This is a genomic window from Streptomyces johnsoniae, from assembly GCF_031845565.1.
In the GTDB taxonomy this organism is placed as follows: domain Bacteria; phylum Actinomycetota; class Actinomycetes; order Streptomycetales; family Streptomycetaceae; genus Streptomyces; species Streptomyces johnsoniae.
In genome coordinates this window covers 170,505-223,150 of record NZ_JAVREV010000014.1, presented here as the reverse complement: position 1 = coordinate 223,150, position 52,646 = coordinate 170,505, and the positions used below count along the sequence as shown (strand labels likewise).

At 71.6% G+C, this 52,646-nt stretch carries 45 protein-coding genes and 1 pseudogene (1 of these 46 only partly in view); 18 read left to right on the top strand and 28 right to left on the bottom strand.

Features of this window, described 5'->3' with window-relative positions; genetic code table 11:
- Both RM779_RS24025 and RM779_RS24020 read right to left on the bottom strand, forming a co-directional pair.
- Positions 1–229, bottom strand: a pseudogene (locus RM779_RS24025) (hypothetical protein); the annotation flags it as partial.
- Positions 230–420: 191 nt separating this feature from the next.
- Positions 421–4,992 carry an FtsK/SpoIIIE domain-containing protein gene (locus RM779_RS24020; RefSeq protein ID WP_311619816.1) on the bottom strand — a complete coding sequence of 1,524 codons (4,572 nt, stop codon included), beginning with the start codon at positions 4,990–4,992 and terminating at the stop codon, positions 421–423.
- A 301-nt stretch (positions 4,993–5,293) separates the two neighbouring features.
- Between RM779_RS24020 and RM779_RS24015 the strand changes: the two genes are divergently transcribed.
- The 5 genes from RM779_RS24015 (at position 5,294) to RM779_RS23995 (ending at position 9,319) form a co-directional block, all read left to right on the top strand.
- Positions 5,294–5,590, top strand: coding sequence for a WXG100 family type VII secretion target (locus RM779_RS24015; RefSeq protein WP_077061217.1), 297 nt, complete (start codon positions 5,294–5,296; stop codon positions 5,588–5,590).
- Positions 5,591–5,902: 312 nt separating this feature from the next.
- Positions 5,903–6,202 carry a hypothetical protein gene (locus RM779_RS24010; protein WP_311619815.1) on the top strand — a complete coding sequence of 100 codons (300 nt, stop codon included), beginning with the start codon at positions 5,903–5,905 and terminating at the stop codon, positions 6,200–6,202.
- Complete coding sequence (locus tag RM779_RS24005; protein ID WP_311619814.1) at positions 6,199–7,548, top strand: putative T7SS-secreted protein; 1,350 nt, start codon at positions 6,199–6,201, stop codon at positions 7,546–7,548. The genes RM779_RS24010 and RM779_RS24005 overlap by 4 nt, the downstream gene beginning before the upstream one ends.
- Positions 7,545–8,333: a hypothetical protein gene (locus RM779_RS24000; protein WP_311619813.1), complete on the top strand. Its 789-nt coding sequence runs from the start codon at positions 7,545–7,547 to the stop codon at positions 8,331–8,333. Before RM779_RS24005 ends, RM779_RS24000 begins: the two co-directional genes overlap by 4 nt.
- The gene (locus tag RM779_RS23995) at positions 8,330–9,319 is read left to right on the top strand and encodes a hypothetical protein (protein ID WP_311619812.1); all 990 of its coding nucleotides are present in this window, start codon (positions 8,330–8,332) and stop codon (positions 9,317–9,319) included. Before RM779_RS24000 ends, RM779_RS23995 begins: the two co-directional genes overlap by 4 nt.
- Before the next feature lie 265 nt (positions 9,320–9,584).
- Here the strand turns inward: RM779_RS23995 and RM779_RS23990 are convergent, their stop codons facing one another.
- The 5 genes from RM779_RS23990 to RM779_RS23970 are packed head-to-tail and all read right to left on the bottom strand — an operon-like array spanning position 9,585 to position 14,041.
- Positions 9,585–10,397 carry a shikimate dehydrogenase gene (locus tag RM779_RS23990; protein ID WP_311619811.1) on the bottom strand — a complete coding sequence of 271 codons (813 nt, stop codon included), beginning with the start codon at positions 10,395–10,397 and terminating at the stop codon, positions 9,585–9,587.
- Positions 10,394–11,134 carry a coenzyme F420-0:L-glutamate ligase gene (locus tag RM779_RS23985; protein ID WP_311619810.1) on the bottom strand — a complete coding sequence of 247 codons (741 nt, stop codon included), beginning with the start codon at positions 11,132–11,134 and terminating at the stop codon, positions 10,394–10,396. Before RM779_RS23985 ends, RM779_RS23990 begins: the two co-directional genes overlap by 4 nt.
- A complete protein-coding gene (locus RM779_RS23980; protein ID WP_311619809.1) occupies positions 11,131–12,186 on the bottom strand; it encodes a glycosyltransferase family protein in 1,056 nt (351 codons plus the stop codon). The genes RM779_RS23985 and RM779_RS23980 overlap by 4 nt, the downstream gene beginning before the upstream one ends.
- Positions 12,183–13,208, bottom strand: coding sequence for a Gfo/Idh/MocA family protein (locus tag RM779_RS23975; RefSeq protein WP_311619808.1), 1,026 nt, complete (start codon positions 13,206–13,208; stop codon positions 12,183–12,185). The genes RM779_RS23980 and RM779_RS23975 overlap by 4 nt, the downstream gene beginning before the upstream one ends.
- Entirely contained in the window at positions 13,205–14,041 is an 837-nt protein-coding gene (locus tag RM779_RS23970; protein WP_311619807.1) for a sugar phosphate isomerase/epimerase family protein, read from the bottom strand. Before RM779_RS23970 ends, RM779_RS23975 begins: the two co-directional genes overlap by 4 nt.
- Before the next feature lie 409 nt (positions 14,042–14,450).
- Between RM779_RS23970 and RM779_RS23965 the strand changes: the two genes are divergently transcribed.
- Entirely contained in the window at positions 14,451–15,869 is a 1,419-nt protein-coding gene (locus RM779_RS23965) for a helix-turn-helix domain-containing protein (protein ID WP_311619806.1), read from the top strand.
- A gap of 139 nt (positions 15,870–16,008) precedes the next feature.
- Here RM779_RS23965 and RM779_RS23960 read toward each other — a convergent pair whose 3' ends face one another.
- From RM779_RS23960 to RM779_RS23945, 4 genes are all read right to left on the bottom strand, one after another.
- Positions 16,009–16,209: a GNAT family N-acetyltransferase gene (locus tag RM779_RS23960; RefSeq protein WP_311619805.1), complete on the bottom strand. Its 201-nt coding sequence runs from the start codon at positions 16,207–16,209 to the stop codon at positions 16,009–16,011.
- Positions 16,210–16,266: 57 nt separating this feature from the next.
- A complete protein-coding gene (locus RM779_RS23955) occupies positions 16,267–20,985 on the bottom strand; it encodes a DNA repair ATPase (protein WP_311619831.1) in 4,719 nt (1,572 codons plus the stop codon).
- A 162-nt stretch (positions 20,986–21,147) separates the two neighbouring features.
- Positions 21,148–23,274 carry an SPFH domain-containing protein gene (locus RM779_RS23950; protein ID WP_311619804.1) on the bottom strand — a complete coding sequence of 709 codons (2,127 nt, stop codon included), beginning with the start codon at positions 23,272–23,274 and terminating at the stop codon, positions 21,148–21,150.
- A 74-nt stretch (positions 23,275–23,348) separates the two neighbouring features.
- Complete coding sequence (locus tag RM779_RS23945; protein ID WP_311619803.1) at positions 23,349–24,005, bottom strand: hypothetical protein; 657 nt, start codon at positions 24,003–24,005, stop codon at positions 23,349–23,351.
- A gap of 178 nt (positions 24,006–24,183) precedes the next feature.
- Between RM779_RS23945 and RM779_RS23940 the strand changes: the two genes are divergently transcribed.
- From RM779_RS23940 to RM779_RS23925, 4 genes are all read left to right on the top strand, one after another.
- Positions 24,184–25,554 (top strand): TrkH family potassium uptake protein, encoded by a 1,371-nt coding sequence (locus RM779_RS23940; RefSeq protein ID WP_311619802.1) that lies wholly within the window; start codon positions 24,184–24,186, stop codon positions 25,552–25,554.
- Positions 25,555–25,556: 2 nt separating this feature from the next.
- Positions 25,557–26,282 carry a potassium channel family protein gene (locus RM779_RS23935; protein ID WP_171987774.1) on the top strand — a complete coding sequence of 242 codons (726 nt, stop codon included), beginning with the start codon at positions 25,557–25,559 and terminating at the stop codon, positions 26,280–26,282.
- Between the two features lie 139 nt (positions 26,283–26,421).
- Positions 26,422–27,714 carry a Na+/H+ antiporter NhaA gene (nhaA, locus tag RM779_RS23930; RefSeq protein WP_311619801.1) on the top strand — a complete coding sequence of 431 codons (1,293 nt, stop codon included), beginning with the start codon at positions 26,422–26,424 and terminating at the stop codon, positions 27,712–27,714.
- On the top strand, positions 27,609–29,114 hold the full coding sequence (locus RM779_RS23925) for an MFS transporter (RefSeq protein WP_311619800.1): 1,506 nt from the start codon (positions 27,609–27,611) through the stop codon (positions 29,112–29,114). The genes nhaA and RM779_RS23925 overlap by 106 nt, the downstream gene beginning before the upstream one ends.
- A 238-nt stretch (positions 29,115–29,352) precedes the next feature.
- Here RM779_RS23925 and RM779_RS23920 read toward each other — a convergent pair whose 3' ends face one another.
- Positions 29,353–29,946, bottom strand: coding sequence for a TetR/AcrR family transcriptional regulator (locus RM779_RS23920; protein WP_311619799.1), 594 nt, complete (start codon positions 29,944–29,946; stop codon positions 29,353–29,355).
- Positions 29,947–30,017: 71 nt separating this feature from the next.
- On the opposite strand from RM779_RS23920, the gene RM779_RS23915 reads away from it, so the two are divergent.
- Positions 30,018–30,608 (top strand): dihydrofolate reductase family protein, encoded by a 591-nt coding sequence (locus tag RM779_RS23915; RefSeq protein ID WP_311619798.1) that lies wholly within the window; start codon positions 30,018–30,020, stop codon positions 30,606–30,608.
- Here RM779_RS23915 and RM779_RS23910 read toward each other — a convergent pair.
- The 3 genes from RM779_RS23910 to RM779_RS23900 form a co-directional block, all read right to left on the bottom strand.
- Positions 30,590–31,615, bottom strand: a complete 1,026-nt coding sequence (locus RM779_RS23910) for an ABC transporter ATP-binding protein (RefSeq protein ID WP_311619797.1) — start codon at positions 31,613–31,615, stop codon at positions 30,590–30,592. The two genes, RM779_RS23915 and RM779_RS23910, sit on opposite strands and share 19 nt — an antisense overlap.
- Before the next feature lie 399 nt (positions 31,616–32,014).
- Positions 32,015–32,236 (bottom strand): DUF397 domain-containing protein, encoded by a 222-nt coding sequence (locus tag RM779_RS23905; RefSeq protein ID WP_311619796.1) that lies wholly within the window; start codon positions 32,234–32,236, stop codon positions 32,015–32,017.
- Positions 32,233–33,165, bottom strand: a complete 933-nt coding sequence (locus RM779_RS23900; RefSeq protein ID WP_311619795.1) for a DUF5753 domain-containing protein — start codon at positions 33,163–33,165, stop codon at positions 32,233–32,235. The genes RM779_RS23905 and RM779_RS23900 overlap by 4 nt, the downstream gene beginning before the upstream one ends.
- Before the next feature lie 199 nt (positions 33,166–33,364).
- On the opposite strand from RM779_RS23900, the gene RM779_RS23895 reads away from it, so the two are divergent.
- The 6 genes from RM779_RS23895 to RM779_RS23870 all read left to right on the top strand — a co-directional run bounded on the left by RM779_RS23895 (position 33,365) and on the right by RM779_RS23870 (position 42,188).
- On the top strand, positions 33,365–33,832 hold the full coding sequence (locus tag RM779_RS23895) for an ATP-binding protein (RefSeq protein ID WP_311619794.1): 468 nt from the start codon (positions 33,365–33,367) through the stop codon (positions 33,830–33,832).
- Between the two features lie 339 nt (positions 33,833–34,171).
- Positions 34,172–34,351 (top strand): FxLD family lanthipeptide, encoded by a 180-nt coding sequence (locus RM779_RS23890; protein ID WP_311619793.1) that lies wholly within the window; start codon positions 34,172–34,174, stop codon positions 34,349–34,351.
- 84 nt (positions 34,352–34,435) lie between these two features.
- Entirely contained in the window at positions 34,436–37,510 is a 3,075-nt protein-coding gene (locus RM779_RS23885; protein ID WP_311619792.1) for a lantibiotic dehydratase, read from the top strand.
- The gene (locus tag RM779_RS23880) at positions 37,507–38,781 is read left to right on the top strand and encodes a lanthionine synthetase C family protein (protein WP_311619791.1); all 1,275 of its coding nucleotides are present in this window, start codon (positions 37,507–37,509) and stop codon (positions 38,779–38,781) included. The genes RM779_RS23885 and RM779_RS23880 overlap by 4 nt, the downstream gene beginning before the upstream one ends.
- Positions 38,782–38,806: 25 nt before the next feature.
- Positions 38,807–40,891 carry a methyltransferase, FxLD system gene (gene fxlM, locus RM779_RS23875; protein ID WP_311619790.1) on the top strand — a complete coding sequence of 695 codons (2,085 nt, stop codon included), beginning with the start codon at positions 38,807–38,809 and terminating at the stop codon, positions 40,889–40,891.
- A 97-nt stretch (positions 40,892–40,988) separates the two neighbouring features.
- Positions 40,989–42,188: a hypothetical protein gene (locus RM779_RS23870; protein WP_311619789.1), complete on the top strand. Its 1,200-nt coding sequence runs from the start codon at positions 40,989–40,991 to the stop codon at positions 42,186–42,188.
- Positions 42,189–42,339: 151 nt separating this feature from the next.
- On the opposite strand, the gene RM779_RS23865 is transcribed toward RM779_RS23870, so the two are convergent.
- From RM779_RS23865 to RM779_RS23815, 11 genes are all read right to left on the bottom strand, one after another.
- A complete protein-coding gene (locus tag RM779_RS23865) occupies positions 42,340–43,422 on the bottom strand; it encodes an ABC transporter ATP-binding protein (RefSeq protein WP_311619788.1) in 1,083 nt (360 codons plus the stop codon).
- Positions 43,422–44,243 (bottom strand): carbohydrate ABC transporter permease, encoded by an 822-nt coding sequence (locus RM779_RS23860; RefSeq protein ID WP_311619787.1) that lies wholly within the window; start codon positions 44,241–44,243, stop codon positions 43,422–43,424. The genes RM779_RS23865 and RM779_RS23860 overlap by 1 nt, the downstream gene beginning before the upstream one ends.
- Positions 44,240–45,160, bottom strand: a complete 921-nt coding sequence (locus RM779_RS23855; RefSeq protein ID WP_311619786.1) for a carbohydrate ABC transporter permease — start codon at positions 45,158–45,160, stop codon at positions 44,240–44,242. The genes RM779_RS23860 and RM779_RS23855 overlap by 4 nt, the downstream gene beginning before the upstream one ends.
- Positions 45,150–46,511, bottom strand: a complete 1,362-nt coding sequence (locus tag RM779_RS23850; protein WP_311619785.1) for an extracellular solute-binding protein — start codon at positions 46,509–46,511, stop codon at positions 45,150–45,152. The genes RM779_RS23855 and RM779_RS23850 overlap by 11 nt, the downstream gene beginning before the upstream one ends.
- Before the next feature lie 245 nt (positions 46,512–46,756).
- Positions 46,757–47,197 (bottom strand): VOC family protein, encoded by a 441-nt coding sequence (locus RM779_RS23845; protein ID WP_311619784.1) that lies wholly within the window; start codon positions 47,195–47,197, stop codon positions 46,757–46,759.
- Between the two features lie 23 nt (positions 47,198–47,220).
- Positions 47,221–47,439 carry a PIN domain-containing protein gene (locus tag RM779_RS23840; RefSeq protein WP_311619783.1) on the bottom strand — a complete coding sequence of 73 codons (219 nt, stop codon included), beginning with the start codon at positions 47,437–47,439 and terminating at the stop codon, positions 47,221–47,223.
- A gap of 127 nt (positions 47,440–47,566) precedes the next feature.
- A complete protein-coding gene (locus RM779_RS23835; protein WP_311619782.1) occupies positions 47,567–48,277 on the bottom strand; it encodes a hypothetical protein in 711 nt (236 codons plus the stop codon).
- Positions 48,274–48,849, bottom strand: a complete 576-nt coding sequence (locus RM779_RS23830) for a SigE family RNA polymerase sigma factor (RefSeq protein ID WP_311619781.1) — start codon at positions 48,847–48,849, stop codon at positions 48,274–48,276. The genes RM779_RS23835 and RM779_RS23830 overlap by 4 nt, the downstream gene beginning before the upstream one ends.
- Positions 48,840–49,403, bottom strand: a complete 564-nt coding sequence (locus tag RM779_RS23825; RefSeq protein ID WP_311619780.1) for a hypothetical protein — start codon at positions 49,401–49,403, stop codon at positions 48,840–48,842. Before RM779_RS23825 ends, RM779_RS23830 begins: the two co-directional genes overlap by 10 nt.
- 55 nt (positions 49,404–49,458) lie before the next feature.
- Positions 49,459–50,031: a GNAT family N-acetyltransferase gene (locus RM779_RS23820; RefSeq protein ID WP_311619779.1), complete on the bottom strand. Its 573-nt coding sequence runs from the start codon at positions 50,029–50,031 to the stop codon at positions 49,459–49,461.
- Positions 50,009–50,599, bottom strand: coding sequence for a helix-turn-helix domain-containing protein (locus tag RM779_RS23815; protein WP_311619778.1), 591 nt, complete (start codon positions 50,597–50,599; stop codon positions 50,009–50,011). The genes RM779_RS23820 and RM779_RS23815 overlap by 23 nt, the downstream gene beginning before the upstream one ends.
- Positions 50,600–50,761: 162 nt before the next feature.
- Between RM779_RS23815 and RM779_RS23810 the strand changes: the two genes are divergently transcribed.
- On the top strand, positions 50,762–51,922 hold the full coding sequence (locus RM779_RS23810; RefSeq protein WP_311619777.1) for a pyridoxal phosphate-dependent aminotransferase: 1,161 nt from the start codon (positions 50,762–50,764) through the stop codon (positions 51,920–51,922).
- Positions 51,923–51,978: 56 nt separating this feature from the next.
- Here RM779_RS23810 and RM779_RS23805 read toward each other — a convergent pair whose 3' ends face one another.
- Positions 51,979–52,488: a hypothetical protein gene (locus RM779_RS23805; RefSeq protein ID WP_311619776.1), complete on the bottom strand. Its 510-nt coding sequence runs from the start codon at positions 52,486–52,488 to the stop codon at positions 51,979–51,981.
- Between the two features lie 78 nt (positions 52,489–52,566).
- Positions 52,567–52,646: the final stretch of a DUF397 domain-containing protein gene (locus RM779_RS23800; RefSeq protein ID WP_311619775.1), read on the bottom strand. 484 nt of this gene lie beyond the right edge of the window; 80 of the gene's 564 nt are visible here — the last part of the coding sequence; its start codon lies off the right edge, out of view; it ends in the stop codon at positions 52,567–52,569.

Genomic DNA, 52,646 nt, shown 5'->3' with positions numbered 1-52,646 from the left:
CGCCGTCGCCCTCGCCGGACCACCGGGTGCCGAAGTCGCCGTCCACGGCGTTCGCCGGCTCGTTCTCATCACTCGTACTGGCCGTGACGGCACTGCCATCCGGCGTAACCTCCACGGCGGCGGCCTGTGCCGTCGCCGGCGCGACCAGCAGCCCCGTTCCCCCGGCCAGGAACGCGACCGTCAGCGGCAGCGCTCCGCGCCTCGAACGGTAGAAGTGCGCACGTCTCACCGAGTTCTCCTCCTTGGGGAGTCATCTCCTCTTCGGCCCCGGCCCCGGGCAGGAAGCCGGGGCCATGAGGCGTCGGGCGTGACGGTAGAGGCTGTGCTCCGGCAGGGGTCCCGAAACGGTTCCCGCCAACGGAGGCGGCCGCCCCCCGCGGTGGGGGACGGCCGCCTCTGCTGATGGCCGGGGCCGGGTCGTTACGGTGCCGGGGTGGTCACCGTGAAGGGGACGCCGTCGCCGAGGTGCAGGATGGCCCGGCCGGGGGTGGGCTGTTCGCTGGCCGCGCTGCGCGGCAGCTTGGCGCCGATCAGCTCGCCGCTGCGGTGCGAGGCCGGGGAGAGCAGCACGCCGCGGCGGGCCTTCTTCGCGTCGACCTGCCAGCCGGAGAAGCCGCCGCAGATATCGCCCTCGTCGCCGCCGAGGACCAGGTAGCGGCCCAGCTCCGTGCCCTTGGTGATGATGTTCTTCAGCTCGTCGCCGCCGTCGCAGCGCCGCAGGTCCTCGCCGTCGTCGACCAGGAACACGATGGGGCTCTGCGGCGAGGACGTGCTCATGGCGTCCCGCACGTCCGCCTCGGACAGGTCGTCGGAGGTGAAGACCTGGATGACACCCGGCTGCCCCGCCAGGTCGCGCAGCGGCGAGGGCCGCGGGGCGGCCACGACGACGCGGGCGCCCTGGGTCAGGTAGGAGTGGGCGAGCATCGTCAGCACCGTGGAGCGACCGGACTTGGCCGGTCCTGCCACGATGAACGCGGGCGTGCCCTGGGCCAGGTCGGGTCCGTAGGCCATGAGTTCGTCGCCGCCGACGCCGACGAGGCCCCACACCGGCGAGCCGGCGGTCTCGGTGTCCCGCATCCCCCACGCGTCGGCGAAGGTGAGGCGGCTGGGCAGGACGTCGACGCGGAACGGGCGCTTGGCGCGCGGCAGGGCCGCGTCGCGCTGGGTGGCCCAGTCGCCGATGGCGGTCAGGGCGGCGGCCTGCGCCTGGCCGGACAGCTCCTCGGCGAGCACCGCGACCTGGATCTCGGTGAGCACCTGGCTGCGGAACATGCGGCCGTCGGCGATCTCTTCCGGCACCTTGCGGGCCGGCATGCCGATGTTGGAGTAGTCGGAGCGGTCGGACAGACGCAGCGTGTACTTCTCCTCGGTCAGCGAGGAGATCCGGCCGGAGAGGACGGAACGGTCGCCGGTGATGACCAGGTGGATGCCGACGCTGGCGCCCTCGCGGAGGATGACGTACAGCTCGTCGGTCAGCGCGCCGTGGTCGATCTCGCCGAGCGTGGAGACCCAGCCCTCCCAGCGGTCGAGCAGCACCACGATGTGCGGCAGCCGGTTGTCCGGGGCGGCGGCGGCGCGCTGTTCGCCGATGTCGGCCAGCGCGTCCTGACCCAGCACCTCCTGGCGGCGGTCCACCTCCTTGCGGAGCCGCTGGATGAGGCGGCGCACGCGTTCGGTCTGGTTGCGGCTGACGACCGCGCCGCAGTTGGGCAGCTTGACCAGGGCGTTGAGCGCGCCGTTGCCGCAGTCGATGCCGTACAGGTGGACGTCGGCGGCGGAGTGGATCCAGCCGAGCGAGCCGGCGATGGTGCGCAGCAGCTGGGAACGGCCGCTGCGCGCCGCGCCGCCGACGATCATGTGGCTGAAGGACTTGAAGTCGATCGCGACGGAACGCCTGGCCTGCTGCTCCGGCAGGTCCTCGATGCCGAACGGGGCCGCGGGCAGCGGGCCGCCGGGGATCGGGTGCTCCAGGTCGCGCAGCAGCACCTGGTCGGGCAGGGCGGGCAGCCACGGGCTGTGCTGCTTGGGGAAGCCGAGCTGCCGGTCGGCCTCGATGACGGAGTCGACGAGCACCTTGAGGTCGGTGATCTCCTCCTCCTGCGACTTGGCCCCCGGCGGGCGCTTGAGCTGGGCGCGGCCCAGGTCGTTCCAGTCGAGGCGGCCGGTCCACGGCCTGCGGACGGCCGGGTCGATGGCGCCAGGGCGGCGCCCGCCGACGCGTCCCGACTGGAACGGCACGAGGGAGGAGTGGCCGAGGCGGACGAACGCGCGGCCGGGCGTGGACTTGGCGATGAGGCCGGCGTCGGGCGCGTTGATGACGTCGGTGGACTCGCTGGCGTCGGTGACGCGCAGCGCGATCCGCAGGTTGGTGTTGGCGCGGATCTCCGGGGAGACGACGCCGCTCGGCCGCTGGGTGGCCAGCAGCAGGTGGATGCCGAGCGAGCGGCCCCGCTGGGCGATGTTGACCAGGCCCTTGACGAAGTCGGGCAGTTCGCGGGCCATCGAGGCGAACTCGTCGATGACGATGAGCAGCCGCGGCATGGCCTGGAGTTGGCCAGGTGAGCGGCGCATCAGGTCCTGGTAGTCCTCGATGTCCTTGGCGCCGACGCCGGCCAGGATGTGTTCGCGGCGGGTCAGCTCGGCGCCGAGGGAGGTCAGCGCCCGTTCGACCAGGTGGTTGTCGAGGTCGGTGACCATGCCGACGGTGTGGGGCAGCTGGACGCAGTCCTTGAACGCGGAGCCGCCCTTGTAGTCGACGAGGACGAACGTCATGTTCTCGGGGGTGTTGGCCACCGCGAGCGAGGCGACGATCGTCTGGAGCAGCTCGGACTTGCCGGAGCCGGTGGTGCCGGCGATGAGGCCGTGCGGGCCGTCGCGGCGCATGTCGATGGCGAACCCGCCGTCGTAGGACTCGCCGATGACGGCCTCGGTGGACTGCCCGCCGAGCCGCCAGCGGGCGGCGACGGCGCCGGCGGTCGGCGGCTCCATCTCCAGGACGTCGAGGAGCCGGCTGGCGGAGGGCAGCGCCGCGTCCTCGGACTCGCCGCTGATGTCGCGGATCGGGGACAGCGAACGGGCCAGCAGCTCGCACCATTCGGCCCTGACCCAGTCGGGCCGCACGCCCCTGATGCGCCAGGCGCCGGTCTGTTCGACGCGGAGCCGGTCGGCGACCTGGACCGGCGCGGGCCCGGCGGACTGGCCGGGCATCTGGCCAGGGCCGCCGCCGGGGACGGCGAGGAAGGTGTGGAAGCCGGTGGCGTAGCCGGGGTTGCGGGTGCCGCCCTGGCTGACGCGGTCGGGGTTGGGCTCGGCGATGACGACGGCCTGGCACTCGCCGGGGAGGAATCGTTCCTCGTCGTCGAGGCACAGCGCGTAGATCTGGACCTCGGGGCCCTCGCGCAGCAGCCGGATGACGCCGGGCAGGGACCGCATGCGGCGGGAGCCGTCGAGCACCACGACGATGTCGGGGTCCTTGAACAGGCCGCCGCGGGAACCGGCCTCCCTGGCGGCCTTCTTCCTGGCGTCCAGCAGCCCGGTCAGCTCGGCGATGCGGGCGCCGATCGTCTCGGCGTCGGTGCCGATGAGCGCGTTGACCTCGTGTTCCGCGCTTGGCCTCGCGTGCGGCAGCCAGCGCATCCAGTCCCAGCTGTACTGGCCGGAGCCGTCGGTCAGCAGGAAGAACTGGACGTCGACCGGGCTCTGGAGGACGGCGACCTGGCTGACGGCCCAGCGGGCGAGGGACCGTGCGGTGTCGCCCTGGCCGGCGAAGCCGACGACGCCGAGGGTGCGCAGCGGCAGCGTGACGGGCGCGTCGGCGATCTTCCAGAAGACCTGGCGCTTGTGCTCGTCCTGCTCGGGGTCGGTGAGCACGACCTCCGAGTCCAGCTCGACGGTGCCGATGCGCAGGAGCAGGTGGTCCTCGTCGGTGCGGCGGCGCTCCCACAGGCGGGTGCGGGGTCCGGTTGCCTGGGTGAGGACGGTGGCCGGGTCGGGCGCGGCGTGCCGGCGGGCGAACCGCTCGGCGATCAGCGCGTCCCTGGCGTCCTTCTCGATCCTGGCCTTGCGCTCGCGGTACTCCTCAAGCTTCTGGGCATGCGATATCCGGCCACGCTTCTTGTCCATGAAGTAGTTGGACAGCAGCATGATCGGGCTCATGAACGCCATGGCCAGGAACAGCCAGCGGCCGGTGAGGCTGGCCATGGCGACCGCGCCGACGACGGGCAGGATCGCCATGAGCCAGGGAATCGGGCGCCGCTCCCGTTCGCCGGGCGGCTTGGGCAGCGTGAACGCGGTCTGCCGCTCGGGCGGCAGGAGGCGCGGCGGGCGGTTGTAGTCGAGGCCGCCGCCGTCCTCGGAGACCTTGAGGGCCGCGTCGGGCGGGAAGTAGGGCGTCAGCTCGAACAGCGCGTCGCCGACGGCCAGCTGCTTGCCCAGCTTCCAGTCGGCGCGGTCGCCCTCGGTGTGCGTGAACGGCTCGCCGTCCAGGGTCGGCTGGGTCTCGCTGTAGACGGTGACCTTGCAGGTGCCGTCCCCGGCGACGCGCAGCGTCATGGCGTGCTCGGGGAGGGTGGGGTCGTCGACGCGGATGTGCATCTGCTGGCCGGTGCCGATCTCGACGCGCCCGGTGCCGAGCCGGTGCACGGCACCGGCGCCCGGGCCGCCCACGACGCGGAACTCGACGACGCCGGCCGGCTCGCCCGGCCAGCAGCCGCTGGGGTTGTGCAGGCTGACGACGCTGCCCTCGCGCAGCGGCGACTGGGCCAGGGTCAGCGCGGGATCGACGTAGTCGCCGTTCACGAATATGTGGGCGGCGCCGCCCGGGTCCTGCATCCCGCCGGGGCCCGCCATCGCCGCCTGCTGGCTGAACCGGCTCCCGACGAGGCGGGTGAACTCGGGGGTGAGGTCCCCGATCTGTGTCTCGGGGGCCGCGTCGATCACCGTGTCGGCACTTTGCCCCCCGACCGGGTCGACGACTGTCAGGGTCAGGCGCACGCTGTTCCTCCCGTATTGACACAGCAAGGTGCTTCGCTGGACATGACCATAATCGCATCTTGCGTGTGTGTGACAACGGGTGCTGGGACTGGCCCTGCCCCGGGTGCAACCGCCGGGGAACGTCTGGCGTCCTAGGAGTCACCGAGGCACGGAAAGGGCCCTCTTGACCGGGGGTATCGTCCTGTGCTCGGCGGACGTAGTCTGATTGTGGCCGTGGCGCTGCCAGGACACGGGGGGCCACGTCGCTCATCGGAGTACAGCGGGGGGAGCGGCCCTCCGCCCCACAGAGGAGGGGAACCGTATGTCTGACATCAAGGTGACATATGACGAGATGCGGACGGCCGGCGATCGGCTCATCTCCGAGTACGAGACCATGGACGCGAAGCTGGAGGAGCTCCAGAGCTTCATCGACGGCCTGGTGTCCGACGGCTACGTGACGTCGCGTTCGTCGCGTGCCTTCGACGAGTCGTACCGTGAGTTCACCCAGGGTGCCAAGAAGGTGCTCGAGGGCCTCCAGGGCATGGGCCAGTTCCTGAAGACGGCCGCCGACACGATGGAGGAGACCGACACCGGTCTGGAGAGCGCCATCCGCGGCTGACCTCCCGCATCCCGGAAGGGCGGAGCCAGGCGCGCGCATCATGCGCGCCGGGCGCCGCCCTTCCGGCGTTTCCGCATGCGCCGTGGCCGGGCCGGTTTTTCCCGGCGTGCGGATATGGGGGAGGTTTCGTGACGTTCCCGACCCGTTTCTTCCCGATCACCCCGGGACTGCAACCGTCGAATAACGCTCGGGTGTCTTCCCTGTCGCCGAACGGCCCCCGCGGGCCATCGTGTTCTGGCACCCGAGCCCAGGGCACGGATGGACGGCGGGGTTCCGCTTACCACAGTCATGTGCGGATACGGGGAGGACATCGTGTCATTTCTGCGCTTTTTGGAGGACGACGTCCGGGAACTCGCCAGGAAACTGGAGTCGAGCGGCGAGGACATGCGCACCGCGTCGCGCTCGCTGGCCGACACGGACGCCGGCCGGATCGGTCCGCCGGCGCTGTCCGGCCGGTGCAACGAGTTCGCGGACTCCTGGGACTACGGATTCGGCCAGCTCTCCGAGCTGGCGCGGGGCATAGGCGACGTCGCCAACAACGCGGCCGACACCTTCAACGTCACGGACGAGGACCTGGAGCGCGCGCTGCGCGAGGGCGGCGGTGCGGCGTGAGCGACCGTTACCCGCACCTCGGTTTCGACCCGTGCCCCGGTGACCTGGACGCGGCGGAGACGGTCGCGCGGACCATCCGCGATGTCACCAGTCAGGGCTCCACGACGCACACCACGCTCTCGGCGATCAACTCCTCCAACGGCATCTGGGTGGGGCGTTCCGCCGACGCGTTCTCCGAGTCGTTCGACGAGCTGCCGCCCTACCTCCAGCGGGCCGTGAACTCCCTGGACACCGCGGCCAGGGCCCTGGAGCAGTGGGCGAACGACCTGGACGGCTTCCAGGCCAGGGCCAGGGCCCTGGAGGAGGAGGCGGCCTCGGCCCAGCAGGCGGTCAGTTCGGCGCAGGCGCAGGTCGACGGGCTGCCTTCGGACACCGAGGGGATGGACGACGACGAGCTGGAGCGGCACGAGGAGGACGCCGAACGCCGGCAGGGCGCCCTCACCTCGGCGAACGCGGCGCTGGAGGAGATCAGGAGCCGGGCCCAGGGCCTGAACTCCGAGTACATCTCCGCCTCCGACGCCACCGCGGGACGGCTGGCGAACGCCGCTGACGAGGCGCCGCCTGAGCCCGGCCTGTTCGACAAGATCGGCGACTTCATCGGCGGCGTCGTCGAGTTCCTCATGGACCCGAACACCTGGAAGCTGATCGGCGACCTGTTCAGCGATATCGCCGCCATCGCCGGGGTGATCTGCGCGGTCATCCTGATCGCCACGCTGATCGCGGTCACCGGCGGCGCCGCGCTGCCCGCGCTGGTGGTGGCGATCGGCTCGTGGGCGGCGACGATCGGCGCGTGGGCCTCGCTCGGCGCGCTGGTCTTCCACGGCATCGCCATGGCGGGCGGCGCCGACGTCGGCTGGATGGACCTGGGCCTGGACGCGATCGGCGTGTTCGCGGCCGGTATCGGCATCGTGGGGGGCGCGTTCGCCAACGCGGGCCGGGTCGGCATCGCCGCCGGGCGGTCGATGCGCGCCATCGGCGGCGCGGGCAACTGGTTCCGCGGCGTGGGGCAGAGCATGGACGGCTGGGTGATGCTGGCCTCCGGACGCATGTTCGAGGTCGTGGGCCTGATCGGGGGCCTGGGCGCGTGGGGCGCCAGCCAGAACCGGCGCATGGAGGCCGACGGCACCACCTGGAACGACATCCCGGTCATCGGCCCGCTCGGGGACCTGGGGATCTCCGCGGGTGACACGGTGGGCGACGCGATGAGCGAGAACGGCGGGGACGCGCAGGCCGCGTCGGCGGCCTCCCCCGGCACCCGCCCGTTCAACGCCTCGCAGGCCCTGACCTCGGCCGGGACCGCCTTCACCAGCGGCCTGTCCCGGCAGGACGTGGGGGTGGTCGCGTGACCACGCCGAACGGACCGGACGGGCCGGACGGACCGGACGGGCCGGGCGCGGAGGAGGTCGTCTCCGCGCTGGACTACGCGTTCGTCTCGCGCATCCCGGACGACTACGTGCCGCTGCCGGACACGCCCTCGCCGGACGAGTGGGGCGACGCCGTGCGACGGCTGCTGCCCGGCGCGCCCGAGGAGGTGCTCGCCGAGGTGAGTCAACACCTGCCCCGCCTGCACCCGCTGATCAGCCGCGACGGCGTCGTCAAGTCGGCGCTGTGCGCGGGCCTTGAGGACGGCGCGCTCAGCCTCGGCTTCCTCAGCGTCGCGGTCCTGGCCACCCGCCACGACAGCGCGCTGGTCACGGCGGAGAGCATCTACCAGGCGAAGAAGGAGGAGTACTTCGGCCAGGCCACCGAGAAGCCTGCGGACATCGACCAGCCGGAGGCGAAGGGGCTGCAGGGCCCGCAGGACACGCTGCTGGCGTCCCGGCTGCCCTGCGGCCCCGGCGTGACGTCGATCTCGCTGCGGTCGGTGACGTTCCCCCGCGCCGAGGCCGACGACACGCGCACCGGGCCGCCGCCCGCGATCGGCGTCGGCTTCCTGCAACTGGCCGTGCCCGCGCCGCGCGACTACAGCGTCTACGTCTCGATCGCCACCCCGACGCTGCGGTTCCTCGACACCTACAGCGGGCACCTGGCGTACGTGGCGCGCCATCTGTCGTTCGACGCGGCCGAACGGGAGCAGGCCGCGAAGCGGCAGGGCACGGTCCCGGCCAGGGCCGAAGTGAGGTCGCCGTGAGCGACGAGCCGCTGCTCGCCGAGCTGCGCGCCCGCAACGAGCGGCTGACCGGGCTCGAACGCGAACACCTGCGGCGCTCCGGCGGCGGCGCCCTGCTGCTCGCGCTCGGCTCGGTGCTCGCCGCCTCGCTCGTGGTGCTGCCGCTGGTGTCCGCGCCGCTGACCGAGCTGTCCCGTTACGGGTGGCTGCTGCTGCCCGGCGTGCCCGTCAGCTGCGGCGCGCTGTACGCGGGGTGGCTCGGCCTGCGCCGGCTGCACCCCGCGCACGGCCCGGTCGGCGAGGCGTACCGGGCCGCCGCGGCCGAGCGGACCGCGGTGCTCGACCAGTTGTACGCGCTGCCCGCGGCGCCCGGGGACGCGGCGGCCGGGGACGCGGCGGCCGAGGAGCGCGAACGGGCCCGCATCGAGCGGCTGTTCACCGCCTCGTCGGCGGCCGGCGAGGTGCCGGGCGTGCACACGACGGGCGACGTGGCCCGCCACATGTACGGGGCGCCGTTCCGCACGTTCCGCTGGTCGGCCGCGATGGGCGTGCTCGGCATCGTGCTGGTGCCGACGGCCCTGATCACGCTGATGCTGCCGCTCGTGGCGGGCGAGGTCTGGCCGGTGGTGCTGGTCGGGATTCCGCTGGTCGGCGGCTGGTGCGTGTGCTTCCGGTTCTGTGCGCAGAAGTGGCGCAGCGGGGACGAGGGCCGGGTCTCGCGGACGCAGAAGGCCGGCTGGCACGCTGAACTCGCCTACCTGCGGCACCGGTTGAGCCGGGACGCGGGCGTTCCGCCGTGGCGCGTGCCCGCCCTGCACACGCAGCGCACGTGGCAGCTGACCGGCGGGGGCCGCCGCTCCCCCGCCGAGGTGCTGCGCACGCTGCCGCCGGACGCGCCGTGGGCGCGGCGCGCGTACTGGCGCTGGGTCGGCCCCGGCGCGATGCGGATCGTCGCGCTGTTCGCGATCGCGTTCGGCGTCGTGGCGGCGATGCGGCTGGTGGGCTGAAGGCCCGGCGGACCGGGGCTCAACCGGCCGCTCCGGCGCGCTTCACCGTGGCCCACCGCTCGGCCTGCTCCGGGGTCAGGCGGCCCCTGATCTCGGCCAGTTTCAGCAGCGCCGCCTCGGCGCCGCTGGTGAGGGTCCTGGCCTCGGCGGTGTAGTGGTCGTCGATGAGGGCGTCCAGCTCGGCCTCGGTGACGGAGGGCCGCGGACTTGGCCTGTGAGTCCGGGAATCCGGTCTTCCGGGACGGCTTGGTCGGCGTCACTCGAACTATTGGATCTCGCGTTGACTGGCCAGCAGCATCTCGATGACCGGAGCTGGGGAGAGTCCTGTCTGGACGATGACTTGTCGTGCGGCTTGGTGTACGAGCATCGGTAGCCCTCCCACTATGCTCCGCCCGGCTTCTTGGGCGGCGTGCGCAAAACGACTGGGCCAGGGACGGTAGACGACATCCATGAGGGTGCCGGTGCCTCGTGGCCACAGCGCGGCGAGAGCATCCGTGGCATGGGGCGGCAGAGCGGATACGACGAGGTCGACGGCAAGGTGATGGACGGCGGCTGTCCACGGCTTGATGCTGATATTGATGCCGATTCGTTCGGCCGTCGGGCCGAGCAGGGAACTCGCCCTGCCTGTGTCGCGGGCGATCACGACTACGTGATCGCAGCCCAGTTCACGTCCGGCGGCGAGCGCTGTGCAGGCCGTCGCCCCCGCACCGAGCACCGTGACGGTGGTGGCGGTGGTCATGTCTGCCTCGCGCAGGGCCTGCATCATGCCGTGGAGGTCGGTGTTTTCCCCGAGGAGTCGGCCGCTGGGTGTCACGACGACGGTGTTCGCGACGCCGATCCGCATGACCGTCTCCGACGCCTCGTCCAGCAGCGGAACAACAGTCCGCTTGAGCGGCATGGTCAGCGAGAAGCCACGCCAACTGCCGTCGAGGGCACCCAGGAAGCGCGGCAGATCTTGTGGTTGGCATTCGATCGCGTGGTACGTCCAGGGCAGGCCCATCGCCGCATAGGCCGCTCGGTGCAGAACAGGCGACAGCGCGCCGTCGACGGGGGACCCGAGCAGCGCGAGGCGTGTCACGGCGCGTGGTGGAGCATCGCGGCCACTCCTTCGTCGCTGCGCTCGTAGCCGATGCCCCGCAGCACGGCGACGGGGGCGCCGCGGCCTCGCTGTCCGAGGATCAGGCCGGCTGCCGCGGCCACCAGGTCAGTCAGGGTCTCCTCCTGCCGCTTCGTCTTCCCGCCGGGCTCGGCGTGCTCAGTGACGCGCAGCGGTGCGATGCCCGCAGCCCCGATGCTGATGACAGTGGCGCCCCGCCGGTCCGCGCGACCGTCGGAGTCGGCGATCACCACGGCGACGGTGACGCCGCTGAACGCCGTGACCGCGTCGCGCAGCGCGCGGGCGGACGCGTCGGGGTCCTTGGGCAGCAGCCACGCCCCGTCGGCCCCCGCGCGGTCGATGCCGGCTGACGTCAGTTCATACCCCAGGTGATGCCGAGCGATGATCGGCCCGCGCTCTCCGGCCACGAAGTGCTCGCTGGATTCACCGAGAATCAGCTCCACGATCTCGGCCGGTTTGCCAGTGCGTGCGGACAGGTCGAGGGCGGCCGGGCTGGGCGTCACACCTGCGAGATCGACGAATCGCCCCTCAGCGATCGAGACAACCTTCGAGGCGACAACGATCACGTCACCGTCCTGCAAATCCGTGGCCTGGGCGGACAGGACGTCCGTAATGACGCCGGAGAGGTCATCGCCGCGCGCGATCGTGGGGAAAGGTTCCAGGGCGAACGCGCAGAAGGTGCCGGTCGTGGTGCTCATGAGATGCGGCTCCGGGTGGAGTGGGCGGTCAGGACACCGAACAGCCGGGTGTGGGCGGCGGCGAGCTGCGCCGCCCTTTCGTTCGGCGGTGTCGCGGCGGTCAGCCAGGTACGGACGCGGTGGACGTAGTGCGGCCACAATCCGTGGGCTGCCTCGTGAGGGGCCGCCTCGTTCCTGACGGAGTGCCAGGCATCGGCTACCGCCACCGACCACGAACACGCATCGTATCGGGGGTCCAGGGGTGCGAATGCATCGAGCGTGGCCAGCATGGCGGCGCGGCGATGGGGCTCGAGAGTGCGGTGCGCGAGACGGTAAGGCGGAGCACTCGCTCCCGGTACGAGCCGGTGGGGCCAGTCGGCGGTGAGAGCCAGAAGGACCGGCACGGCCTGGTCGTAGATCTGTTGCAGGTGCGGGAACGACGCCGCGTGCGTCTTCGGGGTCTGCACGGGGACGGAGGTGAGGCGCCCGGTGGGTGCGGCCGTCAGCAGGAGGAACGCATCGATGCCGTATCCGTCGACAGCCAGGCGCAGTTGGGCGTTCATCGTGTTGACGGCGGCTCGTACGGCACGGATGGCGAGGGCGGAGAGCGCGAGGTCCCCGGCGAGCGGCTGGGGGACGTCGAGGCCGGTGGTGGCTGCGATCAGCGGGCGGGCCATGTGCGAGGTGAAGTTGGCCTCGTCCCAGAAGCGCGGGTAGTCGGCGATGGCGAACCCGCGTTCTCCGTGTACGAGGAGGTCGCGGTACACGTCGGGGTCGGGGTTGCGGGTGTCAGTGTCAGCGATGAGGACGGGGCCGCCCGTGTCCGGCAGGTGTGCGAGCGCCTCCAGGATCTGCGCGCCCTTGCCCCGGGGGAGGTTGGGGAGGCTGATCTTGCGGGCGTGGGTGGGGGTAGCGGTGAATCGTTTACTGGTAGTGGGGTGGTCGGAGGAGTCGGCGTGGATGATGACCGCGCGCGGGTCGTTCAGCGCGGCGTCGACGGCCGCGGTGACGACGGCGATAGTGGCGGGTTCGTTACGGCTGGGCAGGATCGCGGCGGCGGATTTCGGCGTCACAGGTACTCCCCGGTGATGAGGTCGGCGGCGGTCTGTGGGTCGGGCGCGAACAGGTAGGTGTACGGATGCTGTTCGAGCCGCGCGATCAGGTGGGTCCGCCAGCGGGCGAGCGGGAGGCCGTCCAGCTGCCATACCAGACCGTACGGTGCTCCGCTGGGGCCGGTCAGCGGGGTGGGGAGGCCGCTGATGTAGCGGGCGAGGGCTTCACGGGCGGGCAGGGCCCGGTACATGGTCTGGCGCAGCGCCAGATCGTCGGGCGCGGACAGCGGATCTCCGAGGCCGGCTTCGAGGTTCCGGCCGCGCACATGCACGTGCTGTCCGTCGTCCAGGCGCAGCGTCACCTCGTGGCGCCGCGGTTGGACGACGCTGTCGACCCGGGCGTCCACCGTCAGGAGTGCGCCGTCCTCGAACGCCACCGTCGCGGTGATGCGGTCCTCGGATTCAGCCCACTGCCGTAGGCGGTGCAACTCGGCGGTGCAGGAGGTGATGGGCTCGGGTGGCAGGAGGCGCAGGGCGAGGGCCAGGCCGTGGATGGCCTGCTGGTGCAGGACGCCCCCGGCGGTGGCGTACCGGGTGCGCCAACTCCGGTAGTAGGCGCGGTCCCGGCGGCACACCAGCGTCACCGCAGCCCGGCGAACCGTCGGCGCCTGGGTGAGCAGACCGGCGAGTCCGGGGGCGAAATGTGGCTGGAGGGCGACGAAGATCCGCCGGTCCTCCAGTGCCGGCGTCAGATCGGCGGGATCGAGCGTGACCGGCTTCTCCACCAGAACGGCCGCGCCGGACCGCGCGGCGGCGCGTGCGGCCACCAGGGCAGTGCCGGGCGGCGTCGCCACCACGACCACGTCCGGCGCGAGGGATTCCAGCGCCGTCTCCCACCGGGCGAGCAGCGGTACCCCGACAGGCGGGGCAACGACCGGAGAGGGATCGGCGACGCCCACCAGGTCCATCCCGTCGGTGCGGGTCACGGCCTCGGCGTGCTTGGCTCCGACCTCCCCCGAACCGATGAGCAGGACCCGCCTCATGCCAGACCGCCCGGGACGGCACCGCGCAGAAACATCGCGCCACGCGTCAGCGCATCGCCCGGACTCTCGCGCACATGCGTCTCCAGCGCGTACGGCAGCACCGGCCGCACCCGGTGCAGGACGGGAAGCAGGTCCGCGTACGGCACGTCGCCGGCACCCGCCGCCACGAACTGCTTCATGCCGTCGTCGCACGGCACATAGTCCTTGACGTGCACGTACTCGACGTACGGGGCGAGGACCTCGACGGCTTCCGCCGTGCCGTAGCCGACCTCGTACAGGTTCCCCAGGTCGAGCCACAGCGCCAGGCCGGTGTGCTCGCGGAGCACGTCCAGGAGCGGTGCCGGTTCGGCGACCGTGCACACCGGCTCGTTCTCCAGCAGCAGCCGCACCCCGGCCCGCTTCGCTGCTTCGAGGGCGTATGTCAGCAGCGGGTCGTCCCGGAACGTCTCCGTCTGCTCGCCCACGGACAGGTGGGAGAAGACGCGGACCCGGTCGGTGCCCAGGATGTCGGCAACGGCGAGCGCGCGGTCCACCCAGCGTTCCCGGTCCTCGGCCGGCACCTGCGTGGGGAAGCCGAAGCAGTCGACCTTGCCGGGAACGGCCTCGGGACGGCACCACTTCCACAGCGGGGACGCCAGCGCCGCCACACGCAGAACCCGTTCGTCGGCCAACCGACGGACCCCGCGAAGCTGCTCGTCGTCCAGGGCCAGGGCGTTCGAGCCGTAGGCCGTACGAATCTCCAGGTGGCCCACGCCCAGGGAGAGGGCCACATCCATGCCGACAGCGGGGTCCTGCCCCAACTCATCGGGGTTCAGCACGATGATTCCCTGCACGAGGTTTTCCTTGTCGATGCCAGCGCTTGAGGCAGCGGCCGTGCGGCCTGCCGGAAACGGGACGCACGGCCTGGTGCCGAGGGTTTGCGAACCGCCACCCGGCGGGGGCGGCGTCGGGATCGGACCCGGCGGGGGCGGCGGCGGGGGCGGAGAAGGCGGCTGCGGCATGTCGGAACGCTCCTTCGACCAGGGAATGAGCCCAGCGCAGAGCTGCGGAAGCCGGACGGCCACCGGCCGCTGCGCGGAAGGTTCGCTGTGCACTCACAGCCTGGGAAGAAACGAGGAGGAAACCCATCCGACGGCCCTATAGGACGGGCCCCTGGCGTCCCGGCCAAAGCCCTGACGGCGGGTCATGGCGCCATTACTCTGAGGCAAGGCCACACCGCTGTCCCAAAGGGGGGAGATCACCGTGCGCAGCCATTCCCCGTTAGTCGTTCCCGTCGATCTGTGGGACCACGAGAAGGCGCGACGCGCCCTCGCAGCACGCGATCTCGCCGCCGTGATCAAACACTTTCGGCAATACACAGGCGCCAGTCAGACCACCGTGGGCTCCCTGACCGGACTCGCCCAGTCCGACGTCAGCGCGATCGAACGGGGCCTACGCCAGGTCCAGAGTGTCGATGTCCTGACGCGGATCGCCGCGGGCCTCGCCATCCCTTTCTCCCTGCTGGGCCTTGCCGACAAGACAGGCAGCGCTGATCACCCGGCTCGCCGCAATGCGCCCGTCCCGCAGATGACGGCCGCTAAGGTGACCGAAGCCGAGCTGGAGGACGATGTGCGACGTCGGGAACTGATGACTGGAGCGCTGGGACTCAGCGCCGGTCTGATCGCCGGGACCGGCTCCGATGCTGCTGCGGCAGAACCGGCTGCCCAGAACCCGGCCGCCGCCATGGAACGGGCCCTGTTCGAGCCGGTGACCGGAAGACCGACAAGCCTGAGCGATCTCGCCGACGGGCTCGCAAGAGCCCGCGGGATGTTCTCGAGCGCCCGCTACGCCGCCCTCGGCGGTGCCCTTCCCCCGCTGATCGCCACGGCGGAGGCAACCCGGGACGCCGCCACCGGCCGCACGCGCGAGCGCGCCCAGGCGGCCGTTGCCCGCGCCTATGTCCTGGCCACCGAACTTGCCGTCAAGCAGCACTCCGAAGCCGCGTGGGCCACCGCTGACCGGGCGCTCATCGCCGCACGGGCCAGCGGCGACCCGCGGCCCCTCAGCGACGCCGCGCGGGTCCTGGCCATCACCATGCGCCGTGCCGGACGCAGCTCGGCCGCCGTGGACTTCCTGGCCCGTACCGCGACCTCGCTGGTCGCCGAGAAGGGGAGGCCGCAGGCCGACACCCTGGCCGCCCGTGTCTGTCTGCTCATGACCGCCGCCTACACGGCCGCGTCCGGGGGGCGCCGCAGCACCGCGCTCGACCTGCTCCAGGAGGCGGAGGAGACAGCTGGCCGCATCCCCATTTCCCGGAGCGGAAAGCCCGCGGGTCTCTTCACGATCTCGGCGAGTCCTGCCGAAGTCTCGATGTACCGGATCAGCAGCCTCACCGTCCTCGGCACCCCCGACGACGCCGTACCGTACGTCCACCGTGTCGACCCCACGCAGTTGGCCAACACCGAAAGGGTCGCGCGCTACCTCACCGACACGGCCCGCATGTGGCACCAACTCGGCGACGGACGCCGTACCTTCAGCGCCCTGCGAGCCATCGAGCGCACCGCGCCCGAAGAAGTGCAACGCCCCGCAATCCGCACGCTCACCGCCGATCTTCTCTACACCCCGGGAAGCCTGCCCGGCCTGCGGGAGTTCGCGGTGCGCACCGGCGCCGTCGCCGCCTGACGAGCACCGCGTGGGCGACGACGATTCGCCCCCAAGGCAGGCCAGGTCCGCCAGACCCCGCACACCGACGGGCGGCGGCGAACCCGCCGCACCACAGACATCGCGGAGTGCTTGTCTCCTTCTCCAGTACAGGGAAGAACTACTTCGCCTCCGGGGACTGGCCAGTGGTCTGCCAGGTGTAGCCGGGGCCGTCGGCGAGCGCCCGGTGGATCAGGCGGCGGCCGATGCCCTGGCGCTGGTGCTCAGTGGTGATGGAGATTTTATTGATGCTCCCGACGCGGCAGGCGTCGCAGACCTTCCAGACCAGTGTTCCGATGTCGCACCCGTCCCGGTCGAACATCCGGATGCGGCGGTGCCCGGCCGGACTGTACCCAACTCGACTGTTCCGGACTCGGTTTCACAGCCGGCGGGCCCCCCGAACGGCCCCCCGACCGGCCGCTCCGGCGCGCTTCACCGTGGCCCACCGTTCGGCCTGCTCCGGGGTCAGGCGGCCCCTGATCTCGGCCAGTTTCAGCAGCGCCGCCTCGGCGCCGCTGGTGAGGGTCCTGGCCTCGGCGGTGTAGTGGTCGTCGATGAGGGCGTCCAGCTCGGCCTCGTTCATGACGGGCGCGATGCGGGCGGCGATCGCGTTGGTGTCGCGGTAGGAGCCCTGGAGGCGGAACGGGGGCTCGGTGCGGGTGGCGTCGTCCTGTCCAGCGGAGGCGATGTAGGCGGCGTTGACGGCGAGCACGGTGCGCTGGACGTGCAGCAGGTGCCGCAGGACGGCCAGGACGCGGTCGAGTTCGGCCGGGGTGTAGGGGTGGCTCAGCCGGTCGGCGTTCGCGCCCGCGTCGCCGCGGGCGAGGCGGACCAGCAGGTCGGTGTCGGCGCGTTCGCGGCCGGCGAGGGGCGCGAGGACGGGGTTCGCGGTGAGGGCGTTCTCGATGTGGCTCAGCGCGAAGAGGTCGGCGCGGCCGGCGGTGATGTCGCCCAGGTTCCACACGTCGGCGCGGTTGGCCAGCATGTCGGGCAGCCGGAAGCGGGTGCCGGACTCGGTGAACGGGTTGCCCGCCATGGAGATCGCGAACCGCTTGCCGCGCAGGTCGAACGTGGCGGTCGAGCCGTCGGAGGCGCGGACGCCGTCGACGCGCCGCTGCGCGTCGCACAGCGGGATGAAGCGTTGCAGCAGCTCGGGCGAGACGTGCTGGATGTCGTCGAGGTGGAGCAGCACGTTGCTGCCCATCTCCAGCGCGAAGTTGATCTTCTCGACCTCGCGGCGCGCGGCGGCGTCGGGGGCCGCGGCCGGGTCGAGGGAGGTGGTGCCGTGGCCGAGGGCGGGGCCGTCCGCCTTGACGAAGACCAGGCCGAGGCGGGCCGCCAGGTACTCCATGAGCGTGGTCTTGCCGTAGCCGGGCGGGGACAGCAGGAGCAGCAGGCCCTGGCTGTCGGTGCGGCGGGCGTCGTCCGCGGTGCCGAGCTGCTTGGCGAAGTTGTCGCCGATGAGCGGCAGATACACCTCGTCCAGGAGGCGGTTGCGGACGAACGCGGGCATGACGCGCGGGCGGTGGGCCGCGATCCGCATGCGGGTCCTCTCCGCGTCGAGCAGCGCGTTGCGGCGCCGCGTGTAGGCGCGGTGCGCGGGCGCGCGGACGGTGCGGAACCGCTCGGTGCGGGTCAGGAACTCGTCCAGGCGCAGCGTGAGTCCGCCGCCGTCGATCCTGGGGTGGCTGCCGAGCAGCCCGTCGGCGGTGGCGGTCAGCGGGGCGTCGACGAAGCGGTGGCCGAGCGCGGTGGAGCACAGTTCGACGGCCACGGCCTCCGGCAGGTCGGTGGTGCCGCGGCCCGTGCTCGCGGCGAACGCGCCGAGCCAGGCGGTCAGCAGCTGGCGGCGGGCGGGCATGTCATCGCCCAGGCCCGCGAGTTCGCGGGTCAGCTCCTTGACGCCGCCAGGACCTGTCGTGGCGCGGAAGTCGTCCAGGAGCGCGCGGGCCGCGGGGCCGGTCGCGAAGACCGGGCCGCCGCGCGCCAGTTCCTCGAAGAGGTAGCTGCCGACGGCCGCGGGAACCTCCTCGTCGGGCGTGAAACCGGCCACGGCGGCGGCCAGTTCAGCGGCGAGGGCGGCGGCGGGCGGCTCGGCGGCGGCGCCGTAGGCGGCGCGGGCGCGCGCGAGGGACTGGGCGCGGGTCGCCCAGGCGGCGCGCTGCGCGTCGGCGCAGCCGTGCGCCCAGAACAGCTGAGCGGCGGCGCGGACGTCCGGCGGGTGCCGCAGCAGGTCGGCGCCGTGGTGCAGGCGCAGCAGCGCGGTGAGGATGACCGTCGCGTCGTGGTCGTGGACGCCGCGGTCGTAGCCCTCGTCGTAGGCGGACTCGGCGGCGGCCAGTACGAGCCGCGCCGGGTCGCCGCCGTTCAGCGCCTCGGGCAGCACGCGGGCGGCCAGATGCTCGGCGCGGTAGACGTCGGGCGACTCCGAGGGCAGCGGCTGGTCGTGGAAGTGGCGCACCGCGGCCAGTCCAGGATCGTCCACGGCGGCCCGGTAGTCGGTGCCGGTGACGGCGAACGCGAGCCCCTCGCCGTGCGGCACGAGGGTCAGGTCGACGGGCTGGTCGGTGACGGAGAAGAGGTGCCGCCCGAGCCGCAGTTGGCCGTCCGCCGCGTACAGGTCGGCGCGGTCGCGCAGCGCACGGACGGCCTCCTGCCTGGCCGCGGCCAGGCGGCCTTCCAGCTCGTCGGCGGGCACGGTGCCGCCATCGGCGCGGAGTTCGCCGATGGTGGCGCGGACGCGGGCGACGAGCGGGTCGGCGGCGAAGTAGGTGTGGACGGCGTCCTGGTCGGGCAGCGCGGTGGCGCGGCGGGTGAGGGTGGCGAGCAGCCGGTCGGCGGAGGCGGCGAGCCGCTGCGCGTGGTGCGCCCGCTCGTCGAGCTTGGCCTGCTTGCGCGCGGCGAAGGTCTCGTAGATCTCCTCGCGCTGCTCGGTGAGCCGGTCGAGGAAGTCGTCGAAGGCGCCGAAGCGCGCGGTGAGGTTCTCCACCTGGATGAGCAGGCGCCCGAGTTGCTCGTCGCACTCCTCGGGCGTGCGGGCGGCGGCGAGGCCCGCGACGACGGCCTGGCCGAGCAGCGCGAACTCCGCGGTGAACTCGGCGCGGCCCTCGGACTCGGCCAGCTCGCGGCGGCGCCCCTCCAGCACGGCGCGGGCGCGGTTGACGGCGGCCATGACCTCGCCGAGACGCGTCAGCAGCCCGGTGCGCACGGTGGCGTCCGCGATGTCGAGGCCGCCGACGACGTCGGTGACGGTCCGCAGCGCGTCGGCCTGTTCCTCGATCTCGGCGGCCAGCGGCTCGGTGTGCGCGACGCTGTCGGCGGCGCCGGCCCGTTCTGCCAGGTGACCGGTCGCGGCGAGGGTGTCGTCGAACGCGTCCGGCCTGGCGAGGAACGCGACGGCGCGGCGGCCGGTGGCGGCCAGCCCCTCGTCCAGGCGGCCGGCGATGGCGTCGATCGCGGCGGCGTCGGCGTGGCGCAGGCCGCGCAGCGCCTCGGTGCGGCCCTGGGCGCGGCGCAGGTCGGTCAGCAGTTCCACCCAGTCGGCCGCGGTGCGGTGCGCCTCGCCGCGGGCGCGGCGCAGCAGCGCGGTCGTGTCCGCGTCCGCCTCCTCGACGGCGGAACGGGCCTGGTCGCGCAACTGCCGGACGCGCGCGTACTCGTCGACGACGTCGATGGCCGTGGCGCGCAGCACGGCGACCGGCTCGTGCAGGTCGGGCAGGTCGGGCAGGCGCAGCCACGGGTGCTGGTCGGTGAGGCGGTCGCAGGCGGCGGCGACGGCCTCGAAGACGGCGGTGCGGGGTTCGAGGTCGCCGGCGAGCCGGGCGAGGGTCAGCGCGTCGGAGATGCCGCGCACCAGCTCGGCGTTGCCGATGCGGTCCAGCGGGCTGTCGTCCCTCGGCTGTTCCGCGGCGTGCGCCTCGGAGACGAACGGGGTGCGCCACAGCTGCACCGGGTGGGCGCGGGCCGGCTCGGAACCGCCGCCGCCGGCGGCGCGCAGCAGCGCGAGCGTGCCGTCGTCGAAGAGGGCGAAGCCGCGGGCGGACAGCGGGGTGACGACTTCCTTGCGGATGAGGTTGTAGGGCAGCAGCAGGGTGCCGCCGTCGCGGTGGGAGCGGAAGACGTACAGCAGGTCCTCGCCGTTGGGCGAACGGACCAGGCTGTCGAACGCGAGCCCCGCCGTGTCGGTGTCGGTGTCGAAGGTCCGCGCGGCCGAGCCGGCGGGCGCGGCGGACAGGTAGTAGCCGCCGGCGAAGATCAGCCCCTGGTCGTCGGGCAGGACGCGGCAGTCCCGGCCGATGCCGTCGAGGCGGATGATCTCCCCGGTGCGGGTGTTGTGCACGAGGTGGCGCGGCGCCCGCTCGTTGTAGGGCAGGACGCGCAGCAGCAGCAGGGGGCCGACGCGGGCGTGGGCGACGGCCGCGTCGGCGAGGGACTGGAGGGGGTCGTCGACGGGCTCGCGGTGGACGCCGTCGGGGGTGGTGGTGTCGTTCTCGGTCTTGATGGTGAGGGAGCCGCCGACGGTGGACACGTACAGGGTGTCCTGGACGCCGATGTGCGGGTACTTGCCCGCGACGTGGTCCTCGCGGGCGGCCGGGGTCCAGGTGAGGGCCTCGGCGACGGGCGCCAGGTGGTCGCGTTCGCCCTTGGCGTCGAGGTATTCGGCGTGCCCCTCGGGGTGCAGCCGCCAGCGCAGCACGCGGATGTCGGCGGCCTGTTCGCCGGTCTGGAAGACGGCGAGCAGGAGCGGGCCCACGGTGCGCAGGCGGGTGAGGCGCGCCTGCTGGAAGTAGCGGTACAGCTCGTCCAGGTCCCGCCGGAACGCGGGGTCGGCCAGCAGCCCCGGCACCGCGTCGGGCGGTGCCGGGACCAGGGCCTGGCCGCTGCGGCGGTGGAGGGTGAGCAGGTCGCGGCCGGCCGGGTCGTGGTGCCCGGCCAGCAGCAGCCCGCCGACCTGGGTCAGGTCGCTGGGCACGGCGGGACGTTCGGTGCGGAGCCGTTCGGTGGCGGCGAGTTCGAGTTCGAGGCCGCCGAACGCCTGGATGCGGCGGGCGTTGAGGTCCTCGGCGCGGCGGGCGAGGTCGTCCGCCGCGGCCAGCATGCGGTTGCGCAGGACCTCGTAGCTGCCGCCGTCGCCCGCCACGTCGGTGTCGCCGGCCGCTTCCGTCACGTCGGTCACGTCGGTCACGTCGTCTGTTCCCCCCACTGGTGACTGCCTGGCTGGTGTGCTCGCGGGCCGCTAGACCGCTAGACCGCTAGGCCGCTACTTGGCCAGCGACACCGAGTTGTTGGCGGTCGCCGCCGCGTGCGGTGCGGCGCCCGCGCCGGACAGGTCGCTCACCTTCAGATCGGCCAGGCCCTGGGCGCGCAGGGTGTCCAGGAGGCCGCCGAGCTGTCCGGTGGAGTCGCCGCCGCGGGAGGCCAGCGAGGTGAGCAGCCCGGCGAGGGTCAGGTCCCGCACGCCGCCCGCGCCGAGCCCGGCGACCATGGCGCCGAGGTCGCGGGTGAACGTGGAGCCGTTCTCGTCCAGCCAAGGACCGGCCAGGGTGCGGGCGTGCTCGGAGCGGTCGATGAACGCGTCCAGGCTCTTGCCGCCGGAGATGGCGCCGACGAGGCGGTCGAAGAAGACGGAGTCGCCGCCGACGATGTCGATCTTGGCGTTCTCCAGTCCGGTGCCGACCAGCGCGGCCTGGGCCTCGGCGATCTGCCGGTGCACGTCGATGCCGGCGATCCGCACCTCCTTCTCGGCCTCAAGGCGCAGCCGGTACTCCTCGTGGTCCCGGCTGGCGACGTCCAGGGCGGCCATGGCCTCGGCCTTGTCCTTGATGCCGACGGCCTCCGCCTGCATCTTCTCGCGCAGCGCGCCCGCCTCGGCGAGGCCGCCCTCGCGGGTGGCCTCGGCCTCGGCCAGGCCCTTCTCCTTGGCGACGTGCGCCTGGACCAGGCCCATTTCGCGGGCCGCCTCGGCCTCGGCGTGCCGCGTCCTGGCGATGGCGTCGGCCATGCGCTCCTGCACCTCGGCCTCGGCCAGGCCCTCGGCGGCGACGTCGGCGCGCTTGCCCTCGGCCAGCCGGATCGCCGACTGGGCGTCGAGATCGGCGGCCTTGCGGCGGGCGTCGGCCATCGTCAGGGTCTCGCGGGCGCGGTGCTCGGCGGCGGCCTCGGCCGCCTCGGCGGCCTTGATGTCCTTCACCAGGCGCTCCTGCGCCTCGGCCTCGGCCTGGATGATCAGCGCCTGCCGGTCGCGTTCCGCCTCCTCGACGGCGCGCAGCTTCTTGATGTCCTCCTCCTGCTGCGCCACGGTCTTCTCCACCGCGATGCGCTCGCGGATGACGTCGGCGATCTCCCGCTTCTCGCCCTCAAGTTCCTTGTCCTTGGCGATGCGCTGGAGCTCCGTCTCACGGTCGCGCGCGATGACTTCGAGCAGGCGGTCCTTCTCGATGCGCTCGTTCTCGACGGCGACGACGCGGTCGCGGTTGAGGCGGGCGACGACGATTTCGCGTTCGCGGTTCTCGTTCTGCACGCCGAGCTGCTCGTCGGTCTTGATGGCGGCGGTCTGGGCGCGCAGCCGCTCCTCGGACTGGATGCGGAAGGTCTCGGCCTCCTCGCGGGCCCGGGTCGTCTCGATCTCGCGCTTCTGCTTGATCTCCGCGTCGGCCTGGCGGCGTTCGAGTTCGAGGACGGTCTCGCGCGCGTCGACGTTCTGCCGCGTGATCTCCTTCTCCTCGGTGCGCCTGAACTCGTTGGTGAGGACGTGCTGCGCGGCCGTCAGCTCGGTGATCTTGCGGATGCCCTGGGCGTCGAGGATGTTGTCCTTGTCGAGGGCGCTGAGGGGGGTCTGCTCCAGGTAGTCGATGGCCGCGTCCTCAAGGCTGTAGCCGTTGAGGTCGGTGCCGATCACCGCGATGATGCGGTCGCGGAACTCCTCGCGCTTGGTGTAGAGGTCGGCGAAGTCCACATGCTTGCCGACGGTCTTCAGCGCCTCGGAGAACTTGGCGTTGAACAGCTCCTGGAGGGTCGCCCGGTCGCTGCCGCGCTCCGTGCCGATGGCCTGCGCCACCTTGATGACGTCGGAGACCGTCTTGTTGACGCGGACGAAGAAGGAGATCCGGATATCGGCCCGGATGTTGTCCCGGCAGATCAGGCCCTCCTTGCCGGTGCGGCCGATCTCGATGGCCTTCACGGAGATGTCCATGACCTCGGCCTTGTGCAGCACGGGCACCACGAGGGCACCGGTGAACGTCACGTCGACCTTGCGGACCTTGGAGATGATGAGCGCCTTGCCCTGCTCGACCTTGCGGAACAGGCGCGTGAGTATGAACACGACCGCGATGACGATGATCAGCACCACGGCGATGAGCACGCCGAGGCTGATGCCAATGGTGTCCATGGCTGGTTGAGGCCCCCCTCGTGAAGATCCCTGAACGATGAGAAGATCCTTGGACGATACGGTGAAGGACGCGTTCAGACGGGCCGGCGGTTCTCCTCCGGGGCCAACTCGCCCGAATCGTAAGGCGCGACCCAGAAGAACGCGCCCTCCGGCTCGTAGCCGTAGATCAGGGCGCGACGGCCCGAGGTCAGCTCCTCGGCCTCCGGGCCCTCGGCCCGCACCTGGATGATCGCGGTGCCCCCGTCGTCGGCGGCGACCTCCGCCTGGCCGAACGCGGCCGACACCTGGCCGGTGCGGATGACGCACACCCGGCCGACGAAGTCCTTGTGGTAGATCCCGGTCTCGTCGGGGAACGCGCGGCGCAGCGGCAGCACGACCAGCCACGCCCCGAGCCACCCGGCGAGCAGTGCCACCGGCACCGTCGCCACGCGCTGCCAGCCGGCGTCGAGCAGCTCGGTGCCGGCCATGGCCGTGAACCAGGCCACGGCCGTGACCAGGGAGACCGGGATGGCGGCGGGCACCCCGCCCAGGCCGAGCGGCGTCAGCGCCCCGGCGAAGCCGCCCGGCTCGCCCGGCTCCGCGCTGTCGGCCACCGAGGTGCCCACGCCGAAGACGATGGAGAACATCCAGTAGACGAGGACGACGGCGAGCGGCAGGGAGAAGATCACGGCCGGGAACCGGACCGCGGTCTCCAGGAAATCCCCCATGCCCGCGCCCCCTGTCCCGTTCATCGGTTGTCCCTATACCTCACGCACGGACGGGGCCCCCGGTTCCGCCGGGCGGCGCCGAGTGCCAGGACCGCGTTAAGAAACCGGGGGCGGGTGCCAGGGCGGCGTTAGGGTGGGCCGGTTGTCGGTCCGGCCCCGACCGGGCGGACCACGACCGGACAGGAACGGAACGGCGATCGACGTGGCGCCCCTCTTGGCCCCCATGGGCCGGACGATCAGCGACATCCACCCGGCGCGCGTGGTGGCCACCGCGTTCGCCGCGGCCGTCGTCATCGGCACTACCCTGCTGGCCCTGCCGCTCGCCACGGCGGACGGCACCTCGCCTGGACTGCTGACCGCGCTGTTCACCGCGACGGCCGCGGTCTGCGTGACGGGCCTGCCGGTGGTGGACCCCGGCACCTACTGGAGCGGCTTCGGCGAGGGCGTGACGCTGCTGCTGGTCCAGGCCGGCGGTTTCGGGATCATGACGCTGGCCTCGCTGCTCGCGCTGCTCGTCGCGGGCAAGCTGCGGCTGCGGATGGCGCTGCACGCGCAGGCCGAGACGAAGATCGGTATCGGTGACGTCCGGGGCGTCCTGCTGCGGGTGGGGCTGATCACGCTCGTCGTGGAGTCGGTGACCGCGACGATCCTCACGCTGCGCTTCGCACTCGGTCACGGCGAGCCGTTCGGCCGGGCCCTCTACCACGGCGTCTTCCACGCGGTCACGGCCTTCAACAACTCGGGGCACGGGCTGCGTTCGGACAATATGACGGCCTACGCGGGCGATCCGTGGGTGCTCGTGCCCGTGGCGGTCGCGGTGATCCTCGGCGGCCTCGGCTTCCCGGTGATCATCGAGCTGCTGCACCACCGCGCGCGCCGCCGCACCGGGCGGTCGCGCGTCTGGTCGCTGCACCTGAAGCTGACGCTCATCGTCTCCGGGGCGCTGCTGCTCGCGGGCTTCCTGCTGACGCTTGGGCTCGAGTGGTCCAACGAGAGCACCTTCGGGCCGATGGGCACGGTCGACAAGGTGCTTGGCGCGTTCTTCCACTCGGCGGTCAGCCGCACCGCCGGGTTCAACGCCACCGACATCGCCGCGATGGAGCCGGCGACGCTGCTGGGCACCAACGTGCTCATGTTCATCGGCGGCGGCAGCGCGGGCACGGCCGGCGGCATCAAGGTCACCACGTTCGCGGTGCTGGGCGTCGCGATCCTGGCCGAGGTCCGCGGCGAGCCGACCTCCGGCGTCTTCCGCCGCAAGCTCGCGCCGCACGTGCTGCGGCAGGCGCTGACGGTGGCGCTGCTCGGCGTGGGCGTGGTGATCGCGGCGACGATCGCGCTGCTGGCCATGGTGGACGCCCGCACCGACCTCGTGCTCTTCGAGACGGTGTCGGTGTTCAGCACCGTGGGCATGACCACCGGGCTGACCCAGGAACTGCCGGGGCCGGCCCAGCTCATCATCATCGTCCTCATGTTCATCGGGCGGGTGGGCCCGATCACCCTCGTCTCGGCCCTGGCCCTGCGCGAACGCACCCGCCGCTACCAGCTCGCGGAAGAGCGCCCCATCATTGGATAATCATGAGCAACCATCTGCACTCGCTGCGCCGCCGGCGCGGCAAACGCCTCGCCCAGACCTACGCGCAGCGCGACACCCGTGACCAGCGGATCGCCGTGATCGGCCTGGGCCGGTTCGGCAGCTCCCTGGCCGAGGAGCTGATGCGCCGCGGCTGGGAGGTGCTGGGCGTCGACGACGACGAACGCATCGTTCAGCAGCACAGCGACGCCCTCACCCACGTCGCGGTGGCCGACTGCACCGACGCGGAGGTGCTGCGGCAGCTGGGCGTTCACGAGTTCACCACGGCGGTGGTGGCGATCGGCACGAACATCGAGGCCAGCATGCTCGTCACGGGGAACCTGCTGGACGACGGCGTGCCGAACATCTGGGCCAAGGCGATCAGCCGCCAGCACGGCCGGATTCTGGAGCGGCTCGGCGCCCACCACGTGGTGCTGCCCGAGTACGAGATGGGCGAGCGGGTGGCCCATCTGGTGACCGGCCGGATGCTGGACTTCATCGAGTTCGACGACGGCTACGCCCTGGTCAAGACGGTGGCGCCGGAGGTGGCGACCGGGGTGCCGCTGGGCGTCAGCGCGGTGCGCACCAAGCACGGCGTGACGGTCGTCGGGATCAAACGGCCGGGGCAGGACTTCACGCACGCGACGGCCGAGACGGTGGTGGAACAGGGCGATGTGATCATCGTGACAGGGAAGACGCGGGCGGTGGAGGCGTTCACCGATCTCAGCTGAGACGCGAGTGAATATCTGGACTTTTGCGGGTACGGTGTCAAGACAGCGTCAAGGCGAGCACGTCTGACCTGTGGTGCGCCGGGAAGTCTGGTCGGCAAATGCTGATGTTTGTCCGTTTCCGGCCCGAAAGGTCTTCTTCATGGCGTCGCGTCCCTCCCTGCCTTCCTTCCGCCCGACCAAGGACCCGAACGTCGAGGAGGAGCGCAGCCGCCGCTCCGTCGCGGAGTTCCTGCGCCTGGAAGTCACCGGCGGGGTGTTCCTGCTGATCGCCGCGGCCCTCGCCCTCTTCCTGGCCAACTCGCCGATCGCCGACGACTACCTGTCGCTGCGCGACCACCACCTGGACATCCCCGCCCTCGGCCTGGAGCTGTCGGTCGGGCACTGGGCCTCGGACGGACTGCTCGCGATCTTCTTCTTCATCGCCGGCATCGAGCTGAAACGCGAGCTGACCGTCGGCGAGCTGCGCCGTCCGGCCGCCGCGCTGCTGCCGGTCATCGCCGCGGTCGGCGGCATGGCCGTGCCCGCGCTGGTCTACGTCACCGTCGTGGGCGTGGGCGACGGCGATATGGGCGGCTGGGCGGTGCCGATGGCCACCGACATCGCGTTCGCGCTCGGCGTGCTGGCCGTCGTCGGCCGCCGCCTGCCGGGCGCGCTGCGCACGTTCCTGCTGACGCTCGCCATCGTCGACGACCTCATCGCGATCGTCATCATCGCGATCTTCTTCACCTCGGGACTCAATCTGTGGGCGTTGCTCGGCGCCCTCGCCGGGCTCGTCCTCTTCCACCAGCTGCACCGCAGGGGTGTGCACGGCTGGTACCTGTACGTGCCGCTGGCCCTGACGATCTGGGCGCTCATGTACAACAGCGGCGTGCACGCGACCATCGCGGGCGTGGCGATCGGCATGCTGCTGCGCAGCACGACCGGGCCGCTGGAGAAGGAGTCGCCGGCCGAGCGCGTCGAGGACATCGTCCACCCCTTCTCCGCCGCCGTCGCCGTGCCGCTGTTCGCGCTGTTCGCGGCGGGGGTCGAGGTCTCGGGCGACACGTTCGCCGACATGGTGCACGAGCCGGAGGCGCTGGGCGTGACGCTCGGCCTGCTCGCGGGGAAGGTGATCGGCGTCTTCGGTGCCACCTGGCTGACCGCGCGCTTCACCAAGGCACGGCTGCACCCGTCGCTGACCTGGCCGGACGTGCTCGGCGGCGCGATGCTCGCCGGGATCGGGTTCACCGTGTCGCTGCTGATCGCCGAGCTGGCCTTCACGGAGGCGCCGCAGCTGGAGGAGCATGTGAAGGTGGCCGTCCTGCTCGGCTCCGTGCTCTCCGCGCTGTGTGCCTCCGTCCTGCTGAGCCTGCGCGGCCGGGCCCACGCCCGCGCCACCGAGGCATCGGCGGACGCGGACACGGACGCGGACGCGCCGGGACCGCCGTCCTGAACGGTGGGGCGCGCGCGGCGCGGTGGGCGTTCCCGCTGCTCGCCGCGGTCCAGATCGCGCTGATGATGGCGATGATGGTGCTCAACGTGGCGCTGCCGTCCGTGGGCCGGTCCCTCGACCTCGACGCGGAACGGCTGGCCCTGGTCAGCAGCGCGTACCCGGTGTCGCTGTGCGGGCTGCTGCTGTTCGGCGGGCGGCTGGGCGACATCGCGGGGCACCGCCGGACGTTCGTGATCGGCACGGCCGTGTTCGCGGCCGGTTCGGCGGGGGCCGGGCTGGCCGCGGGGTTCGCGACGATGGTGGCCGCCCGCTTCGTGCAGGGGGCGGGGGCCGCGCTGGCCGCGCCCGCCGCGCTCGCCCTCGTCGGCCGGGTCTTCCTCGACGCGCGGGCGCGCCGCCGGGCGGTCGCGCTGTGGGGCGGGCTGCCGGCCGTCGGGGGCGCCCTCGGCCTGCTCACCTCAGGACCGGTCGTCGTACTCGCCTCCTGGCGCTGGGCGTTCGCGCTGCCCACGGCCGTCGCCGTGGCCGCACTCGCCGCGGCGCGGCTGCTGCCCGCGGCCCCGCCGCGTTCCGGGCAGCGCCTCGACGGGGCGGGCGCGCTGTGGGTGACGGCCGCCCTGTCCGCCACCTGCTACGGCCTGATCACCGCCGGGGAACGGTCCTGGCCGTGGTACGCGGCCGTGACCGCGGGGGCCGGGGTGCTGCTGACGGCCGGATTCGTGCTGTTCCAGCGCCGGGTGCGCGATCCGCTGGTGCCCGTCCGGCTCCTCGCGTCGCCCCGGCGGCTGACGGGGCTGCTGGGTCTCGCCGCCGGCGCCGCCGGGGTGTTCACCCTGTCGTACTTCGTGCCGCTGTACCTCCAGCGGTCACTGTCGCTGTCGCCCGCGGCGACGTCCGCGGCGTTCCTGCCCTACGCCGCCGTGCTGTTCGCGTCGTCCGCGCTGAGCGGCCGGGCCGTCGCCCGGCTCGGCGCCCGCGGCGCGACGGCCCTCGGGCTCGTCGTCGCGGCCGGGGGTCTGGTGCTGCTGAGCACGATCGGCGGGTCCCCGCCGTACGCCGGAACGCTGCTGGCCGGGATGCTGGTGTTCCCCGCGGGGGTGGCTCTGGCGTTCTCGGGCGCCGCGGTGATCGCGGTGGAGGACGTGCCCGACGCGTACGCGGGCGTGGCCGGCGGCCTCCTCAACGCGGCGGTCGAGCTGGGGCCGACCGTCGGATTCGCCGCGTTGGTCTCGGTGGCCTCCTCGGTGACCAGCGCCAGGATCGGCGACGGCACCGCCGCGCCGACCGCGGTCCCGCACGGCTACGGTGCCGCGCTGGCGGTGGCGGCCGTGGCCTTCCTGCTCGTCGCCGCCCTCACCTGGCGGGCCCTGCGCCCCCGCCCCCCGCACCCCCCGCACTGACCGCTCACCGACCGCTTTCCCCGTGGGCGCCGACGCGAGCTGATCCGACACGCTCGGCAGCACCCGCGGAACGCTAGTGCCCCATCAGCCAAGGTTTGCCCCGTCGCGACGCCCGGCACGGCACCTCGCTGCGTTGCCGCATCACCCAAGTGCGCCCAGCACGAGGGCGATCCGGCGCCTTGCGATGCACCGCACCGGATCGCCGCTCCTTGACGGGCAAACCTTGACTGACGCGGCACTAGCTGCCACCCCCGGAGGGCTCCCGCACCAGGCGCTCCACCGCCTGCTCCACCAGCTGAACGCGCTCCTCCTCGTCGTACACCCCGGGGAGGGTCAGCTGTTCGACGATGAGCCAGTTGAGCGTGAGGATCAGCAGCTTCACCGCGACCGCGTCCCCTGGGAGTCCGGAGGCGGCGTGCGCCTCGACGTTCGTCTCGACGTCGGCCCTGACCCGTTCGGTGAGCAGCGCGCGCAGCTCGGGGCGGCGGGTGGCCTCCAGGCGCAGTTCGAGCAGGGCCAGGTAGCCGCTGCGGAACCCGCTGACGCGCCCCACCACCTCCCGCATGAGCGCGAGGTACTTGGCCTTGTCCTGAACCCCGGACCTGGCCTCGCGCAGCACCTCCTCGCCCGGGTCCAGCCGCTCGTACACGCGCCGCCCGGTCTGGATCAGCAGGTCGTCGCGGTCGGTGAAGTAGTTGGACGCCGTGCCGGGCGGCAGCCCGGCCGTTTCGTCGACGGCGCGGAACGTCAGCCCGCGCGCCCCCCGTTCCGCCAGCACCTCGATCGCCGCGTCGGTGAGCGCGGCCCTGCGCTGGTCGTTGCGACGCACCATTGACACCACTCCAGATGTAGTACTACGGTTCAACCGACACAAGCAGAGTACTACATCTGGAGTGATTTGATATGCGAAAGCTCGTCTACTACGTCGCCGTCACGCTCGACGGCCGCATCGCCGGGCCCCGCGGCGAATTCGACTTCTACCCCATGGGCACCCCGGAGCAGGCCGCGGCCTACTCGGCGGCGATGAACGAGCGCTACCCGGAGACGATCCCCACCGCCGCACGCGCCGCCCTCGGGCTGACGGACACGCCCAACCGCCGCTTCGACACCGTCCTCATGGGCCGGGGCGCCTACCAGCCGGGCCTGGACGAGGGCATGCCCAGCCCCTACGCCCACCTGAAGCAGTACGTCATCTCGCGCAGCCTCGGCCGGGCGCCGTCCCCGGATGTCACCGTCGTTCCCGGGCACCCGCTTCGGCTGGTGCGCGACCTCAAGGGCCAGGACGGTTTGGACATCTGGCTGTGCGGCGGCGGCAAGCTCGCCGGCACGCTGCTGCCCGAGATCGACCGCCTGGTGATCAAGTCCTACCCGGTCGTGGCCGGCAGCGGCATCCCCGCCTTCGACACGGCCTTCACCCCCACCCACTTCGCCCCCGAGGACCGCCGGACCTTCGACAACGGAGTCACGGTGACCACCTACCGCTCCACGCCATGAGACGCCCCCGGCGCGGCCAGTTCGCCGTCGCCGCGGTACAGCAGCACCCGTTCGGGCCGCGGGGCCGCGTAGCCCGTGGTCCCGAGGGGGACCGGGACGTCCTCGTCCACGACGACCTGCACGGAGCCCGCGTCCCCGTCGAGCGTGACCAGCTGGGCGCTGCCCAGGTTCTCCACGACGGTGACGCGGCCCGGCAGGGCCCCGGCCACCGGCTCGGTGCCGTACCCCAGGTACTCGGGCCGCACGGCGAACGTGACCCGTTCCCCGTCCGGCAGCCCGTGCTCCCCCGCCGGCAGCGGCACCCCGCCGACGCCGATGCGGCCGTCGCCGGTGACGACGCCGTCCAGCAGGTTCATGGGCGTGGAGCCGATGAACGAGGCGACGAACGTGTTGGCCGGCCGCCGGAACACCTCGGCCGGGGTGCCGATCTGCCGCACCCGCCCGTCGTCCAGCACCGCGATCCGGTCGGCGAGCGCCAGCGCCTCCGCCTGGTCATGCGTCACGAACACGCAGGTCACGCGCAGCTCGCGCTGGAGCCGCTTGAGGAACGTGCGCGCCTCAAGACGCATCCGCGCGTCCAGGTTGGACAGCGGCTCGTCCAGCAGGAACGCCCGCGGCCGGTACGCCATCGCGCGGGCCAGCGCGACGCGCTGCTGCTGGCCGCCGGACAGCTGCCCCGGGCGGCGCTCGAGCAGCCCGCCGAGGCCCAGCGCCTCCGCGGTCTCGGCCGCTTTCGCGCGCCGTTCGGCTCCCGCGACCTTCTTGATGCGCAGCGGGTAGGCGATGTTGTCGGAGACGGACATGTGCGGGAAAAGGGCGTAGTCCTGGAAGACCATGGCGACGTCCCGCCGCCCCGGCGGCAGCGCCGTGACGTCGTCGCCCCCGATGCGCACCGCGCCGCCGGTGGCCTCCTCAAGACCTGCGATGGTGCGCAGCAGGGTCGTCTTACCGCAGCCGGAGGGGCCGAGCAGGGCGAAGAACTCCCCGTCGGCGATGGTCAGATCCACGGCGTCGGCGTCCGGGGAACAGGCGCCGCACCGTTCCTGGCGGCGGCCCGGGGGTATCCCGCACCCCGGCCCCGGTGCGCTCCCGACGGTGGGGGCGAAGGCATGACGATACGAGGGGCCGCCGCGCCGAGCCGCCGTGACAATTGACCGGAAGCGGGGTAGCGCTGACATTCCGCAGCGCGTGCTTTCCCGCGGTTGGTTCGAGGGAAAGCGGGTCTTCGAAGTTGAGCGGTGCGCGTGGGGCCATGACACCTGACTGGCAGGGCGCTCATGGACCGCCGTCCCCGGCCTGTTGCCGGCCGCAGCCGCCCCAGCAACAGCGTGACGGGGACATGCACACCGGCCAACTTCGAAAACCCGGGAAAACAGACGCTGTCTCTTCAGCCGGTGATGCTCAGATCAGAGTTCTCCGGCGGCCAGGCCCTGACGGAAGGCCGCCCACTCGGTGGCGGTGTAGCGAAGGGGCTCTCGCTCGGGGTGCTTGGAGTCGCGCACGGCCCGAGCCCCGCCGGGCAGGACGGCGACCTCCACGCAGTCGTTCTCCCCGCCGCTGAAGGAGGACTTCGTCCAGGTGGCGTCGGAGAGGTCGAGAGCGTACAGCTCAGCCTTGTCGTGGTTCACGTGCGGATTCCTTCTTCCATTCTTCGTGTGATCAGTGCCAGCGAGTCGTCGCTCGGCAGGGCCGAGGCGACGACTCGCTCGAAGGCGTCGGCGAAGACCTCAACCTCACCGACGGCCTCAACGTAGGACGCGCCGATGAGGTTCTCCAACAGCACCACGTCAGGCATGGGACCGGGGAAGCCGACGAGGCTGAAGCCGCCGGTGGTGCCCGGGTGCGGTCTGGCGTCCAATGGCATGACCTGGAGGGTGACGTTGGGCAGCTCGGCAACCTCGACCAGGCGCCGCAGTTGGTCGCGCATGAGCGTGGTGCGGGTGGCGAACCGCTGGTGCAGGACGCCCTCATGGATGATCGCCCAGAGCTTCAAAGGACCTTCGGGACGGCTGAGGACAGCCTGGCGGGCCATGCGTACCTCGGCCAGCGCGGTGACTTCCTGCGGGGTGCGGGTGGTGGCGTTGACCGCGATGGTCTCGCGGGCATAGGCGGCCGTCTGCAGCAGGCCGGGAATGAGCTGCGGGGACCAGATACGGATGCTCTCGGCGTCGGACTCCAGGGAGATGTAGTCGGCGTACGCAGGGGCCACGACTCCGCCGTACGTCTGCCACCAGCCCTTCTGGCCGGCGTGCTTGGCCAGTCCTTCCAGAGCGGTGAAAACCTCCGCGTCCTTCTTCTCACTGAGCCCGTACGCCTTGAGAACGTGGACCACCTCGGCGGCACGGATGTGGGCCTTGGCGGTCTCGATCCGCGAAAGCTTCGGCGATGTCCAGGCGCCGCCGTCGCCGCCGGCCTCCTTGTCCAGGCGGGCCAGCAGGTCGGCGGCTTCTTCGAGAGTGAGGCCCTTGCCCTCCGGCCCGGCCTGGCTGCGGAAGCGACGCAGAGCCTCACCGAGGCGCCGACGCCGCACGGTCGGTACTGGTCGCGCATTCGGCATATGCCAAGTGTTTCACCACCGCACTCCTCAAGTCGATAGAACGATAGAACGATTCCACAACTAGAGGTGTTAATATTGCGAGTTGACACTTAATCGTGCCACGCTCTCTCTCAAGAGCGCGCCGCGGCCGCGGGTTGACTGGTGTCGTGGCGTACATGGAGCGGAACATGCGGCTTGCGGGCCGAGTCACGGAGGAGCCATGGCACTCGTGGCGGAGACGGTTGCGGAGGCCGCCCCCGGGTTCTATCTGATCGAGAGCGTCCACGGTTTCGTGGTGCACATGAACGCCAGCGCCGAACACTTGCGGCTGGTGCGTGAACTGATCGGTAAGCGCCTCATGGCAGCCGGCGTCGGCACGGGCACCGCCGAGGCCGCTCAGCTCGTTACCTCAGAGCTGAGCGGTAACGCGGTGCGGGCCTACGGCGACCTGGTTCCGTTGGTCATCGAGGTGGACGTCACCGAGCTCGGGGTGTGGGTCAAGGTGCACGACCCTGACCCAGGCCGCCTTCCCCACCGCCGGAGTGTACGAATGGACGACGCTGCCGCAGAGTCCGGCCGCGGGCTGCCCTTGGTCGACGCCTTCGCCCCTGGCTGGGACGTCGCCGTCACCCCCGTAGGGAAGCAGGTCCGGGCCCGGGTGCCCCTCGAAGGGAGGAACCGTGGCTGAGCCTCGGTCAACCCCGCAGGCTTAATCCCCGGCCTTGCACCGAGGCCCGAATGACGCGGCGACCGGCGCACGGCCATCATCTCGGTTCCGCATCCGCGCCCGCCCACGGGGCGAGCAGCACATGACCGAACAGGCGACAAGACCCGCGCCACCGCACTCCGCAACAAGGTTGTTGCCGCATCTCTGTTTCCTGGCCTGCAGCGTAGTCGCAGGGGGTCTGCGAGGTCACGGTCAAGCGCCGCGGTGCTCGCGCATCCGACTGTACTGGCACGACGGCAGCCGGATGCGGGGGTCCCGCGGACCCCTTGCCAACAGCCCTTCAGAGAACAGGAGACCGAGATGGACTCTCGTCCTGCCCCGAGAACCGCGCAGATGAGCCCGCAGGAGTCAGGTACGGCGTCGGACGGATTCGTGCTGGACATCGCGCTGCTGGAGGTGGGTGACGTCGCCAGTCTGACGAACCTCACCGACGACGGCTGCGGTGAGACCTGCGGCGCCTGCACCACCAACGTGGCCTGACCCGAGGCGCACGTCATCCCGGGCCGGTGTCCTCGTGCCCTGGCGCGAGGACACCGGCTGCCCGCCTGGACCACGGAGGTCGTGATGGCTTCGAGCACCACATTCCGTGCTGGTGAGACCGCTCTCGTCCGAGCCGTCGCCCGGCCGGCGCTTCCCATTCCTCTCTGCCCGGACCTCGATGACCCCTCGCCCCGCGGCGCCGCCTCCCGGCTCGCGTGGTTGCGGGAAGTGTGGGGGGAGGAGGACATCGCCGAGGCGCTGAGGCACGCCAGCCCTGTCCTCGCATCCCAGGTGCATGCCCTGTGTGCCTCCGACGCCCCGTCCGCGCGTGATGTGCGCCGCTCGGTCGTCTCTGTGGTTCGCTACGCGTTGCGCGCCGAGCACCGGGCGACTCCATTCGGACTCTTCGCCGGCGTAACCTCGGCTTCCTTCGGAGCGCGAGCGCACACGGCATGGGGCTCGCGTCATACAGTCGTTGGCCGGGCAAGTGCCGAGTGGCTGACGATCGTGGTCGAAGGGCTGGAGTCGTGTCCCGAACTCCTGAAGCGCCTCCTTGTGACCCTCAACAACACCGTCGTCAGCCGTGGTGGCCGCCTCGTCGTGCCGTACCAGTCCGACGGGAACGGCAGCACGCGCGCAGTAGAGGTGTCTATTGGCCTGACCGCTCCGGTACAGGCGGTCCTGGACGCAACCCAAGCGCCGATTCGCGTCAGCGCTCTCGCGGACAAGATCGCGGCGGAGTTCCCCGCGGCAAGGCCGGAGAAGGTGCACTGGCTCGTGCAGGAGCTGATCAGGCACCAGGTGCTCATTACCAACCTGCACGCACCGAGCACCGAGACCGACGCCTTGGCATACCTGCTGTGCCAGCTCGACGCCGCGGACGCCGATGCTCTGGACCCGATCGCCGACACGGTCCAAGAACTACGCGCGGTACAAGCGGACTTGCGTACCTGCTGCTGCGACACCCGTAACGGACGGGATGGTGTCACGGCACGGATGCGGGCGCAGACCCCTGGTCTCCGGCACCACCCCCTTGCCCTTGACCTCCGTCTGGACGCCGATGTCGAACTGCCCGAAGCGGTCGCCCAAGAGATCGAGCGCGCCGCCCAGGCTCTGACCCGGGTCAGCGTCCTGCCGTATGGGACCTCGGCCTGGAAGGCGTACCAGCGGCAGTTCTACGAGAAGTACGGCATCGGCACGATGGTGCCCCTGAAGGATGTCATCGCAGACAGCGGGACCGGATTCCCCGACGGCTACCCCGGTGCCCCGTCGGACGCGCGCCGCCGTCGTCTCTCTGGGCGGGATGACATGTTGGTGCGCCTCGCGCAGGCCGCCGTGCTCGACGGCCGCGACGAAGTGGTCCTCACCGACGAGCTGATCGACGAACTGGATATCGGGCCCGAGCAGCCCAGGGTCCCGCCGCACCTGGAGATCGGTGTCCGAGTGCACGCGGCCAGCGCCGAGGACCTGCACGGCGGGCGGTTCCGGCTGGAGGTCGTGAGTGTGTCCCGCGGTGTCGGAGTCACCATGGGCCGGTTTCTGCCCGTGCTGTCTCCCGGGGATCGCGAGGCCCTGGCAGCGGAGATGACGGACCTGCCGACCGCGGATGCCGGCACTGTCCCCGCACAGCTCTCGTTTCCGCCGTTGCTGTCCTCAAGCGCCCATGTCACTCGCGCTCCGCAGGTTTTGCCGACCGTGATCAGCGTGCAGGAGCACCGCGACCGAGGCGGTGACGTGCTCGCCCCCGAGGATCTGGCGGTGGCCTGCGATGGCCGCCGCATGTACCTGGCCGTTCCCGATCGCGGGCACCGCGTCGAGGCCGTGGGGATGCATGCGCTGAACCTCAAGGAACACACTCCGCCGCTGGTGCGGTTCCTCACCGAGTTGGCGCGCGCCCAGTGCGCGCAGGTCACCACCTTCGACTGGGGTGCCGCAACCGCCATGCCGTTCCTCCCGCGGCTGCGCTACGGGCGCACGGTGCTCGCCTCCGCTCGGTGGCGGATGGAGGCGTCCGAGATGCCGGGCCGCCACCGATCGCGCTCCGAGTGGGACGCCGCCGTCTACGCCTGGCGTGCTCGGCGGCGGCTGCCGCAGCGGGTCTTTCTGGTCGAGGACGACCGTCGCCTGCTCCTCGATCTCGACCAAGCCGGACACCGGGTGCTGCTGCGTCAGCGCCTCAATCGCGCCCAACGCGCCGTCCTCGTAGAGGCTCCGCCGGACGAGGCGTACGGATGGTGCGGTGGTCGCGCGCATGAGGTGGTCGTGCCGCTCAAAGCGACTCGGGCACCTGCGTGGCCGACCCTTCCCACGCCTACCGCGGCGCGCGCATTCTCCCCGGAGCAGATTCAGCCCCCTGGCGCTTCGCCCTTGCTGCTGGCCACCCTGTATGGCGACGTGCGTCGCCAGGACACCTTGCTCACCCAGTACCTCCCGGGCCTTCTGAGGCGACTCGGCAATCCGCCGTGGTGGTTCATTCGCTTCCGTGACCCACTTCAGCACCTTCGGCTACGCATCGCCCTGCCCGAGGTCGGCGCCTTCGGCGAGGCTGCGGGCACCGTGAGTGTCTGGGCCAACGAACTGCGTAGCGCAGGTCTGCTGTCGGATCTTCGGTTCCCCACCTCGTACCGCGAGATGGGCCGTTGGGGCTCCGGTGCCGCCTGGGACGCTGCTGAGCAGGTATTCCGCGCGGATTCGCACGCCGTCATCCGCCAGCTCTCCCAGCCGCAGCGCCCGCACCAGCGTGCGCTGGTGGTCGCGCATACCGTGTCCATCGCCACGGCGTTCCTCGGCAGCACCGAGGCCGGGACGCGCTGGCTGATCGACCACATTCCGGCCACCGCGCCCGCGCCGGTTCCGCGCCCGCAGTTCACCGAGACCGTACGTCTCACGAACCCCGCTGGCGACTGGACGATACTCCGCAGCGTGCCCGGGGGTCAGGCCATCGTTCAGGCGTGGGCTGACCGGGACACAGCACTCTCCGCCTACCGGTCTCACCTCCCCGGCCCGGACACCCAGGGCATCGACCTGGACGACGTGCTCTCCTCGCTGCTGCACGTCCACTTCGTACGGCACGTCGGGGTCGACTTCTCCGAGGAGGCCATCTGCCTCTACCTCGTACGTGCCACCGCTCTGGCCTGGATGGCTCGGAGGGAACGATGAAATACGACCTCGCGCTCACCGTGTCGGACGCCGTCGCCAGCCTCCTGGCCGATCCCGGCACCGTTTCCGTGAGCCCGCACGCGACCACCACGGATCGACAACAACTCGCCTACGGGGCGCTGGGGATCACGCTTCTGCACATCGAGCGGGCCGCATCCGGCCTCGGGCCGTGGCAACGCGTCCACGACTGGCTCGCAGCTGCTTCCCGGCAGCCGTTCACCAGCGGAGCAGACAGCCACCCCTTCTATGGGGCGCCCGCTCTCGCACACACTGTGGCCTGTGCCGCCGAGTACCTTCCCGGCCCCTACCAGCGCGCCCTGGACACCCTGGACGTGCAGATCGCCACCGACGTGCGCCGTCGCGTAGGCGCTGCGCACCGCCGCATGGATGCCGAACTCTTACCGTCTCTCGCAGAGTTCGACGTGATCCGCGGTCTGTCCGGCTACGGCCGCTACCTGATGAGCCGCAACCCTGGCAGCGTCATCGTACGGACCGTCCTCGACTACTGCGTACGTCTCACCGAGCCGATCACCGACGATGACCACGTGCTGCCGGGCTGGTGGACGTTGAGCGGCCCCTCGGGACGGCCGGACGGCAGATTCCCCGGTGGGCACGCCAACACCGGTCTCGCCCACGGCATCGCCGGCGTACTCGCGTTGCTGGCTCTGGGCGCCCGCCATGAAACCGTCGTTGACGGCCATCACGACGCTATGCGCACCATCCTGGCGTGGATGGACCGCTGGCAGGAGCAGGGCAGCAGCGCTCCCGCGTGGCCATACTGGGTCACCCGCACTGAGCTGTGCGACGGGCATCTTGCCCCGTCCGTACCGCGACGGCCGTCATGGTGCTACGGCACTGCCGGAACTGCCCGTGCCCGACAGTTCGCCGCCGGCGCACTGGGTGACGACGTCCGCCAAATCGAGGCGGAGAACGCGCTCATCGCTGCACTCACCGACCCGGCGCAGCTCAAGGCCACTACGGACAACGGCCTGTGCCACGGCTTCGCCGGACTCGCCCACATCGCCGCCCGAATGGTCACCGACGCCCACCCCTCAACTGCCGAACGGCTCCGCGACACGATCCCGGAACTCCTGGCCGCGGTGTGCCCACCAGACACCGACCCCGCGAGCACTGCCTTGGCGATGGTCCGGGACAGGGAGGCCAGTCCTGGATTCCTCAACGGTGCCGCCGGTATCGCCTTGGCACTCCTGGCCTCCGCTACCGACACGCCACCCCGTTCCTCTTGGGATGCCTGCTTACTGATCGCCTGATCGTCGCCAACCGAAGGACCTGTCAATGCCCCCGGACTGCTGGTATCAGCACAACATCACCTTCGCCGACCGCAAGACCGGCAGACGCGCCATCGTCGAACGACTCGGCCCCGCCGTTCTTGCGGCCGAGGACGCCGGGCAGGTCATCGGCTGGTGGTTCATGAACAAACAGCCTTGGCCGCTGCGCTACCGCACCGCCGAACCATCTCCGCTGGTGGAATCACTGCTCGGTGACCTCGTCGGCGAGGGAGCCGTCCTCTCGTGGCTGCCCGGCATTTACGAACCCGAGACGGCCGTGTTCGGCGGCGCGCAGGCCATGGACGCCGCTCACGATCTGTTCCATGAGGACAGCCGTCACCTGCTCACGTACCAGCTGGCACCAGGACGGCTGGGGCGCCGGGAGACCGCCGTCCTTTTGATCAGCGCGATGATGCGCGCCGCGGGCCTGGACTGGTTCGAGCAGGGCGACGTCTGGGCCAAAGTTGCCGACCTCCGATGGGCCGCGAGCGAACCGCTGGCCTCTGAGAAGTCCGCCGCTCAGGCACCGGCCATGCGCACGTTGATGACCACAGACGCCCACAGCCTGTGCCGCCAGGACGGCCCGCTCGACGGGCACGTCGACTGGGTGGCCGCTTTTGAACGGGCCGGAACAACACTCGCCTACCTTGCCGCCAGCGGTGGCCTGACCCGCGGTCTGCGAGCCGTCATCGCTCACCACGTGATCTTTCACGCCAACCGTGCAGGTCTCCACCGAGACGACCAGCACGCCATCTCCCGCATCGCACGAGAGGTAGTCATGGGATCGAGTGACGACACCGCGTCGCCAGCCAAGGCCGCAACCGCGACCGATAGCGTCAGCGCGGTGAACACCGACACAATCGCCCACGCCGGGGCCGACGCCGAACGTCTCCGCAACGTTCTGGTCGACAAGATCCGCGAATCCGGGTACGCCCGCACGCCCGCTGTCGAGACCGCGCTGCGTACCGTGCCCCGTCATCTCTTCGTGCCCGACGTGCCCCTTGAGAAGGCGTATGTCAACGCGCCGGTCGACATCAAGTACGACACCGACGGCACGTCGATCTCCTGCGCCTCCCAGCCCGGCGTCGTCGCCCTCATGCTGGATCAACTGGAGGCCCAGCCCGGTGAGCGCATCCTCGAACTCGGCGCTGGCACTGGCTACAACGCCGCTCTGCTCGCCCACCTGGTCGGCGAGACCGGTCACGTCACCACCATCGACGTCGATGAGGACCTCGTGGAAGGAGCACGCGCGCACCTCACCAGCGCCGGGTTCTCCAATGTCGAGGCCCTGACGCGAGACGGTGCCCTCGGCCACTCCGAGGGCGCCCCGTACGACCGGATCATCGCCACCGTCGGCGCACATGGCGTTCCGCACGCCTGGACGCAGCAACTCGCCCCCGGCGGGCGCCTGCTGGTTCCTCAGCGTCTCAAGGGCACCGTTGCTCGCTCCGTCGCATACGAGCAGCGCGATGGCCGCTGGACGAGCGTCAGCAGCAGGATGAACACCTTCATGCCGCTCAGGCGGGGTATCGCCGACGACGCCCGGCGCATCATCCCGCTCAGCAAGAACAGCACCGTGCGGCTCCAGGCCCCCGCCGGACAGCACATCGACGCCGACGCCCTGGCCGACGTCCTCGACCAGCCACGCACCGAGGAATGGACCGGCATGATGGTCCGCGCCATGGAATCCCCGGAATGGATGGAACTGTTCCTCTCCTGCTCCCTGCCCAGCGGCCTGATCCGCATGCTGTTCCCGAAGGAAGCCAAGGGAACCGTCCTTACCGATGACCCCTACCCCTCGTCCACCGCGGCCGTCGACAAGGGCGCCCTCACCTATCTCGCCCGACGCCTGTCGGAGAAGACCACGCCTGAGGGCGGCAAGCTCTGGGAGTTCGGCGTCATCGGCCACGGGCCCGGCAGCGATGAACTGGCCGCGGGAGTCGCCAACTTGATCCGCAACTGGGACCGCGACTTCCGCAGGCGTGAAGCCTCTTTCGAGATCCAGCCTCTCGACGCTCCTGCCATCGAGCAGCGGCCCGGCCACTTCGCCATCGACACCGCGCTGAACCGCATCGTCGTCGACTGGCCGTGACCCCCGTCCCCAACACGTAGGCGCGCGGTGCCCGTCGGAGGACGCACGATGGGCACCGCCGCCATCGCTTCTCTCGTCTCCTACCGCCGGGGGATCAATGGACCCGCACGGCCCCATAGCCCAGCGCTTCCCGCTCGTTGCACGCTTCCGCCCCGCCTGCCTGCCACTGACTGAGCGCGTGCACGCGCTCGTCGATCTGGCTGACACCGCAGCGCGCAAGGCCGATCAGGGGCGCGCTTCGGCCGTCTACAACCAGTCGGCTCTCCTCGCGTCCGACCTCAACCTTCCCGAACTCGCGCGGGAGCTGTGCCATCAGCACGCCGCGGCCTACCTCCGCTCCTGCCCGCTGCCCGCCATGAGCGCGATCCGTGGACTGGAACCCGTGGTCAACCTCGCTCGCATTCAGATCCGCGCCGGCCGCACCGACGATGGCCGACAGCGCCTTCTCAGCCTGCACCAAGCCGTCAGCACGGGAACGGCCGCCCAGTTCGATGACGTCGTTGTGCCAGCAGACCTCACCGCGACATCGGGAGATCGACACGAGGTCCGCTCCTGGCTATGGCGGGTACTCCTCGCCGATGGCACGCGCACTCTCACCACCCAGGGGCGCTGGACCGAAGCCCTTGCCCACATCGAGGAGCACCGCGGCGTGGGCACACGGATGCTCGACGGCCGGCAAGTCTCCGTCCTCGCAGCCCTCGCCACGAGCGACGTGGACCGAGCCAGGACTCTCATTGAGGACACCGCACCCGGCGAACCGTGGGAGCAGGCCGTCACGGCATGCCTCGCCGCACTGTGCTGCCGTGTCGCCGGACAACCCGTCGACCGTCATCACGTGGACCGCTTGGTGAGCACCTACGCTGAGCTGAAGCCCGAACGGGGCATGACGGTCTTCGGTACCCGGCTCGGTCTGGCGATCTTGGATGTCATCGGCACCGCCGAAGAGGGCGCCGCACACCGCGTCGTCAACGAACTGCACCATCGGACGGCAAAGCTCGGCGACGGATACGCCGCTCGCGAGAACCTGGCGCATCCCCTGTTCACAGCTCTCGCCACCGACCGGCAACAGCAGGACTGCCGAGACCTCGTGTACGCGTGCGGACTCGGATCTGGCAAGCTCCCCGACGAGCTGCATGACCAACTCACTGTGGCGTTGCGGATCAGTGACCACACGATTCGCGACAGCGTTGCATGCCCAGAGGGCGACCGCGACCCGGGAGAGGTCATGTCCAGGGCCTTGGTGGGGACCGGCAAGGAAGACGATGCGTCGGGCGACGGTCCAGCGGCCGACGGGTAAGGCAAGAGCAAAGGCCACTAGAAACCGCCGCGGAGGCACGGGCCTTGACGTCGTACGCAGCGTGCAAACGCAACCTCGACACGGCCTTCTCCCCCACTCGCTTCGCGCCCGAGGACCGCCGGATCTTCGACAACGGAGTCACGGTGACCACCTACCGCTCCACGCCATGAGGCGCGGCCAGTTCGCCGTCCCCGCGGTACAGCAGCACCCGTTCGGGCCGCGGGGCCGCGTAGCCCGTGGTCCCGAGGGGGACCGGGACGTCCTCGTCCACGACGACCTGCACGGAGCCCGCGTCCCCGTCGAGCGTGACCAGCTGGGCGCTGCCCAGGTTCTCCACGACGGTGACGCGGCCCGGCAGGGCCCCGGCCACCGGCTCGGTGCCGTACCCCAGGTACTCGGGCCGCACGGCGAACGTGACCCGTTCCCCGTCCGGCAGCCCGTGCTCCCCCGCCGGCAGCGGCACCCCGCCGACGCCGATGCGGCCGTCGCCGGTGACGACGCCGTCCAGCAGGTTCATGGGCGTGGAGCCGATGAACGAGGCGACGAACGTGTTGGCCGGCCGCCGGAACACCTCGGCCGGGGTGCCGATCTGCCGCACCCGCCCGTCGTCCAGCACCGCGATCCGGTCGGCGAGCGCCAGCGCCTCCGCCTGGTCATGCGTCACGAACACGCAGGTCACGCGCAGCTCGCGCTGGAGCCGCTTGAGGAACGTGCGCGCCTCAAGACGCATCCGCGCGTCCAGGTTGGACAGCGGCTCGTCCAGCAGGAACGCCCGCGGCCGGTACGCCATCGCGCGGGCCAGCGCGACGCGCTGCTGCTGGCCGCCGGACAGCTGCCCCGGGCGGCGCTCGAGCAGCCCGCCGAGGCCCAGCGCCTCCGCGGTCTCGGCCGCTTTCGCGCGCCGTTCGGCTCCCGCGACCTTCTTGATGCGCAGCGGGTAGGCGATGTTGTCGGAGACGGACATGTGCGGGAAAAGGGCGTAGTCCTGGAAGACCATGGCGACGTCCCGCCGCCCCGGCGGCAGCGCCGTGACGTCGTCGCCCCCGATGCGCACCGCGCCGCCGGTGGCCTCCTCAAGACCTGCGATGGTGCGCAGCAGGGTCGTCTTACCGCAGCCGGAGGGGCCGAGCAGGGCGAAGAACTCCCCGTCGGCGATGGTCAGATCCACGGCGTCCAGCGCGGTGACCCCGCCGGGGTAGACCTTGGAGAGCGCGGCCAGTTCGATCGCAGCCATCAGTGCTTGATCCCTCCGTGGAACCGGAATCCGTACCGGGACGAGACGAAGAGGAACATCACGACGACCGGCAGCGAGTAGAGCAGGGAGAAGGTGGAGATCAGCGCCAGGTCCGGCTGCCCGCCCTCGGTGTAGAACGTGTACATCACCACCGCCGCCGGGGACTTCTCCGGCGAGCGCAGCAGCAGGAACGGGATCAGGAAGTTGCCCCACACCTGGGCGACGGACCACACCGCGATGGTGGCCAGGCCGGGCCGGATCAGCGGGACGACGATGTGGGCGACGATCTGGAACGGCGAGGCGCCGAAGACCCGCGCGGACTCCTCGTAGGAGCGGGGCGTGGTGTCCGCGAAGTCCTTGAGGATGAAGATGGCGCTGGGCAGCAGCCCACCGGACAGCACGAGGATGACGCCGAGCTGCGAGTCGATGAGGTCGAGTTCGTAGGCCAGGTTGAACAGCGGCACCATGGCCGCCGTGCCGGTGACGATCGAGGACAGCAGCAGCAGCGCGTACAGCAGCCCGTCGCGGCCCGGCAGCCGCACGCGGCTGAGCGCGTAGGCCGCGGCGGCGGCCAGCGTCACGACGATGCCGCCGGTGCCCGCGGCCAGGACCAGCGAGTTGCGCAGCGAGCGCAGCGCCTGCTCGTTGTCCAGGAGTTCACGGAAGTTGTCGAGCGTGAACTGAGGCAGCGAGGCGGAGATGGACGGGTCGCGGTCGAAGGGCGCGAACGCCAGCCACAGCAGCGGCAGGGTGAAGAAGCCGAGGACGGCGCACACGAACGTGTAGCGGACGACGACCCGGACGGCGCGGGCGGGTGTCACCGTTCGGCCCCCCGTTCCGCCGCGTCCGATGGCCGGGCCGGCCGCCGGGCGCGCTGCCGCAGCAGCCGCACGTAGACCAGCGCGATCACGAGGTTGACCAGCAGCATCAGCACCGACAGGGCCGCGCCGTAGCCGAGTTCGCCGTTGAACAGCGCCGTCTTGTAGATGAACACGGGCATGATCTCGGTCTCGTCCGACGGCCCGCCGCCGGTCAGGAGGAACGGGGTGAAGTCGTTGAACGTCCACAGGCTGATCAGCAGCAGGTTGGTCAGCACGTGCCCGCGGATCGCGGGGAACACCACGTCCCGCAGCTGCTGCCACCCCGAGGCCCCGGCCAGCCGCGCCGTCTCCAGCTGGGTCGGCGAGACGGTGCCGAGCGCGGCGGCGTACAGCATCATCGAGAACGCCGTGCCGCGCCAGATGTTGAAGACGATGATCGAGGCCATGGGGTGCTCGACCAGCCAGGCGGTGCCGGGCGTGCCGAGCAGCCCGTTGAGCGTGCCGTCGTTCCGGTCGAGCAGCGCGATCCACAGGAACGCGACGACCGAGCCGGGCAGAATCCACGCCAGCAGCACCAGCGCCTCGACCAGCCGCCGCAGCACGCCGCGCCGCCCGCGCAGCAGCCAGGCGATGGCGAAGCCGAGCACGGCCTGGCCGAGCACGGCGGAGCCGATGACGAACTGGAGCGTGAGGCCGAGCGAGTGGGTGAAGCTTTCCTCGTCCAGGGCGCGCCGCACGTTGTCGAGGCCGGTGAACTCCGGCTCGGCGGCGGCGAGTCCGGTCAGCCGGTAGTCGGTCGCGCCGAGGTAGACCGTCCACAGGGCGGGGAGGACGAGGAACCCGGCGATGAGCAGCAGCGCCGGGGCGACGAACGCCGCCGCCCGGCGCCGCCCGAGCCCGGCGGCGTCAGTCGGCACCGCCGGCAACCTCTCCGAGGCCCTCCTCGTAGTCCCGTGCGGCGTCCTCCGGGCTGCTGTCGCCCGCGGCGACCGCGCCCGCCGCCTCCTGGAGCAGCACCGACACCTGCGGGTACTCGGCGAGCGGCGGCCGGTAGGTGGTGAGCGGCAGCACCTCGTCGGCGACGAACGACAGCATCGGATCGTCCGCGAGCACCTGCTCGTTGACGTCGGTGCGGGCGGTGATCCGCGCGTCGCCCTCGACCGCCGCGGTGATGGCCTCCGCCGAGTTCATGAACGTCAGCAGCTCGTACGCCAGTTCGGCGTCCTCGCTCGCCGGGTTGACGGCCCGCACGCTGCCGCCCGACATGCTGACGAAGTCCTGCCCGCCGACGCCCGCGCCCGGCTCAGCGGCGGGGATCAGCGCCCAGCCGACGGCGTCGTCCCGGTTCTCCATCGGGGCGGTGCCGCCCTCCGGGTTGACGACGCTGCGCCAGAAGTAGTCGCCCTCGACGAGGATGCCGAGCTCGCCCGCGGCGAACTGCTCGAACGACCTGTCGCGCCCCTGCGCCTCCTGCTGGAGCACCGGGTCACCGAGCCCGCCGCCGTAGACGTCCTCGTACAGCTGAAGGGTGCGGGTGAGTCCCGGGCTCGCACCGGTCCAGTCCTGACCGTCGTGGATCTCCTCGCCGGTTCCGGCAAGCAGCGGCAGGACGCCCTGCATGGTGGTGGCCTCGCCCATCGCGGTGCCCGCGTTCAGCTGGAGGGGGGTGACGCCCTCAAGACCGGCCAGCGCCTCGGCCGCGTCCAGGATGTCCGCCCAGCTGCCGGGCTGCCACTCGGCGGGCAGCCCCGCCTCCGCGAACAACTCCTTGTTGTAGAACAGCACCCGCCCGTCGGTGCCCCACGGGATGCCGTACAGCTCACCGTCGTAGGCGGCGAGCCCGGCCACGGCCTCGGGTATGTGGTCCCAGCCCTCCCAGTCCAGGTCGGGCAGCGGCTCGACGTACCCGGCCTGGGCGAACTCGCCGACCCAGATGCCGTCCAGGGTGAGGATGTCCGGCCCGGAGCCGGCTTGGAGGTCGAGGGCGAGGCGCGTCTTGAACTGCTCGTCGTCCACGCCGCTCGGCTCGAAGGAGACGTCGACCTCGACCCCGGCCTCGGCCTGCGCGGCCTCGAACCGCGGGATGACCCACTCCTCGATCCACTCGGCCTCCTCGGTGTTCTTCCCCCCGGACACCGCGTTGGCGGAAATCGTCAACTCGGCCGCCCCGCCCGCCCCGTCGGAATCCGACCCGCCGCATGCCGCGAGCACGAGCCCCGTACCCGCCACCGCGGCCAGCGCGGTGGCCCGCCTGGTCAGCTTCTGCATCAGCCATCTCCTCGTTGAGACGATGCAGGAGAGTTACCCGAGGAGAGCCCCCTCGTAAAGCCCACGCGTCCCACCTACGGCCGGACGCGGCGTGCTCCGGTCGGCACCCCTCCCGGCGCCGACCGGGCAGGGTGGCCACCGGACGACGGCCTTGGCCGTGCCGGATCGTGTGCCGGATCGTGTCGTGTCGAGCCCTCACGACGCAGGAAACCCGCCCGGGGCCGGGGTTTCGACCGGGCGCGGCCTCATCTGCCTTGCGGGGTCGGCCGGTGGTGCACGTACTCGACGACCGTTCCGTCCGGGTGCCTGGCGTTGAACGCGGCGCCGGTGGGCACTTCCTGGAGCGGGAAGACGATCTCCGCGCCGGCCGCGACGAGCCGGTCGTAGTACGGCCGCACATCGTCGACGAGCAGCGTGCCGGTGGTGGAACGGAACGGTGCGAGGTCCTCGTCACCGCCCTCGATGAGGAGGAACCCGCCGACCGTCGCCAGCCGCAGCGCGCCGAAGTCGAAACGGCCGTCGGCCGCCACCCCTTGCAGCTTCTCGTAGAAGCCGACGCTCTCCTCCAGCGCCCCGGGGGCAAGGAAGACCCGGATCAGCACCCGCGGTTCGGCCAGGTCGGAGGTGTCGTTACGCAGCCGCCACATGGCGGGCTCGGACGATGCGGCAGCGTGGTGTTCCGTCATGCCCGCCAGCCTGCCACGCCGCCCTACGACGGCCCCCACACGGGCAGCCCGAAGTCCTCGGCCGCCCTGGTCAGCTCCTGGTCGTAGGTGATGAAGTGGGCCAGCTCCACGCGGAACGGGTCGGCGCTCGCCAGGTGAACGGCGTTGAGTGAGCCGAGCCTGCGTGTCCGGTATGCCATGGCGCGCGCCAACACCGTGCTGGACAGGTCGATGAGGTGCACCCCCCGCACCGCTTGTCCCACGTGGTAGGGCACCCGCTGCGGATCGACACCGGCGCGGTGCAGGGTCCGCGTGATCTCCAGCCGGGAGAGATCGCTGGTCAGCAGCTCGACCTCCCCCGGCAGCCCGGCGCGGCCGGGGCCCGGGGCCTCACGGCGCCGGGGGGTCGACCGGTTCCGCGGTGGCGAAGTCCGTCGAGTACAGCGGGGGGCCGTCCTGGGCCTTCAGGGTGGCGCCGCGGATGGGCTCCTCCTCGCCCGGCACCACGACGAACCAGGCGCCCCAGGTCGGCGAGCCGGGCAAGGTCACCAGGGTCGCCGCCAGTTCGCCCTGGTCCGTGCGGATGGTGAGCGCGGTGGGCGGCTCCTCCGCCCGCCAGGTGCCCGCGTGCACGGTCTCGCCCCCGGCGGTTTCGATCGCGGCGGGGAGGACGTAGGCGGCGAGACCGGCACGTTCCAGCTCGTGAGGCCCGGCGGACTCCATGGCCGCGTCGATCGTCCCGGCGGTGCCCACCGCCACCTCCCCAGGACCCAGCAGGGCCAGTTGGATACCGTGCCCGATCCCCAGCCGTTCCCCGGGCCGCACCGTCAGCGCGGGTCCTGCCGAGTCCGCGGCCGAGGGGGCGTCGACGGGCAGCAGGCCGAGGCCCGCCGCCCCCAGCGGCAGCACCAGCGCGGTGACGGCCGCCGCGCTGATCACGACGCGTCGACGGCGCCGTTCCCGCCGGCCCAGGCGCAGCACCGCCGCGACCGGGGGTTCGGCCGTCAACTCCAGTCGGCGGGCCCGCTCGTGCAGCCGTTCGCCGAGCCGCGCGGCGGTGTCCTGGTCGCGCGGGTCGTTCCGCTCCGTTGCCCCGGTCATCCGGTCCTCTCCTCCTCGCCGCCGCTCTCCCGCAGCGCGTCGTCGCCGCGGAGCCTGCGCAGCGCGCGGGCGTTGTGGGTGCGCACGGTGCCCACCCGTTTGCCGAGCAGCGCGGCCACCTCCGCCTCGCTGCGGTCCTCCAGATAACGCAGCACCACGACGGCCCGCTGGAGCGCGGACAGCCGGGCCAGCGCCGCCAGCAGGGCGTCGCGCACCCCGAGTTGGTCGCTCGCGTCGGGTGCGTGCCGCTCGGGGAACCGGTTGGTGAGCCACTCGGGTATCCGGAAGCGCCGCATCCGGTCCACGTTGGCGTTGATCAGCATGCGCCACACGTACGCGTCCGGATCGTCGGCCTGCCGTACCCGCTGCCACCTGGCGAACGCCTTCGCCAGGGCGGTCTGCACCAGGTCCTCGGCGTCGTGGTGGTTGCCGGTCAGGAAGTAGGCGGTACGCAGCAGTCGGGTCCAGCGGACCGTCATGAACGCCCGGAACTCCTCCTCGGCCGACCCCCGCACTTCCGCATCGGCAGCCGTCGCCGTCGGCGGCAGCGCCCGCGCTCCGGTCACTGCCATGTGTCCCGGTCGAAGACCCGCCCCTCGGCGTCGTACGCCGTGATGACCAGCCGGTCGTGCACGGTCACGCCGCCGTCGAAGTAGCACGCTCCCCAGCCGCGTTCACCGTCGAGCGTCAGCAGCTCGGCGTCGCGGACCTCGACACTCCGCCCGTCGCGCATCGTCTCGGCCGTGATCCGGGCCGGCCCGCAGTCGGTCCGCCACCGGCCGCCGTGCAGCGTGCTCACGCCGGTCTCCAGATCGAAGGAGAACGCGGCCGTGGTGTCGTCCGCGGCCAGGCCCGCGGGCGGAGTGCTCCGGTGGTGCGCCAGCACCTCCTCGAAGCTGGCGTCGGTGGTGACCATGACGTTCTGCTCGCCCTCGGGAAGCAGCGCCATCAGCCAGTACTCGGAGATCCGGACCGGCTGGTAGGGCTGAACGGCCACCGCCTCCGGCGCCGCCACGCACCGCTGCCCCGGCGCGGCGCCGAGCGCCGCGGCAGGAGCCGCCGTCCCGCCCGCCAGCATCAGCCCGCCAAGACCCGCCGCGGCGGCCCGCCGCCATACGCCTGTCATGTGCCCTCCTCAACTCGGCAGTCCTCTCCCTTGAAGACGGCCGGCGGGCGGAACGCTAGGACAGCGGGCGGGGGTTGATGTGCGCCGCGCGCCATTCGGGGGCGAGGACGGACCAGACCTCCATGTCGTGCCGCTTCCCGCGGTAGAGGAAGCTTTCCCGCAGCACGCCCTCCTTCGTCATACCGAGGCGGCGGGCCACGGCGATGCTGGGCCGGTTCGCCGAGGAGACGAGCCATTCCACGCGGTGGATGCCGCGTTCCTCGACGGCCCAGTCGATGATCACCCGCGCGGCCCGGGTCACCAGGCCGCGGCCCGCGGCGGACGGCTCCAGCCAGCAGCCCGCCTCGGCGGTGCCCTGGGCGACGTCCATCGTGCGGAAGAGCACCCCGCCGACGAGCTTGCCGTCCGCCCAGATGCCGTAGATGCGCCCGGCATCGGCGGCGGCCTTCTCCGCGTACCTCAGGAGGAAGGCACGGCTCGCCGCCAGGTCCTCGACGGCGTCCGCGAGACCGACGTAGGCGCCGATGAACTCCCGGCCCCGGTCGATGTGGGCCAGGAACTCCTCGGCCCGCCACGGCTCAAGCGGCCGCAGCTCGGCACCGTCGTCACCCAGGGATATCGCGTACATGGTCACTCTCCACGGTGGTGTTGGCCGCTCGTTCGGAAAGGAGCTTTTCATCACGCCGGGCGTGGCCGGGGTGGGGGTATCGGACGATCAGGAGGGCGTCGACGTCGCCGTCCGGGGCGCTGTAGAGGTGCGGAACGTCGCCGGCCCACTCCGCGTGCTCCCCCGGGCCGACGAAGGAGGGCGCGCCGACAGCACCGACGCGGGCGGTGCCGCCGAGGACGACAATGCGCTCGGTGGTGCCCGGCAGGTGCGCCGGCGACTCCTGGATCGCACCGGCGCGGATGCGTACCCGGAACGCTTCCGTGGTCGCGTCCTCGTCCTGGTACCGCTCCAGGAGCACCGCGTTCACCGCGCTGCCGGAGAACTCGGCGTGCTCGGTGGCGGGGGCGAGCACCGCGGTGAGGTGCGTACGCAGTGCGGTGGTGAGCGCGTAGAGGGTTTCCAGCGTGGGATTGCGCCGACCGCTCTCCAGCTCGGAGAGCGTGGCCTTGCCGAGACCGGAGCGCCGGGCCAGCTCGGAGAGGGAAAGCCCTCTTTCTGTGCGCAGTTCGCGGAGACGTCGGCCCACTTGGCCGGCCAGGTCCATAAGCTCCCCTCGGCTCGCGGTCGGTGCGGGACGCCTTGACTCTATGCGGCGCACTCTCTAGCGTTCCATATACAGAACGCTCTGTAAGTGGAACGCTCCGCGGAACGCCGAGGCCCCTGCCCGCACCGACCCCATGGAGGCCCCATGCCCGTCTCACGGCTCCAGCACATCCCCGGCATCGGGGTGGACGAGGCGGGTGACAGGGCGGACGCCGTCCGCGATCCGGACCTGCTGCGTCTGGAAAACCTGGACACCGATATCCGGCCGCCGCGTGTGGCGCTGGAGGTCACGCGCTCCGCGATCGACGACGACGCCGCCAACAGCTACCTGCCCTTCCGCGGGCGCCGTTCCCTGCGCGAGGCCGCCGCCCGGCACGTCGGCAGACTCGCCGACACGGCATACGACCCGGACACGGAGTGCGTGAGCGTTGCGGGCGGCCTCAACGGCGTGCTGAACGTCCTGCTCGCCGTCGTCGAGCCCGGCCGCGAAGTCGTGATCGCGGACCCGATCTACGCCGGGCTGATCAACCGCATCCGGCTCGCCGACGGCGTGCCCCGCCACGTGCCGTCGACATACACCGCGGCGGGCTGGGAGACCGACCCCGACGAGCTTGCCGCCGCCGTCGGCCCCGACACCGCCGCCGTGCTCGTGACGTCGCCCGCGATGCCGACGGGAGCGGTCCTCGGCCACCACCACTGGGAGGCACTGGCGGCGGCAGTGGCCGACCGCCCCTGCTGGGTGGTCCACGACGCCGCGATGGAGCGCATCCGGTTCGACGGGCGCGGCCCCGACCACCCCGCCGCGCACCCCGGTCTGGCAGAACGCACCATCACCGTGGGCTCCGCCAGCAAGGAACTGCGCATGATCGGCTGGCGGGTGGGCTGGGTCGTCGGCCCCGCGAGCATCATGGCCGACGTCAACCTGGTGGGGCTGACGAACGTCGTCTGCCAGGTCGGCATAGCCCAGGAGGCGGTCGCCGCCGCCCTGTCCGCCCCGGACGCGGACGCCGACGTCGCTTCCGCGACCCGCACGTGGCAGCAGCGCCGCGATCTCGTCCTTCGCCGGCTCGCCGACTACCCCTGCATCAGGCCCCACGGCGGCTGGTCCCTGCTCGTGGACACGAGCGCCATGGGGCTCACCCCGGAAGCCGCATCCGACCTGCTCTTCCGGCACGGCCGTGTCGCCGCGACGCCCATGACCGGCTGGGGTCCGAGCGGCGCCGGCTTTCTCCGCCTGGTGTTCGCGAACGAGCCCGTGGAGCGCCTCGGGGATCTGGGCGACCGCTTCCTGGCCGCGTTCGGCTGACACGGGCACCCGAACCGGGGCCGGCCCGAACTGCCTAGGCCCTGTCCTGACAGGACCTAGTCGATGCGGGCGCAGAGGTCGTCCGTGGCGCCGGTGGCCATGGTCACGGTGCGGTAGCCGTCGGCGGCGATGTCGAGGGTGTAGACGCCGTCGACGATGTAGAGGCCGCGGTCGAGGTTGCCCTCCTCGACGCCGACCAGTACCGGGCCGAGCACGGACCAGAACTGCGAGCCGTCGGTGCGGTAGTCGACGACGGCGGTGCCGCTCGCGTCGGCGTCGTGGGCGGCGCCGGTCTCGGTATTGGTGACGCGCACCACCAGGTCGCCGCGGTACACCACGCGCTTCGGCGTGCCGTCCGGGTGCGTGTCGAGGACGAGTTGGACCACCTCGTCGACGACGGGCTCGCCGTGGACGGGGAACGCGCAGCGTTCGCCCGCGGCGGTGTCCCAGGGGGCGGAGGGGGCGGGCTCCCAGCCCGCCCCCTCCGCCGTAGACGCACCTGCGGGCGCGGTGGCGCCCAGCAGGGCGGTGACGAGGGAAAGTCCGGTGACCAGGGTGCGGCGCATGGGGCGCTCCTCACGGTGGGGTGCTGCGGATCGTCCCCGCAGCGTCTCCCGCCGTCCTGACCACGGACTCACCACCGCTCAGGCGAGCGGCCCGCCCTCCTTGACGGCGTCGACGAACGACGACCAGCCACCGGCCGGGAAGACGACGACGCCCGCGG

Bases quoted from the DNA above. Each gene is read 5' to 3' on its own strand.
- RM779_RS24015 (WP_077061217.1), top strand. From the start codon at position 5,294: ATGTCTGACATCAAGGTGACATATGACGAGATGCGGACGGCCGGCGAT.
- RM779_RS23985 (WP_311619810.1), bottom strand. From the start codon at position 11,134: ATGAGCACCACGACCGGCACCTTCTGCGCGTTCGCCCTGGAACCTTTC.
- RM779_RS23975 (WP_311619808.1), bottom strand. From the start codon at position 13,208: ATGAGGCGGGTCCTGCTCATCGGTTCGGGGGAGGTCGGAGCCAAGCAC.
- RM779_RS23960 (WP_311619805.1), bottom strand. From the start codon at position 16,209: ATGTTCGACCGGGACGGGTGCGACATCGGAACACTGGTCTGGAAGGTC.
- RM779_RS23955 (WP_311619831.1), bottom strand. From the start codon at position 20,985: ATGCTGGCCGCGGCGGACGACCTCGCCCGCCGCGCCGAGGACCTCAAC.
- RM779_RS23950 (WP_311619804.1), bottom strand. From the start codon at position 23,274: ATGGACACCATTGGCATCAGCCTCGGCGTGCTCATCGCCGTGGTGCTG.
- RM779_RS23945 (WP_311619803.1), bottom strand. From the start codon at position 24,005: ATGAACGGGACAGGGGGCGCGGGCATGGGGGATTTCCTGGAGACCGCG.
- RM779_RS23935 (WP_171987774.1), top strand. From the start codon at position 25,557: ATGAGCAACCATCTGCACTCGCTGCGCCGCCGGCGCGGCAAACGCCTC.
- nhaA (WP_311619801.1), top strand. From the start codon at position 26,422: ATGGCGTCGCGTCCCTCCCTGCCTTCCTTCCGCCCGACCAAGGACCCG.
- RM779_RS23920 (WP_311619799.1), bottom strand. From the start codon at position 29,946: ATGGTGCGTCGCAACGACCAGCGCAGGGCCGCGCTCACCGACGCGGCG.
- RM779_RS23915 (WP_311619798.1), top strand. From the start codon at position 30,018: ATGCGAAAGCTCGTCTACTACGTCGCCGTCACGCTCGACGGCCGCATC.
- RM779_RS23900 (WP_311619795.1), bottom strand. From the start codon at position 33,165: ATGCCGAATGCGCGACCAGTACCGACCGTGCGGCGTCGGCGCCTCGGT.
- RM779_RS23895 (WP_311619794.1), top strand. From the start codon at position 33,365: ATGGCACTCGTGGCGGAGACGGTTGCGGAGGCCGCCCCCGGGTTCTAT.
- RM779_RS23890 (WP_311619793.1), top strand. From the start codon at position 34,172: ATGGACTCTCGTCCTGCCCCGAGAACCGCGCAGATGAGCCCGCAGGAG.
- RM779_RS23885 (WP_311619792.1), top strand. From the start codon at position 34,436: ATGGCTTCGAGCACCACATTCCGTGCTGGTGAGACCGCTCTCGTCCGA.
- RM779_RS23880 (WP_311619791.1), top strand. From the start codon at position 37,507: ATGAAATACGACCTCGCGCTCACCGTGTCGGACGCCGTCGCCAGCCTC.
- fxlM (WP_311619790.1), top strand. From the start codon at position 38,807: ATGCCCCCGGACTGCTGGTATCAGCACAACATCACCTTCGCCGACCGC.
- RM779_RS23870 (WP_311619789.1), top strand. From the start codon at position 40,989: ATGGACCCGCACGGCCCCATAGCCCAGCGCTTCCCGCTCGTTGCACGC.
- RM779_RS23865 (WP_311619788.1), bottom strand. From the start codon at position 43,422: ATGGCTGCGATCGAACTGGCCGCGCTCTCCAAGGTCTACCCCGGCGGG.
- RM779_RS23850 (WP_311619785.1), bottom strand. From the start codon at position 46,511: ATGCAGAAGCTGACCAGGCGGGCCACCGCGCTGGCCGCGGTGGCGGGT.
- RM779_RS23845 (WP_311619784.1), bottom strand. From the start codon at position 47,197: ATGACGGAACACCACGCTGCCGCATCGTCCGAGCCCGCCATGTGGCGG.
- RM779_RS23835 (WP_311619782.1), bottom strand. From the start codon at position 48,277: ATGACCGGGGCAACGGAGCGGAACGACCCGCGCGACCAGGACACCGCC.
- RM779_RS23830 (WP_311619781.1), bottom strand. From the start codon at position 48,849: ATGGCAGTGACCGGAGCGCGGGCGCTGCCGCCGACGGCGACGGCTGCC.
- RM779_RS23825 (WP_311619780.1), bottom strand. From the start codon at position 49,403: ATGACAGGCGTATGGCGGCGGGCCGCCGCGGCGGGTCTTGGCGGGCTG.
- RM779_RS23820 (WP_311619779.1), bottom strand. From the start codon at position 50,031: ATGTACGCGATATCCCTGGGTGACGACGGTGCCGAGCTGCGGCCGCTT.
- RM779_RS23810 (WP_311619777.1), top strand. From the start codon at position 50,762: ATGCCCGTCTCACGGCTCCAGCACATCCCCGGCATCGGGGTGGACGAG.
- RM779_RS23805 (WP_311619776.1), bottom strand. From the start codon at position 52,488: ATGCGCCGCACCCTGGTCACCGGACTTTCCCTCGTCACCGCCCTGCTG.